This is a genomic window from Variovorax sp. PEI5 (assembly GCF_056679935.1).
Map to the genome: position 1 here is coordinate 3503317 of NZ_CM155257.1, position 54548 is coordinate 3557864.

The window sequence follows — 54548 nt, forward strand, 5'->3', positions numbered from 1 at the left end:
AAACTGCTGCCGCGCCGGTGATGCGACGCGCGCGCAAGAGGTAACCGGGCAGCGTAGCACGCGGCTCCTGCGCGCGGGGGCGGCCGTAAAATGCCGGCTTCCCGAGGAGCGTTGCAGCCGGATCACCGCAGGGAAAGACAGCACACTTTGCGCGCTGGGGTCCAACTGCCGTGTTTTCCAGGAGCTACAAGCTGCGCTGCCGTAAATCGGCACCGCGGATTCGAATTACCCGCGCCGAACGGGTCAGCAGCCACAGGGCCAGTCCTGCGGCGAAACCCCACAACACTTGGCAGAGGGCTACCGAGGTGAGCAGCACGGCCCAAAACAAAAGGCCTGCCCGTGCTTGAGCGGGGGGCGATGTGGGGTGATAGGCGGCGCGCCAAAAACTCACCATGTCTGCCCCCACCATCTGCAAGCCCACCAGTGTCAGGACGACGCCCAACGTCAGTTGAGGAACCTGCGCCACCCAGGGCCCAGCTACCAGTGCGATCGCGACGACACCAAGCCCGTGCGCCGCCACTGCTAATCGGCTACAACCTCCGAAGGCCCTCAACACAACAGTTCGGGATATCGAGTGGGACGACGGGCTCAACGCTACGGCGGACCCGAGCGCATTGCTCACCATCAACAGTGGAACACGTCTATCAGCCGGGTGGGGGGCGCCTTCGCGCGCCCGTCCTTGGATCATTGGAGCGTCACCTATGGCTGCGATTGCGGTCATCGATTCGATCAGCAGCACCAACCTTAGAGCGCGGTTGCGGCGAAAAGTGGTAGCGGCATACCCGCCACCAGGGTGTGGAAGACTTGATCCGCGCGCATTGGTAGCAGTTCGATGCGCAGTGCCTGGGGACCAAAACGCGGACAGAAGCCTCCATTTCGTCCCGAAAGCGGCGAAGCTTCATACATCGCCCAACTCACCGCGGCAGCCATCGGCAAGCCAAAGGCACCGAGCAAGGGGGATGCTTTTCGCCGGCCCTGCCGCGCAATCCACCATTCAAGTACCGCCTTCCACCCGCACCCCACGCATACACCCGCCACATAAATGCTCCAGGTCGCTGCTTCAGATACCGCGATGCACCCGACTACGGAGTGTTCGACAGCGTCGACAACGATGGAAACGGCCGTCGCGAAGTTGAACGCTTGTATCAGCCAGACTGGGATCGCTCGGACCATGCGCTGGACTACGCCCAACATGCCCAGCAAAAGCACCAGCGCGCTAACACCGCCCATTACAGCCAATGCCGCCGCCTGCTCGTAAGCGGCTGGTCGAACCATCTTGAGACTGCTGCATGAGGCATAGACCATGCTGTCCATCTAAGTTAGCTGGACAGCAAAATGCACGTCAATCCGAAGCAACGGCGCCGTCACAGCGCAGCCTTCAAGACCGAAGTTCTGGCAGCGTGTGCCGAGCCCGGGGCGTCGGTTGCGGCAGTGGCCCTGGCATTCAAGTTGAACGACAACCTGGTGCATCAATGGCGCCGCGGCCGTGGCGCCCCGAAGGCTCCAGGTGTGGCCTCCATGGGCATTGCCGAAGCATCGCCCCGCTTCATCGAGTTGACCGTTCCGCTGGCAGTGCCACCGGCGCCTGCCCCGCCGGCGAGTCTTCCCAGCGCCACGTCGGAGACGATCACGCTCGAGTTCAAACGCGGTGCACTGGGCGTCAGCGTAACGTGGCCCGTCAGTGCCGCAGCGGACTGCGCAGCTTGGCTGCGAGAGGTCTTGCGGTGATTCGTATTGATGCCCTGTGGCTGTGTGCGGCGCCGGTAGACATGCGCTCGGGCACCGAGCGTCTGCTCGCTCACGTTGTCCATGCGCTTGGCAGCGCCCATGCCCATCACGGCTACCTGTTTGCAAACGCTCGGGCCACGCGCATCAAGATGCTTGTGCACGACGGTTTTGGGGTGTGGTGTGCCGCAAGACGGCTTAACGCCGGCCGCTTCGCATGGCCCCGCGAGATAGACACGGCGGCGCCGATGGCGCTCAGCCAGGCGCAGTTCGACGCGCTCGTGGTCGGCCTGCCATGGCAGCGTTTGCACGAGATGAGCGCGATCACCCGGCTGTAGAAACTCCGGCTTGCGAGGCCGTTGCCAACATCGCAATTCCCAGTGGCGGGGCGGTCGTAGCACCTGCAAAATCAGTGGATGCAAGACCTGCAATCGCTCACGGAAGAAGACCTTCAAGGTCTGCCTACCGAGGCCGTCGCAGCACTCGCCCAGCAGATGCTGCAGCGCTTGCGCTGCCAGGACAGCGAGCTCAAGTTCAAAGACGCCAAGATTGAGAAGATCACCTTCCAGCTGGCGCGACTGAAGGCCTGGAAGTTCGGCGCCAAGACCGAGGCCATGAGCGCCGAACAGCGCCGGCTCTTCGAAGAAACCTGTGTCGAGGACGAGGCCAGTCTGCAGGCTCAACTCGACCAAGCCCGGGGTGCTGCTGCGCCGCCGGCCGGCGCCGGCAACGATGGCAAATCCAAACCCCGTCGCAGCCCGTTGCCCGAACACCTGCGGCGCGAAGAGCATCGCCACGAACCTGCGAACACCAACTGTCCGAACTTGGAGTGCGGCCGCCCCATGACGCGCATCGGCGAGGACGTGAGCGAGCGCCTGGACATCATTCCGGCGGAGTTCTTCGTGCACCGCCACATCTACGGCAAGTGGGCCTGCCGCTGCTGCCAATGCTTGGTGCAGGAGGCTGCTGCGCCTCAGATCATCGAAGGTGGCATGCCGGCCGCCGGCCTCATCGCGCACACCATGGTCAGCCACTTCGTGGACCATCTGCCGTATTACCGAATTGAAACCATCAACGCACGCTCGAAGGTGCATACGCCACGGTCCACGCTGGCGAGTTGGTCGGGGCAAGGAGGTGGTGCACTGATACCGGTGTTTGACGCGTACAGGCGCTTCATCCTCTCGAGCCAGGTGCTGCATGTGGATGAGACCCCGGTCTCGATGCTGGACCCAGGTGCCGGCAAGACCAAAAGAGCCTACGTCTGGGCTTACGCGAGGGGCGCCTTCGATGCGGTGCCGGGGGTCGTCTACGACTTCTGTGTCGGGCGGGGTGCTCAGTACCCGATTGCGTTCCTCCGCGGCGATGGGGACGAACGCAGCCGCTGGCGCGGCACGTTGGTGCGCGACGAATACAAGGCCTACGACCGCGTGATCGGGGCTGAGCCCAAGCGCTTCGCCGCCGGCTGCCTTGCGCACGCCAGGCGCAAGTTCGACGAGCTGCTGCGCGAGGGTGGGCGCAGCGCAGTCGCCACCGAGGCACTGCAGCGCATCGCGCAGATTTACCGGGTCGAGCGCGAACTCGCCGTGCTGCCCACTCAGGCACGACTGGAAAGTCGGCAGGCCATTACCAGGCCGATGTGGGAGCAGTTGCATGTCTGGCTGAAGGTGGAGCGCTCCAGGGTGCCGGACGGCAGTGCGACGGCCAAGGCGTTGAACTACAGCCTCAACGCGTGGGCCGCGCTCACGCACCATCTGGTCGACGGCAACGTGCCGGTAGACAACAACCATTGCGAGAATCTGATCCGTCCCTGGGCAATGGGCAGAAAAGCATGGCTCTTCAGCGGAAGCGAACTCGCCGGCCAGCGTGCGGCGGTCGTGATGAGCCTGGTGCAGTCGGCCAAGCTCAACGGACATGATCCTTGGGCCTACCTCAAGGACGTCCTCAGAGGCTGCCCACCCAGTTGAACAGCCGCATTGAGGAGCTGCTTCCGCATAACTGGCGGCCAGCCAGCTGAACCCCATCGCGCCTGTCGTCAAGGTGGGCAGACTGGCCGCTTACATAACAGCAATTTCGACGGGTGTTCGTCCATCAGGTGTGGCGGTATCGCGCAGGCTGTTCGCCAGCTTGGTCATGGCCTCGATGCCGTCTTCCACCGCTGCCCGCTCGCCCTCCTGCAATGGGATCTCATGAAGCATGTGGGCCAGGTTGGCACTTGCCTCTAGAGCTTGCGTCTTAGACGACTCCTTGGGCATGTAGAACGAGCACTTGGCGCATGCCATCCGGTGCGGGCACTGATCGAAGAAATCGTAAGTGCACAGGCCATGCCCGAGGTCGTAGTACCGCCAGGGCGCTCCGCGCGCAGCGCTACCGCTGGTCACGGCGTCCTTGTCGACGAGCACGGAAATAGTCCGCAGGTTGCGTGCGAAGTAGCCAGCCCGTTCGATCGCAACGGCCAGCTTCGTCGGCGTCACGGTGACGTAGTGACGGGTCGCTTCAGCTGATCTGTGTCCAAGCCATGCCTGCAGCTCGAACAGGCCCAGTGGCTCCCTGGCATTGAACAATTGGCTGGCGATCGTCGCACGGGCACGATGACTTGTGATACGACCACGCGCGTCCTCGAGCGGCACGCCGGCCTTCTTGCACAGGAGGGGGATGACAGCTTGGTTGAGGTAGGCCAACCCCACGCGTCGACCTCGATGAACGAAGAGGTAGTCGACCATGCCTCCGGTCTTGGCGTCGGGCATGCTCGGATGTGGCAACCGCTGCTGTTCCCAGACCTCGACCGCCTGACCGACGATGGCATCGACGGGCTTGGTGAAAGCAGTCGACGTCTTGTTGACAGGCACATCGAGCAGGCAGGTCGGCGCAGCGGCAATGTCGCCCGCGCGCGGCTGCCACCGGATGCAGCCCACCGGCAAGCGCCAGAACTCATCGCGACGCAACCCTGCGAACAGCCAGAGCATGGCGACGGCTCGGACCATCGCCAGGGGATAGCGTGGCGTTCGCCGGGTACAGCCCTCGCGACCGGGAGCAGGTTGGAGGTCTTCGTCGGCCAAATTGAGGCCCGCCCATACCAGCTTCGCCCATGCGTCGTCTGCAACCACCCGAGCGTTGGGACCGATGCTCGCGCCGATGGCGCGTGGCAGACCCAACGCCCGCACCGGATCAAAGCGCAGCGGAATCCACTCCCACTCCTGCAGGTCACGGAAGAAGCTGCGAATGCTGCGGAGGTGGCCCGCCTTGGCGGTGGGCTTCAGAGAACAGCCGCGCTGGTCCAGGTACATGCCACCGGGATTGGACCACTGACCGATCGCCATGCGGGCAACAGCCGCAACGTATTCGAGCGCCGTCGCACGGGTCCAGTCCGCTGGACTCTCGATCTCAGGATGCATCGTCGCCAGCCAGCGGCCGCACTTCAACAACGCGTAGTAGTCCCCTGCGATCGAGGAGGCCGCCCGTACCGAAGTCGCTCGCCAGCGATCGCACCAGTGCAGCCACTGCGCAGGCACATCATCGACGGCACGGTACTCGCCCGCAGGACGGCGCCGGTCGTGGCGGCGGTGATCGAGACCCTGATCGAGCAGGCTCATCCGTGCCAGCGCACGTGACAAAGTGGCAGCGCCGGTACGAACGTAGACCGCTGCGCTGAGCGAAACGTGCTGCAGCGTGTTGAGGGTCAGGTCTTCGAGACGCGCGCTGCGCCGCACCAGCAGCGCCATGCAGAGCGCGTTCGAGACATCGGGCCGATCGGCTGCGCTGAGGCCGACCCTGGTCATCTCATCGAAGACGACGCCGACCGCATGGTCCACGGCATCACGGCCGAACACCTTGATCGCTAACCGATACTGAAAGTAGCGACCGATCTCCGCGAGCCGGTCGAAGCCGCACAAGAGGTACGCCACCGCGATGACGTACTGGCGACAGTTGCTGCTGCCGCCATACCGGGCCTTGAAGGCGGCCTCGCTGCTGCACAGTACATCGAGCCATTGCTCGCCTGACCATCCCCAGTAAGCAACGTTCAGGCGGTGCATCTCGGCAACGACGATGTGAACTGTGGAGTTGCGAGGCGCCTGGGCCGCATGCATGCGATCCAGCACTGCGAGAAGCGGGCTGAGCAGTCGAGCTAGCGCCGCACGGGTTCCGACTGGCCATTGACGCTGATTGTTGGCGAAGCACGCGCCAAGGATGTTCAACATCGCATGCTCGCTTGCGGAAAGATCCGAACTGCGATCCCACCCGGCAGACAGTTCAACCGGCGCGGCATTCGCCGGTGCGACTGCGTCGGCCTTCATGCTCATGTTGCACCGCCTTGGAGCTGCCGCAGTCGATCTTTATGAACGGCCGCCATGCTGCGTGCGAACTTGTCCGAGAGGTCGCGAGCGCTCAGGTGGATGTAGAGCAGCGTCGACTGGATGCTGCGATGACCGGCAAAGCTCGCGATCTCCTCGATGTCCCAGCCGGCGCGGGCCAGGTCGGTCAGGCAGAGGTGCCGAAAACTGTGTGTCGTCAGCGTGGGTACCGCGGCGCGCAGCGCCAGCCTGCGGACCACCTTCGACCAAGTCCACTTGGTCATGGGCGCAGCGCGGTTGCGCGTCGACTCCGACAGGAACAGAGGCCCGCGCGACATGCCCAGGCGACGACGCTCGGAGAGGTAGGCCACGTAGAGATCGGCGCTGACCACCGAGTAGGGAACGACACGCTCCCGCTTGGTCTTCGTCGTCTCGGCGCGGACCCGAAGAAGGCGTCGCGCCGGATCGATGTCGCCGTTGGCCAGCGAACACAATTCTTCTCGGCGCAACGCGCAGTCGTATGCGAAGGCAAGCATCAACCGGTTACGCACGGGCTCGCTGCATGCTGCGGTCAGTAGGGCCCGCCATTCGGCCTCGTCCGGAATCGAGGGCAGTTTGCGCTGCACGGGGATCATTCCTCGCTCCCCAACACCCCAGCCGCCGAAAGCAGCACCGCGAAGGCCACGGGCCACCGGGTTCGTGGTCCTCACACCTTCTTCGACCAGATGGTCATAAAACAACCGAACCACGGTGAGTCGATGGCGTATCGAGGTATTGGCCAGACCCGTGGCCGAGCCGGTGGCGCCTTCAGCGCTAGTGTGCGGCTGGACCAGCTCGCGAACGTAGCCGGCGATCTGCGCGCGGCCGGCAGTGGTCACATCGATGCCGCCACGACGGCAAAAGCCAAGATAGTGGTCCAGGCCTCGGGCGTAGGCAATGACGGTGTTCGGCGCGCGCAACAGATCGGCCTGCAACGACACCCACGCGCGCGCGTGGGTGTCGTTGCAGATGTTGCTCAGCGCTTGCCACGGTGGTCCTGAAAGCATCGTGCGCCCTCCGAGATGCCTACGCTACTCCAATCGGATGCGGGCGTCAGCGGGGCATTCCACGTAACTGATAAAGCCAAAGCTCTCGGCATCAAGATGGGTGCACCCTGGTTTCAAATCCAGCATCTAGAACTGGAAGCCGGGCTCGTTGCACTTTCTGCCAACTTCGCCCTTTACGGCGACATGTCCAATCGGATGATGAGCATTGCCGCAGGCTTGGGCCCGAGGCAAGAGATTTACAGTGACGAGTCGTATATTTCCTTGGACCTAATGCCCGGTGATCTGGTCAAGAGATCTAGGGTGGTTCGCGAGCGTATCCTTCAGTGGACCGGGCTGCCGTGCGGCGTTGGCATCGGGACCACTAAGACACTCGCCAAGTTGGCGAATCACATTGCAAAGTCCGCAGAGCGTAAACCAGGCAGCTACCCATCGAGCATGGCGGTCGTTTGCAGTCTGGCTGCACTGCCCGCCTCGGATTTGGATGCACTGTTCCAGGCCACAGATGTTGGCGAGGTATGGGGCGTGGGGCGCCGGATCGGCAAGCAGTTAAATGACGCCGGCGTGCACACTGTCCTTGATCTGGTTCGCTTGAGTCCAAGCATGGTCAGGGACCGCTGGAGTGTGGTGTTGGAGCGTACAGTGCGTGAGCTTCAAGGTGAGCCTTGGGTATAAAGTGGCTCGTTTCTTCGGTCTTCTGGGGCGGTGATTTACGCGACCTGCAGTGTCGGATAGTCTGTATAGCCTTTGGCGCCACCTGCGTAGAACGTGTTGGAGTCAGGCTCGTTCAGCGGTGCCTTGGCCCTGATGCGTGCGGGCAGGTCCGGGTTAGCCAGGAAGGCGGTGCCAAAGGCCACAGCGTCAAGCTTACCTTCGGCAATAGCTGCCTCTGCCTTATCAGCGCTGTAACCCATATTGCCCACCAACACACCCTTGTACTTTTCACGCGCTACGGGCATGACATCGGCCTTCTGCACGCCGAAGAAATCGGCGCGCATCACGTGCAGGTAGGCTAGCTTGAAGGCATTGAGCCTATCGGCCAGGAAGCCGATGAGGGCCAGCGGGTCGCTGTCTTTCATGCTGTTGAAGCTGTTGAGGGGCGACAGGCGCAGACCCACACGTTCGGAACCGATCGCCTGGGTCACGGCAGTGAGTACCTCGAACAGCAAACGTGCACGGTTTTCCAGCGATCCGCCGTAAGCATCGGTGCGCTGGTTGGGCGTGTCGCGCAGAAACTGGTCAATCAGGTAGCCGTTGGCGCCGTGTACTTCCACACCATCAAAGCCGGCGGCAATGGCGTTGCGTGCGCCTTGAGCAAACGCAGCCACGATGCCGGGAATCTCTTCGACGGTCAGGGGGCGGGGCACCGCGTGCGGCACCTTGCCTTGGGGCGTGTGGATCTCACTCTCAATAGCGGTGGCGCTGCTGGAGACAATGGGGGCGCCATCGGCAGCGCCAGGGTAGGCTGCGCGGCCAGCGTGCCAGATCTGCATGAAGATGCGTCCGCCCTTGGCGTGCACCGCGTCGGTCACCTGCCTCCAGGCTGCAATCTGCGCGTCGTTGTAGATGCCAGGCTCATTGACGAAGGCCGATGTACCGGGCGCCACCATGGTGCATTCGGAAATCAGCAGGCCGCCGGTGGCTCGCTGGCTGTAGTACTCGGCCATCAGCGCGTTGGGCATGTGGCCAGCGTCGGCACGGGCGCGTGTTAGTGGTGCCAGAAGGATGCGGTTGGGCAGGGTGAGAGAACCTACTGGAAGTGGATTGAATAGCATGTGGATGAAAACCCAGATTAGTGAACAGAAAACAGTGGTAAAGCTAACAGTATTCCCAATACTCAGACCTTTGAAAGGTCACTGAATTTTGAAAGGTCACTGAAGACTGCTTTGGCACGGCTGGTGCTTTTGCACCCAACGCACGATGTAGTAGACGCAAGTGGGTAAGCCTTTGCTTCCGACAGTTTCGCGGCGGTCTCCAGCCGTACATTCACCAAACGCCTTTGGTCATCCACCGCGTCGCAACTCCCTGACACCCCGGCCCAGCTTGCGGCGCAACAGGGCCCGCAGGGTCACCCCATCCGAGTACCCGACCTGTGCGGCGACCTGGTCGACGCTGGCGTTCCCGGTGCGCAAGAGATGGACGGCATGCTCCACGCGCAGATCCTGGAAATACGACAGCGGTGTCTTTCCCAAAACGCTTTGCAGCCGCCGCGCCAAGGTGCGCTCGCTTGTGCCCGCGGCGCTGGCCGCCTCGGCCAGCGAGAACCCCTGCGCGAGCCGACGTCTGGCCCAGCACTCGAAGCGCTCCACCATCGGGTCCGCATGCGCAAGGTGGTCGGGAATCACGAACTCGGCTTGCGAACTGCGTGTCTCGACCAGCAGATAGCGTGCCACCAGGGCCGCCAGCGCCGGACTGCGCCCTCGGATGATGCGCAAGGCCAAGTCGACGTGGGCCAAAGCGGCACCCGCGGTGGTGAAGCGTGTCGAGTTCACGATCATGCGTGACTCGTCCAGCGTGACGTTCGGATAGCGCTGCCGAAACATCGGCCCCAGCCACCATGACGTCGTCGCACGATGCCCATCAAGCAGGCCACTCTCTGCAAGCAAGAAACTACCGGAGCAAGCGGCACCAAGGTGCGCGCCAGCGGTGGACCACTGCTGTAGCGCCGCGACCGCGTCGGGCACATCGGGGCGTGTGAGTCGAGCCGAGAGCGTGTCAGGCATCTTGTCGCCAAACGCTGGCACGAGCACGACGTCTGGTTCGGGCACACCATGCGCAGTGACCACGGGGACCGTCAAGCCTTGCGTAGTTCGGATGCGACGCCGCACGCCCACCAGCGTGAGCTCTATGCGCGCGGGAGCCTGTGGCAGCGAGCCCGCCATCGCATTGGCTAAGCCCACTGTGTCTGTGAGCGCCGCAAGCCCCAGATCAAACACGCCATCACAAACAAGGAGGTGGAGTTTCATGGCAACAATGACATCAATGTTGTCATTATTGCCTATAGAGATTTCTGTCATGAAGACTTAGACTGCAGTCTCGTCGATCGCTTCACCCACTTTTCCATTTGCCCAAAGGAATACAGCATGACCAAGCTCGCCCTGTTTGTTCGCCTCGAAGCTAAACCCGGCCAGGAGGCTGCGCTTGCCGACTTCCTGGCCAGCGCATTGCCGCTCGCCAACGCCGAGTCCGGCACCACGGCCTGGTTCGCATTGAAGTTTGGCCCTTCGACGTTTGGTGTGTTCGATGCCTTTGCCGATGAGGCAGGTCGCCATGCACATCTGAACGGCCAGATCGCCGCGGCCTTGATGGCCAACGCAGCGACCTTGCTCAGTTCTCCGCCCAATATCGAGAAGGTCGAACTGCTTGCAGCCAAACTGCCTGCATGACAACTCGGCCTTGACCCAATCAGGTCACGCTGCAGGATGGGGGTCACACAGCCCTACGTGCGATCCCAACCTCCTTGCTGTCATTCTTGCAGTCTATGGATTTTCCGGCGAGAAAAGGGCAGATTCAAACCTGCCCACCCACACCCTTGAACTTCTCCACAAACGCAGCGATCTTCTGAAACACCGTCTGCTTCTTGGTGAGGTACTACGGGTTCAGAGGGCTCATCTTGGGCAGCACAGCATTCAGTTCAGTGCCGCTGTCTGAGGCGAATTCACGTTTCAAGGAATTGGTGATGTGGTAATCCCCCCATAAACCATCTCTCTGAGAAGTAGAGCTATGCGGCCATGGCCAGCCGCTGTTTGGGGGTGATGCCGCCCAATGCCATATTTGGGCGTTCATGGTTATACCGCCACATCCACTGCGTGGCGTAATCTCGCACTTCATCAAGATTGCGCCAATGGTACTGCGACAGCCATTCATAGCGAACGGTTCTGTTAAAGCGCTCCACATAGGCATTTTGCTGAGACTTACCTGGCTGGATGTATTCCAGGCGGATACCTTTGGCGCTCGCCCAGTTTTGCAGTGTTGCGCTGATGTACTCAGGCCCGTTGTCACAGCGAATGACTTGGGGTTTGCCACGCCACTGCATGATTTGCTCCAAGACCCGAATCACACGTAGCGAGGGCAATGAGAAGTCCACCTCAATGCGTGGAAATCAACAGCAAGACCACGGCATGCTCCAGCCCACCTCGGACGGCAAAGCGGTCTGGCGCGCGACCGTGACCAGCACGACCGGCTGGTCCCATTCGTTCACCCTGTTGCGTCTCGCTCCCGCGCTGATCTGGGAGTCTGGCGAGCGACCAGCACCTTTAGCGGGCGGGTGCCCGCATACCACTCAGCGGCAGCAGGCACAGCCCATGGGATGGCGCAGTCGTGTATAGCCAGCACTGCGTTCTTCGGTACGGATGAGGGCGCGCTTGGCGCCGTCCATCATGGCCAGCGCGGGCGCAGACACCGCGCGAGAAGCATCGGTGCCGCAGCCGGGGCAAGCCAGCGGCGCATCACGCTGAGCGACCGTGCGAAGGCGCTCGAAGCGGCCGCACCGGCTGCAGTCATACTCATAGGTTGGCACGGCGCTCAGTTGCCAGGATGCAGGATGACCTTGGTCCAGCCCTTCTCGCGCTTGTCGAAACGCTCATAGGCTTCCGGGGCCTTGTCCAGGTCCAGTTCGTGCGACACGATGAAGGAAGGATTGGCTCGCTCGTTGTGGATGAGGTTGCACAGTTCCCGGTTGTAGTGCTTCACGTTGCACTGGCCGGTCCGCACGGTTTGTCCCTTGAACCAGAGCTTGCCGAAGTCAAGGGCAAGCTTGCCCTTCTTCTGCAGCGGGTCCTCGGCCTGCGGGTCTTCCGGCACGAAGACGCCCACCACGCCAATGCCGCCCGTGGCCTTCACCGAACCGATGAGGCTGTTCATCGTCATGTCGGGCTGTTCGTCTCCCTCTGCATCGTGGGCCTGGTAGCCGACGCATTCGCAGCCCCGGTCCACGCCCAGGTCGCTTGTTTCCTTCATCAGGAAATCGACCGGCGACACCTTGGAATCATCAATCGTGATAGCCCCTATGCTCTCGGCCAGTTTCAGCCTGTCGGGATGGCGGTCCACGATGTACACCTTGGCCGCTCCCTGGATGAGTGCGGAGTGCGCCGCCATCAGCCCGACAGGTCCGGCACCATAGATGACGATGCTTTCACCAGGCATGAGCCCGGCCAGTCGGGTGGCGTGCCAACCGGTGGGGAAAATGTCCGAGAGCATCACATAGTCCTTCTGGCGGGACTTGGCATCGGGCGGCAGCACCAGGCAATTGAAGTCACCGTAAGGCACCCGCAGGTACTCGGCTTGGCCTCCGCTGTAGGGCCCCATGTCGGCGAAGCCGTAGGCAGCCCCGGCAGACCCAGGATTGCAGGTGAGGCAATAGCCTGTGAGCCCCTTCTCGCAGTTCGTGCAGAAGCCGCATCCGATGTTGAAGGGCAGTACCACCCAGTCGCCCTTCTTGACGCGGTCTACAGCAGCCCCGACTTCCACTACCTGACCCATGTTCTCGTGGCCGAGGATGCGGCCGGTCTCCATGTCCGTACGTCCCTCGTACATATGGAGGTCCGAGCCGCAGATGTTGGTTGTCGTAATTTTCACCAGCACATCGGTCGGCTTTTCGATTTGGGCGTCCGGCATCTCCTTGACGGTGACTTGGCGGGGGCCTTCGTAGACTAGAGCTTTCATGCGAATCCTCAGGTGGTGGCTCAGGTGGATGAAAGCTGTCCACTTTAATGGTCATGGTTGGCCGCAACATGGGGCTGCACGCTTACCGCTCGTAGGACCGCGCCTACAAATGAATCGGAAGGTGCTCAGGCGCTGTGGCCAAGCGGCGCCGTGAGTGTCGGCATTGCCGGCGCTGCCTTGGCACCGCGTGGCCGAGAGAACGAAGGCGTGGCAGTGGCTGTGGCAACGGCTGTACCACTGGCTTACGCAACGTTTGAAGTTGCCCCGCTTCCACGGACGGTTATTGGCTTGATTCTCAAACCGGGTGACGTCTCCCCCATATCCGGACACTTCTAAACTGGAATGAGGCCGCTTCCTGGCGGTTGATCCAACCTTTTTCTTACGAACTCACTCGGGGTCAGGTGGCCAAGTGAGCCATGCGGACGATGGTGGTTGTAGTCATGTTTCCATGCTGTCAACTTCTCACGCGCATCCTGCATTGTGACGAACTCATTGACGTTCAAGAACTCGTCGCGCAAACGCCCATTGAATGACTCGATCAGTCCGTTATCCGTGGGCTTTCCAGGACGTGTGTAGTCGAGCTTCACGCCACGCCGCCAAGCCCATTCATCCAGGGCCTTAGAGGTGAACTCCGTGCCGTTGTCCACGGTGATTGCTGTGGGCCATCCACGCTGTAATGCGGCCTCGTCCAGGGCCTTCCCCACGCACCTTCCGGTAAGCCGAAAGTTGGCCTCTAGAGTGACACTCTCGCGACTCCACTGATCGATGACGGTAAGAATGCGAAACGCTCGGCCATCGAGCATCTGGTCGTGAACAAAGTCCATGCTCCAGCGCTGGTTCGGCCCAGTGGCAGGAGCTGGCCGGCCACGCTGCAAGCTGATGCGCTTGCGGCGTTTTACCTTCATGCGCAGTTGCAAGCCTCGAGTCGGTACAGGCGGTAGACCCGCTTCTTGCCGACTTCCCACCCCTCGCGTTTGAGCATCACCAACACGCGCAGATATCCGAATCTTGGGCGGTCCATTGCAATCTCCCGGATGCGCATTCGCAACGCACTCTGATCACGTGCCTCGCTTTTTTGATACCAGACCGAAGGGCGCAGCAGCGCCAGTCGACATGACCTGCGTACATTCACTTTGAAGCGCTCCTGCATCCAGGCTGCCAGCTCACGCCGCTTGGCAGCCTTCAGATTTTTTTTCGGACGACCTCCTGCAGGATCTGCTTGTCAAGCGTCAGGTCGGCCACGATGCGCTTCAACCTGGCGTTCTCGTCCTCAAGCATCTTCAGTCGTTTGAGCTCTGTGACGCCCAGGTCTCCGAACTTCTTCTTCCAGGTGTAGTACGTCGCTTCGGACACGCCGATCTGGCGACACACATCGACGACCGGCGTACCTGAATCTGCCAGTCGCAGCGCATAAGCGATTTGCTCCTCTGAAAACCTCGACCTTTTCATTGCCTCTCCTTGTGCCCTTTGGGGCCTGCCGGAAAGCAACCGTAACTCTAGTTTTGAAAAGTCCGGAATTCGGGGGAGACGTCAAATGCGTTCTTCGTTGGGTATCCTAACTGGCGGATCGTGGCCCTGACACGCAATCCAAGCCTGATGTAAAGCTCAACCGCTCGAATCCTGTCTGCGTATGTGTACATGAACTATCTCCTCTGATAGTCCAAGTTTTTGTCCGCATGCCCGGCGGGTCAGTTCTGCGTGGAAATCAACAGCAAGACCACGGCATGCTCCAGCCCACCTCGGACGGCAAAGCGGTCTGGCGCGCGACCGTGACCAGCACGACCGGCTGGTCCCATTCGTTCACCCTGTTGCGTCTCGCTCCCGCGCTGATCTGGGAGTCTGGCGAGCGACCAGCACCTTTCGCGGGGACGGTAGAGATCGACGCGACGCCCGCGGAAAACGACGCCAGCATGTCGGCTCCCGCGCCTTCCGTCTCGGTGAACCCAGCGCAGGGAGGTCAAGAGCCTCCGATTTGGGAGGGCGACAGCACCACAATCGTTTCACCGCCCGCAGCCCAGCCCGTGCCCGACGTCATGGAGGATTTGCTCGCGATGGTGGGCTTGGGTGAGTCGGCCGGCGTTGGCCAGGATGCCGAGGAGTTCCTCCACACCCCCGCGCCAGCAACAGCCGCGACGTCCATTCCATCGCCTGCACCTGCACCCGCGCCTACGCCTGGGCCATCGGCAACGAAGCCATCCGGGGAACAGTTCATGGTTTGGCTGAAGCAGGGAATCGCCTCACGACGCCTCATCATCAACGACGCGAAGGAACTCGTGCATACGGTGAATGACACGGCCTACCTGGTCAGCCCGGGTGTGTTCCAACGCTATGCGCAGGAGCATCCCGAAGTGGCCGCACTCGCCAAGCAGGAGAATCAACAGGATTGGCAGTGGGTGCAGAAGCGCTTCGAGAAGCTGCAGCTACATCGAAAGCAGCCCAATGGCCTGAACATTTGGACCTGTGAAGTCACGGGCCCGAGGAAGTCCCGCCGACTGCATGGCTACCTCCTCGAAGATGGGTCCTTGGCACTCGCCGAAATACCGCCCAACAACCCCTATCTTGCTCTGACTCAGGAGGGATGACGCGATTCGGGCATTGATCGCCACCGTCGTGTGGCGACGATCAATGCCCCGCGAAAATTGGCAACATTTGGCGAACTGAGCTACTTGGCCCGCGCCAAATCCTGTGCAAGGAACGGAGCGGTTCTGCTGCCAAACGTTCGGGCCACCTGCTGAGGGGAGCCCGCCACCACGATGCTGCCGCCGGCAGCGCCTGCACCAGGCCCCACGTCGATCACCCAATCGGCCTGGGCCACCGCGCGCATATCGTGTTCGATCATCACTACGGTATTGCCGGCATCGACCAGGCGCTGCAACTGCACCAGCAGCCGGTCGGCGTCCGACGCATGCAGCCCGGTAGTCGGCTCGTCGAGCACGTACAGGCTTCGGCCGCGCTGGCTGCGCTGAAGCTCGGTCGCCAGCTTGATACGCTGCGCCTCGCCACCGGAAAGCTCGGTGGCCGGTTGCCCCAGGCGCAGGTAGCCCAGTCCGATATCGCGCAGCAGTTGCAGTGGCCTTGCCACAGCGTCTTCACCCGCGAAGAATTCGCTGGCTTCGTCCACGGTCATCTGCAGCACCTCGGCGATGTTGCGCCCGTTCCATTGCACCTTCAGCGTGGCCTCGTTGTAGCGTGCGCCATGGCACGTCGGGCACGGCGCGTACACGCTGGGCATAAACAGCAGTTCCACGCTGACGAAGCCCTCGCCCTCGCAGGTCTCGCAGCGCCCCTTGGCGACGTTGAACGAGAACCGCCCGGCATCGTAGCGGCGGCGTCGCGCATCGGGCGTGGCAGCGAACAGCTTGCGCACATGGTCGAACAGGCCCGTGTAGGTGGCCAGGTTCGACCGCGGCGTGCGCCCGATCGGTTTCTGGTCCACCTGCACCAGACGCTGTACGGCGTCCACGTCGCCCGCCAGATGGCCGCCGGTCGCTTCGATCACTGCCGGCCCTTCGCTGGTGGCGCTTTCGGCTACATCGTCTTCCGGCTCGTGGCCCAGGTGCAGCAGCACCAGCTCCGGCAGGGCCTGCGCGACGAGGCTGGACTTGCCCGAGCCGGAGATGCCGGTGACGGCCGTCAGCACGCCCAGCGGAATGCGCGCATTCACGCCATGCAGGTTGTGGCGGTGAATGTCCTGCAGCTCCAGCCAGCCGGTCGCTTCGCGTGCCCGGCTTTCCGGCGCGGGGATCTCATCGAACAGGTAGCGTGCAGTACGCGATTCGGCAATCTTGCGCAGGCCATCCGGCTCGCCGCTGTAGAGCACGCGGCCGCCACGCTCCCCAGCATCCGGCCCGACATCCACGAGCCATTGCGCGCGGCGCATCAGGTCCAAGTCGTGCTCCACCACGAACACCGAGTTGCCGGCGTCGCGCAGCCGGTCGAGTGCGTCGTACAGGGCCTGGCTATCGGAGGGGTGCAGGCCCGCGGAGGGCTCGTCGAGCACGTACACGACACCGAACAGCAGGGAACTCAATTGCGTGGCCAGCCGCAGGCGCTGCAACTCGCCGGCCGAAAGCGTCGGCGTGGCCCGGCCCAGCGTCAAGTAGCCCAGGCCCAGCCCACGCAGTTGGCGCAGGCGTGCCATCACACCACCGGCCAGGCGCTGCGCGGCGAGGCGCTTTTCTTCCGATAGCGCCGAGGTGCGGCGCACGTCGGGCGATACCGCATGGACGGCGCGACCGGAGGCCGCGCGTTCGGCACGGTCGCGTCGGGTCGCTTCCTTGTCCGTAGCCGCCCCCGCTGCATGGGCGCGGAAATCGCCCTGGGCGATGGGTTCGAGCAAGGCCGCCAACTGGTCCAGCGGCATCTGCATGAACGCGCCGATGTCCACGCCGGCGAAGGTGACCGACAGCGCCTCGGACTTGAGCCGCTTGCCGTGGCAGGTGGGGCACGGTTTGCCCTCCATGAACCGGGACACGCGCTTTCTCATCAGCGCGCTCTGGGTGTTGGCAAAGGTGTGCAGCACATACCGCCGGGCGCCGGTGAAGGTGCCCATGTAGCTCGGCTCCATCTTGCGCTTGAGCGCGGCGCGGGTTTCGGCGGGCGCGAAGCCGGCGTACACCGGCACCGTCGGTGTTTCCTCGGTGAACAGAATCCAGTCGCGATCCTTCTTCGGCAGGTCCTTCCACGGTCGGTCAACGTCGTAGCCCATGCTGACCAGGATGTCGCGCAGGTTCTGGCCTTGCCAGGCGGGGGGCCAGGAGGCGATCGCCCGCTCGCGGATGCTCAGGGAAGGATTGGGCACCATGATGGCCTCAGTCACCTCGTACACATGGCCCAGGCCGTGGCAGGTCGGGCACGCTCCCTGCGGCGTGTTGGGCGAAAAATCCTCGGCGTACAGCATGGGCTGGTTGGCTGGGTAGGCGCCGGCGCGCGAATACATCATCCGCACCAGGCTGGACAAGGTGGTCACACTGCCCACAGAGGAACGCGCGTTGCTGGAGCCCCGCTGCTGTTGCAGCGCCACCGCCGGCGGCAGGCCGTCGATCGCATCGACGTCCGGCACGCCGGCCTGGTCGATCAGTCGCCGCGCATAGGGGGCCACCGACTCGAAGTAGCGCCGCTGGGCCTCCGCATAGATGGTGCCAAAGGCCAGCGAGGACTTCCCGGAGCCGGAGACACCCGAGAACACCACCAGCGCGTTACGCGGGATGGAGACGTCCACCTCCTTGAGGTTGTTCTCGCGCGCGCCACGCACCTGCACGAGGCCGCTGGCCGCAGCGGTACAAGAGGATTCACCGAAAGAATTGTTTGGCATGTTCTTATCCTGTAGTTCGTGAGGTAGCGATGGGCCGATTTCGGGGGGGATGTCGGTCAAGCGTCCGGGCTTGGCGGCGTCGCGTCATCGAGCGAGCGCAGCCAAGTAAGCCTTTCTCCCAGCCTTCGCTCGACGCCCCTGTCCGTTGGCTGGTACCAGCCCGGCCGCGCCACGCCCTGCCATCGCCATCGGCAAAGCCCTTTAGCAGGTCCAGCGCGTCCGCGTCCAACATGACGCCCTGGAGATGCGGCAGTGCGCGTTCGTAGAGCTGGTTCAGTTCGTCGCTGGACAGCGGTTCGAGGGTATAGACCTGCGCGCGCGAGAGCAGTGCGGAATTGACCGCCAACCCCGGATGCTCGGTCGTCCCCCCCACCAGGGTCAGGAGCCCCGACTCGACATGGGGCAGCAGGGCATCCTGCTGCGCCTTGTTGAAGCGATGGATCTCATCGACGAAAAGCACCGTCGATCGACCATGGTTGTCCAGTTCGGCCTGGGCCTCGTCGATGGCTTGCCGGATGTCCTTCACCCCGGCCAGCATGGCCGAGATGGCGATGAATCGGCTGTCGGTCGCACTGGCGGCCAGGCGCCCTAGGGTGGTCTTGCCCACGCCTGGCGGCCCCCAGAGGATGAACGAGTGCAACTTGCCCGCCTCGAACACGAGACGCAGCGGCTTGCCGGGGCCGAGCAAGTGCCGTTGCCCGACGAATTCGTCCAGCGTCTTGTGCCGCAGGAGTTCGGCCAAGGGAGGCTTGGGCTTTGTCGTGAATAGATCGGTCAAGTTCCTCTCCCTGGCATTTCTGATAGTTGACGTTCCGATAAGGTGGGCACCTCAATCCAGAGAGCCGGATTTATCCAACGCCGTGGGCTCTTTGTCGGCAATCGCATGCATGATGATGCGAGAGCCGCGGTAGCCGATGCTGTGGTTCCATACCCAGCTCAAAGCGACGCTGAGACGATTTCGCGTACCGATCAGAAAGTAGATATGCGCGAGCTTCCAGATCCATCAATGCGCGAGCTTCCAGATCCATCACGCAGCTTAACCCGCCCCATGTCAATCACGGCCAGGCTGCGGCCGATGGTGGCCAGGTTCCCCTGATGCCGGTATTTGAAAGGCCCGTCAGCGGACTTGCCTTTCAAACGCCGTCCAATGAGGTTGGTGTTGAATGGATAGTGAGTGATCAGTAGTGGATCACCGTGCGAATCGACTTGCCTTCATGCATCAGGTCGAAGGCGTGGTTGATCTCGTCGAGACCCATGGTGTGAGTGACGAACGGGGCGAGATCGATCTCGCCTTTCATTGCGTCTTCCACCATGCCCGGGAGTTGGGTGCGCCCCTTGACCCCGCCGAAAGCCGACCCCTTCCAGGTCCGGCCGGTGACCAACTGGAACGGACGGGTCGAGATTTCCTTGCCGGCCCCGGCGACGCCGATGACGATCGACTGGCCCCAGCCGCGGTGGGCAGCTTCCAGAGCCGAACGCATCACGTTGACGTTGCCGATGCACTCGAAGGTGTGATCGACACCCCAGCCGGTCATCTCGATCAGAACCTCGTGAATCGGCTTGTCGAAGTCCTTCGGGTTGAGACATTCGGTCGCGCCGAAGGTACGAGCCAGTTCGAACTTCGCCGGATTGGTATCGATGGCGATGATGCGGCCCGCTTTGGCCTGGCGTGCACCTTGAATCGCAGCGAGACCGATGCCGCCGAGGCCGAAGATGGCCACCGAGTCGCCGGGCTGTACCTTGGCCGTGTTGTGCACGGCGCCGATGCCGGTGGTCACGCCGCAGCCCAGCAGGCAGACGTGCTCGGGGTTGGCGTCCGGGTTGATCTTGGCCAGCGAGACTTCGGCGACGACCGTGTATTCGCTGAAGGTCGAGCAGCCCATGTAGTGGTAAAGCGGCTGACCATTGTACGAGAAGCGAGTCGTACCATCGGGCATCAGCCCCTTGCCCTGGGTTGCGCGAACCGCGACACACAGGTTGGTCTTGCCGGACTTGCAGAACATGCACTCGCCGCATTCGGCGGTGTAGAGCGGAATGACGTGATTGCCAGGCTTCACGCTGGTCACACCTTCACCCACCTCCACGACGATACCCGCACCTTCATGACCCAGCACGACCGGGAAGAGACCTTCGGGGTCGTCGCCCGACAGGGTGAAGGCGTCGGTATGGCAAACGCCGGTATTCGTGATCTTGATGAGCACCTCGCCCTTGCGCGGCGGCTCGACGTCGATCTCGACGATTTCCAGCGGCTTTCCTGGCCCGAAGGCAACTGCTGCACGTGATTTCATGATGTCGCTTCCTTTACTAGCTAACTAAATTTGCCCTCACCGAGGGCACCCTGGTGCCTCTATCGCAGATAGGAGCGGACGATAGAGATGGTCTCGTCAATGGACTTGTTCTGCGAATCGCTCCTGATTTCGCTACTGGGAAATTCTTCCCGCAGATAGCTCTCCAGAACGGTTGCCATCAATCCGTTGACTGCCCCACGAACGGCCGCAAGCTGCTGGAGAATTGCAGGGCATTCCGCACCTGCATCAAGCGCTTGCTCAAGAGTCGCTACCTGACCTTTGATGCGCCGGATGCGCGTCAGTGCTTGCTTCTTTTCTTCCGGACTGTGTGGCATGGAACACCTCTCTACTTGGGTACACCGCCGCATTATACAATACTCCCCCATAGTATATGCGGCCGAACTTCGCTACAAATTCTGTGCTCTTCGAGCACTCTTACAGGCTAGTACAGGAGAAGTGGCTCCGGTTTTTTGAACAGCTAGCTAAGCGAGATCTTTCCCCGTAAAAATGGCCTGACAGCAGGCCGAACCTGGAGAGATCTATGACCATTAAATCCCGACGCAAGCACAACCCCACATTCAAAGCCAAGGTTGCATTAGAGGCTGTGCGCGGTGAGCGCACTGTTGCTGAGCTGGCTCAGCAGTATGAAGTTCATCCCAGTCAGATTGCAGATTGGAAGCGCATGTTGCTAGAGCGGGCCGCAGATGTGTTTGGCGCAGCCCCGGCACCTACAGCGCCTGTTGTCGACCTTAAAGAGCTGCACGCCAAGATCGGTCAATTGACCTTGGAGAAGGATTTTTTGCAAGGTCCGCTGAGCAAAGCGGGGTTGCTCAGCGTAGGTCGATGATTGACCGCAGCCATGGCCTACCGCTGGTCCGGCAAGCCCAGCTCATGCAGATCAGCCGTGGCTCCATCTATTACCGCCGCAAGCCACCAAACAGCGAGCAAGTTGCGTTGACCCATAGCTTGGATGCGTTGCATGTAGCCCACCCATTTGCGGGCTCACGCATGCTGTGTGGGCTGCTGCAGCGCCGTAAGCGCGCGGTGAAGTCATCTTGATTGCCTGAGAGTCGGCAGGCATCGTGTCCGCGATGAACGATGTGGACACGATAGATGGTGTGATTAAGCGGGCCACCCGTCGCAGGCACAGCGCGCGGTTCAAGGCGGAGGTCCTGGAGGCGTGTCGGCAACCCGATGCGTCTGCCGCGGCGATCGCGAGGCTGTACAACCTGAACGCGAACGTGGTGCACAGGTGGCGCGCCGACGATCGCAAGGCGGCGTCGCCGAAGTCGACTGACGCTCCAACCTTACCGATGCCCGACTTCATCGCACTCGATGTGCAGCCTGAAGCCCAGATGCCGGGCCGCGACATCCGCGTTGAACTGAAGCGAGGCAGCGCCACCGCAGTCGTGCACTGGCCTGTGGAGTCGGCCTCGTCATGCGCAGCTTGGCTGCGCGAGTGGCTGCGTTGATCCGCGTCGATGCCGTTTGGCTGGCCACAGAGCCGATCGACATGCGCGCCGGCATGGAGACGGCGCTCGCGCGCGTCGTGAAGGTGTTCGGCGCCGCGCAGCCACACCATGCCTACCTGTTCGCCAATCGACGGGCCAATCGCATGAAGGTCCTCGTGCACGATGGCATCGGCATCTGGCTGTGCGCACGTCGGCTGAACCAGGGCCGGTTCCTCTGGGCCAACGCGAGCCTGGGCACGCAGATGGCGATGACGCGTGAGCAGCTCGACGCGCTCGTGCTCGGGTTGCCCTGGCAGCGCGTCGGGGCAGCGGGTGTCATCACCGTCGTGTGATCGCGTACGGCCCTGCAATTGCGGCAAACGCCGATGACATTCACACGCTCGGGCGGCACCATACCTGCTCATGGTGGATGCCGAACAACTGAAGGGCCTCGATGCAGAACAACTGCGCGAGGTGACCCTCCGGCTCATCAAGGACTTCACTGAGCAGCAAAGCTTGCTCGAGGCCAAGGACCGCTCGATCGAGACGCTCACGCGCGAAGTCACCTTCAAGTCCACCAAGGTCGACCAGCTCACCCACGAGCTCGCACAGTACAAGCGCCTGCGCTTCGGCAAGAGCAGCGAGAAGCTCGACGCGGCGCAGGCCAGCCTTCTGGAAGAGACGCTTGACGCCGACCTGGCCGCCATCGAAGAAGAGCTCAAGCAGCTTCGCCCGCCGCCCAAGACGGAGAACAAGCAGCAGCCGCGTCGCACGCCGCTGCCGGCAGACCTGCCGCGCGTCGATGTGCATCACGAACCCGAGTCGACCACCTGCAAGTGCGGCTGTGCGCTCAAGCGCATCGGCGAGGACGTGGCCGAGAAGCTCGACTACGTTCCCGGCGTGTTCACCGTCGAGCGGCATGTTCGAGGCAAATGGGCCTGCGCGAATTGCCAGACGTTGATCCAGGCGCCGGTGCCCGCCCAGGTGATCGACAAGGGCATCCCCACAGCCCGCCTCCTGGCGCAGGTGATGGTGGCCAAGTACGCCGACCACCTGCCTCTGTACCGCCAGGAAGCGATCTTCGGGCGTGCCGGCCTGGCCATCCCGCGCTCGACGCTCGGTGCGTGGGTCGGCGCCTGTGGCGTACGCCTGCAACCACTGGTCGATGCGCTCAAGGAAGCCATCCTTGCTCATAGAGTGCTGCATGCTGACGAGACGCCGGTAGCGATGCTCAAGCCCGGCACCGGCAAGACGCACCGCGCTTACCTGTGGGCCTACACACCAGGCGCCTTCGAAGGCATGAAGGGCGTGGTCTACGACTTCGCCGACAGCCGGGCTGGCCAGCATGCTCAGGACTTCCTGGGTGAATGGCGCGGCGCGCTCGTATGTGATGACTACTCGGGCTACAAGGCCCTGCTGGCCAAGGGCGTCGTCGAAGCGGGATGCTTGGCACACGCCCGGCGCAAGTTCGTCGAACTGCACACGGCCAACAAGAGCCAGATCGCCGAGGCAGGCATCCAGTACTTCGCCCGGCTCTACGAGATCGAGCGCGAGGTGAAGGACCTGGACGCAGATGAGCGGCGTCGCATCCGCCAAGCGCGGGGTCGGCCGATCGCCGAGGCACTGCATGCCTGGATGATCGCGCAGCGGCTGAAGGTTCCGGACGGTTCAGCGACGGCGAAGGCGTTGAACTACAGCCTGAAGCGCTGGGCTGCACTGACGCGCTACCTGGACGACGGCAAATTGCCTGCGGACAACAACTGGGTGGAGAACCAGATCCGGCCTATTGCCGTGGGCAGAGGGAACTGGCTGTTCGCTGGGAGCCTGCGTGCTGGTCAACGCGCCGCAGCCGTCATGAGCTTGATCCAATCAGCGAAGCTCAATGGGCACGATTCATATGCCTATCTGAAGGATGTGTTCTTGCGCCTGCCGACGCAGCCGAACAGCCGCATCGACGAACTGCTCCCGCATCGTTGGCACTCATCTGAGCGATCGCCGCGTGCTTGGTTCAAAGCTCAGCAAAAGGCTGGGTTCAACAGATCGATGCCACCACCCTTGCACTTGATCCACGGTCCGGGTGGATGCTCTCGGCCGTCCCATACAAGGAGAGCGGCCTGAGCGTCAGCACGGTGCTCATAGCAGTACCGGCGTTGATAGCCGACATCGTCAAGCCCGACAACCAAAGCGGTGGTGTAGTTGAACTGCTTGACCGCGCACAGCTGATCGTTGAGAGAGCGGATCTCCGTATAGCCGCTTGCCGAAAGCATCTCAACCAAGACAGGTGAGGCGGCACGGGAGGCAGGGGTTCGACGAGATGGGCCGGAAGAAGCAGTCGCAGACATCTCAGTATTGTGGCCGACCTGAATTGCCAGCTCTCCAGCGCCACTTCGTGTGGTTCCTCCGAGAGCCCGCATCAAGGGTGACTTGCCCGAGCGCTTACGCAGCGCCAGGGGCATTGCGTGGGCCGCAGGCATGTGCGCACGCTGATGAAGCGCATGACCGAACTGCACGAGCTGACCGAGGCAGTCACCGAGTTCGCCACAAGGGCATCAGAGAAGCTCAGAAGGCAAGGAGGCAACGCCGGCCAAGTCCTCTGCTTCATCCGTACCAGTCCCTTCAGGAAAGATCCCCAGTACAGCAGGAGCATGACCATCCCACTGCGTAGACCCACATGCGACACCAGACTGATAGCTGAAGCTGCACTGTCAGACCTGCGCAATATCTACAAGGCAGGATTCAACTATGCGAAAGCAGGAGTCATGCTCTTAGAGCTTCAAGATGGTGGCATTGAACAATTTGAACTCAACCTTGAGCCAGAGCCTGAAGACAAGGGGACATTGATGACCACCTTGGACAAGCTCAACGGACGGTATGGCAAAGGCACGATCATCTTGGGAAGTGCAGGCTTGGATGGGGACAAACGAGCATTCTCCATGAAGCAAGAACGAAGGACACCAGCCTACACTACAAGCTGGGAAGACATTCCAATAGTGAGAGCGTAATCACCGCTTCCTGATTATGCTTTTGGAAACCTGCTCAGATTCCTCTAAAAGTTTGGTCAGCATGACATTGTGAAGTGCAACTGTGTAATCTTGCTCAGGTGCCAAAAAAGAGCTTATTCTGCCAGTGGCATGTTCAGACGGATCTAAATAAAACTTGGCAGATCCATATTCATTAGCGCCGGAAAGAATACCCAAGACCTCAGATTCCCTCTTATCTTCGCAATTTTCAAATGATTCATTGACTAGGGCAACCTCAATAAAGTCATTGAGAAATGGATTAACAAGTAAAATAAAGCTCTTGTCATCTTGCTCAAAAAATATTGTCTCAAGTGCAGGCTGCTTGATGAACTTCCCAACTGTTTCAACCACCTTGAGAGCTTGATTTATTTTGAACAAGTTGTTAGCACTCGGTTTGTAATCAGGATCTCTTAGCATTTTTGACTTTCAGGTTTTGCTTTAGCGAACAGCCATCATCCTAACATGACACTTGAAGAAGAATACCAATCCATTCGTCCTCTGACAAAGCGGAACATCTATGACCTAGCTATTGAAGCAGGATTGAGCGGTGAACCTTGGGAAACTAGTCGTAAAGATAATAGACCAATTGATCCCCCTGACAATGTCTATCAAAATAGCCTGTGGACATTTGGTGGCAAAGGTGAACCATATCTTGCATGTATTTGGTGGAATGAAATCAAGCCAATAGATGGGAAGCTTGTCCGTCTAGGCAATTCAAGATTGGATGCCCAGAAGTGGGGCAACATGAAGACGGACATGAAGATTGCTGGGGAGTCTGACCACCGACTTGCAATGAAGATCAAGAAAGCTCAGGCTTTCAGTTCACTTGTCTCAACTGCATACTTTTCTCGCCTTCCCGTGCGAGTAGCAGTTTTAGATGGCAGTAGGACAAATGTTGAAGATGCGGCAACCGACTCTTCAAAAGCAGAAAAACGATTGTTGGATGCAGCCTCATGGTGGGTTCATAAATATGATGTTGATGGTGCCTACGAGCTGGTCCGTGGCATTGAGCCACCTCCACGAGTCATCAAAGATCCATTTGATGAAGCACCCGAGCCAGGAACTGACAATGAGTTTCTTGACTGGCTTGAAAACTCCCCACTCTCTGACACTGAAAAAGATGCCATCGTAAAGTTGCGAGTGGGGCAAGGCTACTTCCGTCAGAAGCTTGTTGAAAGGTGGAAAGGCTGTGCCGTAACCCAGTGCAAAGATGAGGCGCTATTGGTTGCTTCGCACATCAAGCCTTGGAGCAAATGCACCACGAGAAAAGAGCGCCTCTCTCCAGATAACGGTATCTTGCTTAGTCCGAACTTGTCCAAGGCATTTGACCGTGGATACATAAGTTTTGACGATAATTTCAAGATGCTCGTTCATGATAGATTTCATCTTCAGTCAAAGAACACTTTACCGATTCACGAAAATATAAGACTGATAGACCGTACCCACTTAGGAATGAAGCCATATCTCAAATGGCACAGGCAACATTTTGGCTTCGAAGCGACAGATTAAGAGTGATTAACCCTCAAAACAAAGCAATTCGAAGTTTGACATCAGTCAAGCAGCGAAAAGTCACAGTCTACCAACACTTTTTTTATCAAAGAGTCAGACTTGCAAAATTTCTTTAGATAAACAAAGAAATCCAAATCACACTCTAGAGCGTAATGCAAATACAGCTTTACAGCTCTGTGCTCGCCATCATCATCATGGCTTACCAAATTAATATCCTCAAGAATTTTAAAATACTGCGTAGCCTCAACATCCGTCATCGGCAGAATATTATGCAGATCTTTCCAATATAAGCCTACCCGTTTGCTCTCATATTGATTAAAGATTTGCCCACGCAAAAGATATACAGCCAAGTATTCTCTCGACTTTTTCGAGAGCTTGGAAAGCTTAGAGTAAAGGCGACTGATAAACTTTAGCTCCTTCCCTTTTGCATCAGTGTCGAAAGGATCGGCGCCGTTTTCATAAACAAAGTTGATAAATGCTTTCGCGGTTTTTGGAGGCACAGATGCTTTTACTTCCAGGCCAGCAAGTAAACTTTCAGTCGGCGCTAGCGCCTTCACTATTGGCTGCAATTCATCATTGACGAATGAGGCAATCTCTTTTGCAAGTGGAAGCTGTAAGTTCTCAACGTCAGAAAGCAAGTCGTCTAGATCCCATATATCAAGATTTTTGTCAAACTCAAACAAATCTTGCGTGTCAAAGTTCGTGGTGTACGCCTTCTTTCCAGCAATCATCAAAAATATTAACCTATCATATTTTTCATAAAGCTCCATGGCAATGAACTTTTTAATAGTCTCTTTAATTTTTCCGGAATCATCCTGAGCAGTGACTTGAACGCAAATTCGAGAGTTAAGGTCGCTTAGATCTATCGCAGGATGATTCGAAATTTGATGATTAGAGTTAACCAAACTCCAACCATAGGTCTTATTTAATATCAAACAGAAAAAATTCTCGGCTTGCTTATTTAGATCGAATAAGCCACGCTTACTTCTAGATTTAAAGATATAGCGGAGAATAGACATCTTCATTATGATGTCGCTGAAAAGTTCTGCGGAAGCTAATGGCATGAATGGAAGTTTAACTGTCGCACTTGTACACGGGCTCTTTTATGTGTGGACGATACCGCCTTGACCCTCTATGGATAGCTAACGAGAAGCTGGATCTTCTTCGCCTTGGCATCCGTGACCCTGAGCCCGAGCTGTGGGATGGCAGTGTGGAAGTCTTCCCCCGCACCTACCAGCCAGTCATCCGCCAGGACGAGGACGGCAAGACCTTCGTGGATCGGCGCCGCTGGGGTTTCCATCGCACATGGCCAGATCCTGCCAAGCCTGACAAGTGGCTCAAGCGGGAACTCATCAACGCCGTGGGTGCGACCGTGCACAAGCTCCCTACCTTCAGGAAAGCCTTCAAGGAGACTCGTTGCCTCATCCCCATGTCTGCATGGTGGGAGTGGCCTGTACTGAAGGGCGTGAAGACGCGGGTAGACATCTCCATGAAGGCAACCAATGTCTTCCTCGCAGCAGGACTCTATGAGGTGTCCAAAGACAACAAGACAGGTGAGCCGGTCAACACCTTCACGATGGTCACAACCGAGCCAAACGACTTCCTAGGCACCACCCATGACCGTGCGCCACTCGTACTTGAGCCTGAGGATTGGGCGAAGTGGTTAGCTGGTGGCGATGAAGCCTTGTCCGTCATTCATCAACATCCTGATAGTTCAGCTTTCCAATGGGTAGCTTCTGGCGATCCTCAAAAGACATAATGAATAAAATTAAAATTGAAGCTCTTAGAAGTCTTGAGTCACAGGACTACTTACTGGAATTCACTGTTCCAGAAGAACTTAAGAACGATGAGCAATTCATGCTGGTTGCCATCACCAAAGAAGCTCAGTGCATCAAGTTCATAGGCCAGAGCCTCTATTCAAACAGAGACTTCATTCTCACCATCCTTCTTATTTATCAGGAGGCTTGGACGGTTGTATCTGGAGATGATGGGGGAGATCCTTTTGAGGGATATTCAAGGCGAGCCGTTTACTCAAATCAGATATACGAAAAGATGGATGAAAGCCTGAAATCTGATCCAGACATCATGCTTGAGCTACTAACTAGGAAAGCAGAAATACCCGAACTGGAAACAGCCCTGCTCGGCAATGGTGACTTTCTTGTCAAAGCAGTCAAATACAAGCCGGAATGCTTTAAACAGGCTGATCAATGCATAGCCCAAGATGTGGATTTTATTCGTGGCTCTGTAGCCTCAAATCCTATCGTGTGGTCTTATTTATCAGGCGAGCAGAAAGATGATACTGATATCCGTGAAGCATTAGGGGATATAAAGCGGTATCTACTAGATGAGCTTGGACTTCCAGATGAAGATCCTGACTATGATAGCTATGTGGAGCATTTGCCCATTGAAATCACATCAAACAGAGAATTTGCTCGGCACTACTTCCAGAAAAACTACTGGTTCCTATCCAAATTAAGCCATGAACTTAAAGACGACTTGGAAATAATCAAACTCTGCTATGAAGCATCAGAGGGCTGGCCCGATAACGAAGACTTCATCTCAGCGAATTGCTCACCCAGGATTCAAGCATTGCTCAGGAACAGCAATGACCACTTAGAGACACTTACCCATGCCATTGAAAGCGAGAAGCTACACGGCAAGATGGGAGTTGACCTGAAGCCCAAGGATGAAGCGAAACTCACACCGCGACAGCGCAAGCAACAATCTGGACCGGTGCTTTAGCTCATCGTCTGTGGTGTGTCGTTTTGGGTGCATGAAGCTGGCAAATATTTTTTATTCATATTTCCGATGCACTCCCATGACAGGTTGCCATTAGAGGTGACACGAGCTTTCATGAAAATAGAGTAGCCTTTGACCTTGATATTTACATCGTTACCTAAACGAGCGAAAACCATACCAGGTGAGCCAGCTTGAATATCTATGTAGTCCACATAATTGCCGCACCTTGTGTTGTGGCAAGCTACATCAGCTTCAAAGCTGTCTGAAGGTAGAGCACCCTTGATGGCATACCATTCTTCCACCTTCGGCTTTGTGCCAGATGCTAGAAGAACAGCTTCACTGACTTGTGCACGGATTGTGTAGTCTTGATAAGCAGGCAAGGCAATTGCGGCCAATATACCGACGATTGCAACTGTTATCATTAATTCTATGAGGGTGAAGCCTTTTGACTTTCTTATTATCATAATTTGTCCTTTGTTGTTTTAGACAAATTAGCAGAAATATTGAGAAAATCAATACTTTTGGGTTCTTCTCGCTCAATAATTTACTGTGATATAGCCATCTTTGACAAGGACAACTGCCGAATTCTCAAAGTCGAATTTCTGTTTGCTTGGCATGGATGAATTGTTTGTACAAAATTCAATACCGCTTCCCACTGTTTGCATGGAGCAGTTGTAGACGATTTTTGCAGTCACTACGATATTTGCCTGTCCAGCATTCACCAGGAACGGCATGAATACCAATCCCGCAATCATTGCCCTTATTCTGTTTGTCATGGTTTTCCTTCTTGTTATAGATATATTTAGCAGAAAGAACATCAAAATCAAGAGGAGTGGATGAAATCCAGACGGCTTTATGTTGTAAGAAAGACGCGCATGATTGATGAACGAAAAAAGATGAAAAAAGATTGATCTTCTTGTTGACGCTACATTGATGACGACATACAGTCACTACATCAACAAACATTCATTGAGTTTGTTGAGTAAGCAAACTCAATCAACAACCCTCCTTTAAGGAAGAACATCATGGCAACTGCAACTCAAGACACCAGCAAGGCACCGACTCACAACAAGGCACCGACCAAGTTCAACAAGGCACGTTTTGACGATCTGCACAATCGTGATGACCTTAGCGATGCGGAAGAAGAGGAATATTCGTCGTTGCGCAAGCTTCGTGGCGAGTCGACGAAGGCACGAAAGACCACCATCGCCGCTCTCGTTGAGCAAATGAAGTCGCATGAAATCACCATGATCGACCTCAAGGACAACGGCGCGCCGGTTCCAGATCTGGACAAGCTGTACGACGAAGACACCATCAAGCTCGTGGCTGCACCCCACTTCACCAAAACCACCGGCACCCGTGGCAAGGGTAAGAAGGCGGAAGGCGATGGCACCGCAAAGGTTCGGAACACCAGCAAGCCCATCAAGTCCATCGCGGCTGCTGGCACTGGTGCATGGCTCGCTCACCCACCGAAGTTCCTGAAGGATGAGGGTTGCCTTGAAGCCTACAAGGCGGGCAAGCCGGTTGACCAATGGCTGACCAACCCCACCGATAAGGCAGCGAAGGGCAACTTCCTTTGGAAGCTGGCTAAGGCGATGGAAAAGAAGCCAACCAAGGAACAACTTGGCGAACTGACCGAAGCCGATGTGAAGCAGAAGTAATCTGTCCACAGGCAGATCCATAAGCCCTCTTCGGAGGGCTTTTTCACGTCTTCCACAAAGCTATGCACAGACCCATCAAGCTCACTCCTGACGGTGTTACAGCCATCAACCTGCACAGGCTTCACAAGGAGCTTGCCCACAACCTCACGGCTCATGGTGAGCATTTCTTCAAGTCAGGAGAGTTGATGGATGTGCTTGGACTAGCACACACCCATGAGGATACAAGAGAAGCCATCTCCTGCCTGTTGAGCATGACCAAGGAGCTACGGGCGATGAACTGCCAGCTCCTCGCCGTAGGCTTCAAGGAGATCGACCGCATGAGGGAAATTTTCGCCTTCACTTACTGTGTCCATGAGCTGGCCCCTTGAATGACAGGACACGGTCTGTCGCTTATCTTTCAGGATAGGAGTAGGACTGTGAATACGACTAGGAATACGGATACCACCGTCGAGGTGATCATGAGGGACCAGCGCCGCAGGCGCTGGTCCCTCGCAGAGAAGGCCGCGCTGGTTCGACGCAGCTACGAGCCGGGCATGAGCGTATCGCTCGTTGCTCGCCAAGAGGGTGTGTCGGCCAGTCTGCTGTTCCAGTGGCGCAAGCTCGAGCGCCAAGGCGCGTTGACTGCGGTGTCCGCCGGCGAGGCCGTGGTGCCGGCCTCCGAGCTCGCCGCGGCCCGGGCCGAGATTGCCAAGCTCCAGCGTGTGCTGGGCAAGAAGACGCTGGAGAACGAGATCCTCAAGGAGGCCGTGGGCTATGCCGCCGAAAAAAAGTGGATTGCGCGCTCACCCTGGCTGGACGGGGATGGCCTGTGAAGGCCGCCTGCGAGGCCCTGGGGTTGGCGCGCTCGAACGTTCAGCGGCTGCGCGCACGCAGCGACGACTGGATAGACGCCCGGACCTGCCGTACCGCGCGGGCTGATGATGCCGTGCTACTCGACGAGATCAGGGCGCAGATCACCGAGCTGCCGACCTACGGCTACCGCCGTGCCTGCGCGCTGGTGAACCGCCAGCGGGCCGACGCCGGCGCGCCGCGAGTCAACGCCAAGCGGGTCTACCGCGTGATGGCCGGTCATGCACTGCTGCTTCCCAAAGCACCCCGACGACGCCAGTCCAGTCGGCCTCATGAAGGGAAAGTGGCAGTTGCGCACAGCGACGTGCGCTGGTGCTCGGACGGCTTCGAGATCAGGTGCGACTCGGGTCAGACCGTGACGGCGACCTTCACGAAAGACTGCTGCGATCGGGAGATCCTGGCCTACCGGGCCTGGGAAGGCAAAGGTCTGCCGGGCGAGCCGGTGCGCGAGATGCTCATCGAGGCGGTGGAAAAACGCTTCGGCAATGTAGAAGGCATTCCCAAGGGGCACGCTCTGGAGTTCCTCTCGGACAACGGCGGTGCCTACATTGCCGCCGAGACGCGGCAGATCGCCAGGCAGTTGGGCCTGCGGCCGGTCAACACGCCCGTGTGCAGCCCGCAAAGCAATGGCATGGCCGAGAGCTTCGTCAACACCTTCAAGCGCGACTACGTCAGCCGCATGGACCTGGTCGATGCAAGGACGGTAATGGCGCAGATGGCCACGGCCTTCGAGCACTTCAACGAAGTCCATCCGCACTCGGCGCTGAAGATGAGATCACCCAGGGAGTTCAGGCAGCATCGTGCTGCCCAACAGTGTTCTGCTCAAGTCGAGCAGACGCTACATTGCGAATAGACCGTGTCCTGAAATACGGGGGCAAGATCATCCAGTCCATCCCCCACGACAACGACCCGCTCATGGTCAACGAGTGCTTCAAGCTGGAGGTTCCACTGTTTCTACTTGCAACAGAAACGGCGAGAATCTTGATTCATGCCTACAAGGCCCGACCCGTAGCAGACATCCTCAATATTTCTAAAGGTCTTTGATGAAACGAGTCTTGGCATCGTGCCTGTTCTTCCCGCTTGCCGTGATGGCTCAAGACAGTGTTTTCAAGTCCCCAAGGGTGCTGTGCACGGCTCTTGAATCTGAGGGCATCCCTACCGCTGGATGGAAGCCGAGCAAGGCAGATCCGAGCGAATGGACATGCATGAGCCAGCTTGTGTCATTCGGCACCTCCAGAGGGGGAGGCATGGAGCCAAACATTGCCTACTACATCCGCTCCACAGCTTTTGACCGTGCGAATGAAATCCGCATCAAGATCAACATCAACAACCCGGCTGAGAAAGAACTTGCTTTTGCCAAGCTCCAGAGTGCAACCGCCAAGTTCTTCAAGTCAGTAGGGCAGACACCTCCAGCAGGACTTCTCACAGCCATTGCCCAGAAGAAACCTCAAGTCGTCACGGCTCCGTTTGGACAAGCTGAACTTGAGTTTCAACCAGGTCGCATTGAAAGTTATGTGGTTGTCTTGAAGGAAGCTGGGTTCGTTGCTGCCAACAAGGCAGTTGTTCAAGGTGCAACCAATGAATTCGCCCAGTGCAAGCAGGTGACTGCCAAGGCCGTTAATTATTCAGAATCGCTGATTTCAGGCGATGGTGCACCAGTGATGGAGCCGGGATACAAAAGCTTCATGCTCAAAGGTCAGGGCAAGGATTTGTTCTTCTGCGAAATGCATGGTGGTGGAAAGTACAAAATCAAAGCTGCCATCAATGGAGCATTTCCGTTCAAATATATTGCTGAAGGCACGCTTTAAATTTGACATCCCGATGAAGCACGCTACTAATAAAAGAAAAAGGGTGCAACATGGCAAAAATAACGACGAGCTACATGCCGCGAGAAAAAGAGCTTCGCATTGAATTCAGTGATGGTGTTGTCTATTGGTACGACGATGTGAACAAGCGAGATGTTGATGACAAGATAGCCGAAGCTGTCGCTGACCATTCAAAGCTAAAAGACGAGATTTAAAATCTTTGAATATGCTTCCTGATCCGTTCACTTTCATCAGTGTCCCAAAAGACCTTGCCTGTGAATTCTTTGCAGTGTTCTCAAGGTTTGAATTTGCCTTGAAAGAAGCAGGCTTTGTGAAAGGGGAGGGACGAGCATCCCCAGACTGGAAGCGATTCGCACGGGAGTTCACTCTTGAGGTGGCTCAGGACAGTCCTCTTGCCGTGAGCTTGGGCTACTTGCTTGCCTATCCACCGCAAGTACAGGCACCGAACCTCAAGTGGAAGGATGTGGCACTACAGGGAGCAACAGACAGGGCAAAGGCGCTGGAGAGCCTCCAGCGAGTGAGGAACAACCTGTTCCATGGGGGGAAGCACCCGCCCAACTCTTCACCAGGTCGTGACACCGAGCTTGTCACTGCCTCTCTGGCCGTCCTCTATGCCGTGCTGGAACAGAACGAGCAGATCCGCAGCGACTATGAGACTGTGCTGTTCTGACTTGACGCGGGCCTGTCTGCGCTGTACAACGAGAGAAAGGAGTTCCCATGAACAATGACCGCAATATGTCTGGCACATTCAATAACGAGCTTGGTTTGGGTAGTTCATTCACCCAGAATCAAGCCGGTGTCAATTCATGGGACACTACTTTCAGTGCACAAACAAAGCTTTTGAACCAAAAGTATTTGGCACCAATTCCTGTTGCACCCAAGAAGTCACCATTGTATGGGTTGGCCTTTAAGCTGGGTCAGATGTTTCGTTGAAGCCATCCTCTCCTTGATTTGTATAAGACTCCCACGGGAGTCTTTTTTTTCGTCCCAACAACCCTGTTTGGCAATGCTTCGCTATATGAATACGCAAATAGACGCAAATGATCTTTAGCTTTTGACGTTTATCGTTCGACGCAATCATCTATCCTTTTTATAATCTATGAAAGGAGAAAGTTATGATTGAAAAGAAGTTTGGCATTGAAGAGTGCAAGTACATGGGATTCTCACAAGGCCAATATTGGAATGGATGGGAATGCCCTTACTTCACATTGGAAGTGGCACAGCAGGTTGCAAATGATTTCTCGCAGTTCGATGACAAGCTTATCTATGATGAAAAATCAGATAGCTTCATCTACCGAACCGAAGATTATCCTGAAGGTGAATTTGACACTTTCAGTGCAGTCATCATTGATGGCAAGAAGCTCTATCCCATTGGTGCATTTTCGTGGTGTTGGGAAGCTGAATAATTAAACAACTTGGCACAGGACCAAATTCGGTCTATAATCAGTCCACTCACTAAGGACATGCCATGAAGTTCTCTACCCAAGTCAAACCCATCAGCTACCTCAAGAGCCATGCCGCCGAAATCGTCAAGGACATCACTGAGAGCCGTGAGCCAATGGTGATTACACAGAACGGGGAAGCAAAGCTGGTGGTGATGGATGTTGGCACCTTTGAAGCCAGTCAACAGACCCTTGCCCTCCTGAAGATTTTGGCACTAGGAGAGAACGAGATTCAACAAGGTAAGTTTCGCCCAGCCAGCGAAGTGTTTGCCGACTTGGACAGGGATGAAGCATGAATGTTGTTTTTCTTCAATCTGCTGAAGACGACATCAAGGAGTTGAAATCCTATGTTGTCAAGAAGTTTGGCAAAGATGTTTGGGCAACAGGCTACCAAGAAATCAAGACCATTGTTTTTGCTGTAGGCAATGGAACCATCACCGGCAAGATTCCTTTTGAGCTTCAAGAGTTGAATGTCAAGAAGTATCGCCAAGTCCTCACGAAGATGAACAAGATAATCTATGAGGTGATTGATGATACGGTTTACATCCACATCGTTTGTGACCAACGACGAGACTTCAACACACTCTTAATGCAGAGACTCTTCAGAGCCTAACAATCTAAGCACCTTCGGGTGCTTTTTTTATTGTCGGTAACTAATGCCGTTTGTCTTAAAGACATGAATTGTCTATTGATATTTGAAAATGAAATGGTATGATATTATCAACACATTAAAGAAACAAATCATGGCAATTCAATACCAAAATAAAGAAGAGGCAATTCAAGCATTGAACAATGGAGCAAAATTCTGGACTAAAGGATTTGTAAGTTATCAAGATGAACCAGAAGTGGCCTTTGCTGCAATCAAGAATCATCCCCAAGAGGTTAAACGACTAAGCGAAGCACTTCAAACAGAAGAATTTGCATGCAAGTTAATGAGGCACTCAGGTCAATTGTTTCAAATACTTCCTGAAAAACTGCGTGAAAACAGAAATGTGACCTTGGCAGCTATTAAGTCGTACCCACACTCAATAGCCTACACATCAACGGCTAATAAAGCCGACAAAGCCATTGTTTTGCGTGCCGTGGAGAAAGCTGGCTCAACCCTAAGCGATGCCTCAAAGGAACTTCAGAAAGACTCTGAACTTTTCCATCTCGCTCTTAAGACCTATGGATGGGCTTTAGTGCATGGAACAGAAGCAGACAAAGCAAATGACCAAACAGTTCTGAAAGCGATCAAGATTCATCCACATGCTATCAGGCATGCATCACAAGCAATTCAGGACATCGTAGGCGACAGTGAAAATCCTGCTGATACACTTGAAAAATATATCAATGCCCGTGACCTACATGCAAAGTTAAATGCTAAACATGCAGTCAAGCCATCTCGTGCAGAACGAGGGCCAAAAATCTAAGCACCTTCGGGTGCTTTTTTTATGCAATCCTGATGTGTGGATAGACACCCAAGATGGAGCTATGCAAGAATTTCCCCTTTGATGGGGAAGCCATGAAATCCACATAGACTTCATAAGCTACTTTGACATATTGATAGATGCGACCATTCTTGAACTGAACTTCAAGAACTTGCTTTTCCGCGTTATATCCAACTGCTGAAAATGTTGTGCTTTCCACCGCCTTTTTGTACATGATAATACCTCCAATTAATAGAGGTATTATATAATAAATGCGATATATAAGCAATCAATATATCATCATTTTGAGTCTTTCATTGTAGATTTTTGAGCAAAACCAATTGCCTTGTCTACATAATGATTGAGATTTTTTTCTCCACCTTTCGCAATTGATTTGGTGGAATTGGTGTAGTTCTTATCAGCAACACTCAGAAGCTTGGAAGTCTTCTCAGAGACATCAGCACCACTCAAACCCTTGCTTGCATAGTGACTTGAAATCTCATTGAGTTGCTCAACACCCTTGGTGAACTCAGAGCCTTGAAGCTTGCCCTGACTGGCTTTATCCAGGAATGCACCAGCACCAGAGCCGTACTGTTCATCCATGCCACTCTTCAAGTTCTTGGAGAATGCTTGGTCAAAGTGCATGCCCTGATCCATGTCGGCATTCATGCCTTCATTGAACTTCACACCAGCAGAAGATTCTTTACCGCCCAAAGCTTGGATACCACTATCCATTTTCGAGCCGATTTGTTGAGCTTCTAATGAGTTGAAGTCAGCTTGTTTGCCACCCTCAGACATTGCTTTCTGGACGATTGAAGAACCACCGGAGCCTAGCTTGTCATCAAGATCGCTCTTGACCCCTGAGATGGCCGCTTGTTTCGCCTGTTCATTTCCAGCCAATGCAGCCTGGCGCTGACCAATTTGCTGTTGCATGTCAACACCCTGCCTTTTAGCGTCCAATCCTCTACCAGCTTGCACAGCAATTGCACCGACTGCCGCATAGCTTCCAGAATTTTGACCACCCAAAGATTCGCCGTAGTGACCAAGCTGCTGTCCCGCACCACCGAACCAGTTCAAGATTTGGTCGGGAATAATATGGATGGCATCCATGGACTTCTTTATAACTGTCCACATTACGCCAGCATATATAAGAGGTGCAGCGAGTAGGCCAACAATCCAGATAAAGATACTGGAGTCTTGCTGGCTCAAGATGAAGACATCAAAAAACACCATGTTGATGAGTTGACCAAATATTGTGATTATTGTGAGTGCCGCGATCAGTCCAAACACCATAAGCACAGGGCGAAGGGTCAAGCTCAGCACCAGTCTGTAGCCTTGCGAACCAGAGCCAGTCATATCGTCGCCGTTGGCCGTCAAGTGCATGACCGCCCAAATAGGAGCTGCAATCAGAGCTTCCACACACAGCACCACCCATCCGAGACAAACACCGATCCACATCAGGAATGGAAGCATTGGCAGGACGAAGCTCAGCATGAAGCTGATTGCCATGAGGGCAGGGAACACAATCATTGCAACGGGCAATGTGGCAATCGCCAAACTTGTACCAGCACCTTGAAGATTACCTGCCGCAGTAAGAGCCGCGCCGTACTTCAAGAACATGGCACCGCCAACGATTCCAGCCCAGTTGCCCACTCGTTTCATCGCCATAACAGGATGCTCATCAGAGCTTGCCGCAGTGATGGCGTCGGCCTTGAAGACCTTCTTCACCAACTTGTCCAAGCTAAAGCCAGACTTGATCCAGTCCCAGACACCAGAGCCGCCATCCATCGCTGAGCTGGATTGGTCTTCACTGTTGGCGATACCGAACTGGTTGTCACCTCTTGCTCTCAACTCCATCAATGGCTTCAAATATTTGCCTTGGAACTGGTCTTTAAAAACGCTGTTCACCGAGCCTGAGGCACCGGAAGCAGTAGGCACCTTTGCGATGGCTTTCTGAGCCACTTCCGACAGGTAGCTCAACCTCATGAACCATGCGCCAGCCAGCAAGAAGCCATCTTTGGAAGCCGATTTTTCCAACTGTCCGAAGTCACCGAGTTTGGCGACGACGCCGGCGGCCGCGTCCTTGGTTGCCGCCTCATAGGTAGCAGCAGCCACATTGATTTCTGATGTGACATCAAAGCCTGTGTTGCCCACGAAGCTACGAGCCGTGTTGTCGACCGCTGAGATCAAGGCATTCACCGCAGCCACATGCTTAGCATCAGCCGCGCTCAAGTCACCGTTGAGGCTGGACAGATCTCCCATCAAGGAAAACTCGCTCATGGGGTTGCCCGCTGGAAGTGGGTCTTGTCTATCAATCGTGACACTGCCGCATGAGTTCTTGAAGAAGCCAGTTGATTCCGTCTTCGCACCGAACTCGATGATGGTTCCACCAGGTGTAGCTGTAGTGGTGGTGCCCCAAGTGATCTCAGGCCACACAGGACTTGTCGCCCTTGATTCGTTGTAGAGCTTCTCGTAGCCCCTCATGCAAGTCAGTGAGCCGAAGGTGTTCCAAGCCAGGTTGGACACCGCAGGTTTCTCCATACCGACAGTGACCACTTTGGTGATGTTCGCCGCACTCATGTAGCTGGACCACACGTTGTCAGCCAAGCCGATCCCTTGGACGATGAGCCAGCCCACGATGGCCTGCATGACACAGTAGCCACCTGTCATCACGGGAAGGATGAGCGCCGTGGCAACAGCCGTTCTGATGGGCACCCAGATTGAGGAGTACTTCTTCCCGAGCATCTCGCCATCGTGAGCAGTTCCAAGTGTTCCCGTGACTATGGTGTATGCAACCAGCAGTCCACCGATGGTCAGAGCCGCAGCATTGAAAGCAGTGATGACGCCTGAGAAAGCATCTGAGCTACTGGCGCCGAAGACACCCAGATTGCCGAACATCGCGGCTAACAGTTTCATAGCCTTGTCCGCAGGGACAGGCTCAAACATATTTGCAGCTTCTGCAAAACTTGGCATAAGTGCCAAGATAAATAAAATAATTCCATACATGATTGACTCTCTTCTTGTTGTTGTTGTCTCCTTATATTAGAGATGAAATACGAATTGTCAAAAATAAGAGGATGTTTTTGGACGAAGAAAAGCCACCCGAAGGTGGCTCTTTATATATGTAGTGTGTTTTAGGACAAGTTGATCATCAAGTCAGCACATTCAGAGACGCCCATGTTTTCAAGCTCAGCCATCTCTTTCAAGTTCTTTGCTCTCTCAATGGCTTTCTTGCTTACCTTGATTCCGAGCTTCTTCATTTCCTCCAACTCCTTGACCACATCATCTGAGAACTTTTGAGCTGACATATATAACCTTTCTGTGTTGATGAATAAATTATTGATCAACCGCAGGAAAAGAGTCGACTCAAGATGATGATTTTCGAATCTTTACGCTTCCACATGGTAACGGGATTGATATTTTAGAAAACTTCCCTACACTAATATAAGAGGAATTACAATATGAATACATTAACAAGAGTCAAACTACGATCATTCAAGACTATTCTTGCAGTCCTGCCAAACTTCAACATGATTTATGTGTGCTGGTATGTGTGGCAAGTCATCAAGCTTGGAGGGATGAAGTTCGCTGACAGCTTCAGCAAAGTAAGCAACGATCAAACCGAAGCTCACCAGGACAAGCTTGCTAACAACCAGGACTTGTTTGCAGCCAGCTTAGGAAGCACAGCCCTTTTATGGTTCATCTTTGGTCAAGAATCAGTTCTCAATACGATGACCTATGTGATAGGACTCTACCTTTATCACACAGCGAAAGTGCTGATGAATATGCAAACAGCTTTTCAAAGCATCACATTGATCTAAGCCAGAAATAGAAAAACCCTCAGAAATTAATCTGAGGGTTTCTCACTTCACAACAAGAAGCAAACATCTCACGCGGAAACTGACATGAGACATTCATACAATAGATCATCATTTTGTGAATGTCAAACCACAATATCATCTTCAATTACTTATATTTCATTAAAAGTCATTAATATTGTTGACTTTTAAGAATAAAGTTATTAGAATTATTTAATAGGAGGAGATGAAATGAAAAAAACTAGAGCAAAGAAACCACTTGATCAAAAGTTCGACAAGCCATGGCAACTGTTATTGAACGATGGCTTGTTTGAAAAGTTAGAGCTTGCACGAAGCAAAGGCCTCAATGTGCAGGCAGTTTTTCGCAAAGATTTGGAAAAGAGACTTAACCAAATCTTAGAGATAGCATAAAAAAAGCACCTGCTGATAACAGATGCTTTTTGTGAGTTAATGCCCAAATCTTGACGGACGAGGCAAATATAAGGAATATATAAATGAATAATACAGATAAAAATGAAGATGTCAATGGTTTCGATCCATTTGTTGATGGGTATTTAGATGACGTTGATGGGAAACCGTTGCCAACACCTCAAAGAGTTGATTGGGATACGACCTTTGAAGATCAGTTTCCAGAACAAGAAAGCCAGACACCAGAAGAACTGATTGAGATGTTTGGATGGCAAAAGGAATACCAAGATGCCATTACCGATAGAGACTTGCCCGAAGATGTCAAAGCTCTTAGGAAGGACTTGAACGATTTCAGAGCCAAGTTCGCAATCATCAACTACTCTGGCACAACCTATGTGCAGTGGAAAGATTCCAAGAATGGACTTCAGTTTCAAAAGCTAGGCGATTTCCATTCTTATAATGGACAGTTCAATCACAACATTAAATATGAAGATAGCAAGGGTGTTGAGCGAACAAGAAAAGTGTTTGTCACCAAAGAGTTTGTCAATGACCCATGGGTAAAACGTTATGAGGGTGTGGAGTTTGCGCCAAACAACGGCTCTGACAAATTCCTGAATCTTTGGAAGGGCTGGAAAGTCCTGAGCAAAGCTGGAAACATTGTCCTGTTTGAGGAACTGATTGCTGCACTGTGCAGTGACGACAAGGCATGCATGGACTACCTCTATGACTACCTTGCCCACATGGTGCAGAAGCCACAAGAAAAACCTGAAGTCGCCATTGTCATGAAAGGCCCGCAAGGAATCGGCAAGGGCAGTCTGATGAAGCTCCTAGGCAGCTTTACGGACAACTACAAGCACCTGTCTTCCACGCAGAGCTTGGTGGGGAACTTCTCAGGCCACCTGATGGATGCCTTCATCGTCTTCGCGGATGAAGCGGTGTGGGGTGGTGACAAGCAAGCAGAAGGCAGGCTCAAGGCGATGATTTCAGAGCCAACCATGAGTATCAATGCCAAGGGCAAGGACGAAATCTACGTGGACAGCTACTGCCGTCTGTTCGTAGCCTCCAATGAAGACTGGGTTGTCCCAGTGGGCGAAGGTGATCGCCGCTACTTCGTGTTGGATTGCTCCCCAAGATACAAAGGACAAACTCAACCAGGTCAGTTCTTCGCCTTGTTCAATGACTGGGTAGAGCATGGTGGCCGTGAAGCTATCTTTGAGTTCCTGTCTAACAGAGACATCAGCCATTTCAATCCACGAGTGTTCCCGAAGACACAAGCCCGCGTTGACATGCAAATTCGTGGACTGAGCACAAGTGCAAGATTCCTGTACGAACTTCTCAAGGGTGAAGTTGGTGTATCCAAGGAAACACTGAAGGTGATTGGACTTGAGCACCGCTTCAACAGAAATCTTCTTCACGCTGACTTCACCGAGTGGTGCAACATGACCAAAAAAACCTTCATCCCCTCACAGGATGATCTTGGAAAGACGATTTCTAAAATTTTGGATTTTGAAAGCGACTCTCCAAACTGGCGAACCAACTGGATGAGCAAAGTGAACGGTAAAAGCGAGTACCACTACAAATTCAGCTCAACCAAAGAAGCGATGGAACGATTCGCCAAAAATGTTTTTGAAGTTCATCCTAAGATGGTTTTCTTCAACTATGAGCATAAGGTGGAAGACTACAATGCCGCTTCCACAAAACCTGAAGTCAAGACAGTGAACATGTGGGATCAAGCGAAGTTTGAGGCAAGCAAAAAGAATTGATGATGAACGAGCAGACGAAGAGACCTACGGGTCTCTTTTTTTCGTCTGGACATTTCGATAGAACACCTTTTCAATATTCTTCCTACTCTTCCTACTCTTTAATTTCAGTTTCGAGAGTAGGAAGGGTAGGAAACAAAGACCTTCCTACTCTTTCGAAAAAACAGCGTAGGAAACTTAAGTCATTGATTTATATAGACTTTGTTGCGGAAAATACCCCAAATACCCTTCCTACTCTCGAATCGAATATTCACTGAGTGCTGGAGAAAAGCACAAATCAAAATCTACTTTTACTAAAAAGAGTAGGAAGAGTAGGAAACGGCAAAAAAATCTTCTAAGTCATTGTTTTTAATGAACATTTTCTTCCTACTCTTATTTTGTTCGAGAGTAGGAAAGAGTAGGAAGAGTAGGAAACTGGAGCTAACAGACTGTTCGTCCGATTGGTTGCCCTTTTCGGCTCTAAAGAGCAGTCTTCTCACAGAGCACGAGCTTCGCCACTATTCACTATTCCAAAATTTTAAAGCTCTTATTCAGCAAACCTCAATATAACAATTGATTAATATATCCATTCATTATATAATAATGAACTTAAAAGGAGATTAATATGTTAAACACAAGGAATGAAGAAACAGATGAATTATTGAAAAACACACTTTTTGATTTGGCGGTTGTTTTCTATTTGAACTACATAAAAGACCGCAGCGATATTTTTTATGACAATGAAGAAAAGGACTGGGACTTTGTTCATCAAGAAACCGAAATTTATGCTGAGGAAGCACACAAGCTCCTTAGAGATTCGGAATCTACATGCACGATGGAGAATTATGATTTCTTCACGATGCTCTACAGCTCTTTAAAATTAAGCAATCTAAATTTTTCAAATGCTGATGTACACGAAGTGGCCCGCATGGCTCAGCAAATGCTAGTTACTGAACAGGATGAAATCTATAAGTGGGCCGTTCAAGAATACAGATTAGAGCTTGAGGAAATCTTTGACAAACATAACCTTGAACTCATGCAGGAGCAAGTAACCGAAGCAAAAGGTGAACGGATAGCTTAGTCCACACGATAAGCAGATGAACAAGGCACCCACGAGGTGCTTTTTTTACGTCCATGCGAAGCACATCCCCTATCAGGGAAAGACTCTTCCTTAGAAAAAGTGAAACCCATCCATGACTTTAACCGTTCATCTTAAAAAATCGCTTGTCTATTGATTATTTAAAATGCTTTGCTAATATGAATACATAACAACAAGAAAGTATTCCATGAACCTCAAAGATTTAAACCTTAGCAAAGATTCGATAAAACAAGCTTTGTCAGCCCAAACCGATTACACCTTAACAATCAAGAGCGAAGCTCACTACGTGGTGCAAGTCTTGAGCGATGAAGGCATGGGCATCTTGAACATCTACTTCAAGAACAACAAGAAAGTCAGTTTCTTGTGCCAAGGAGAAAAGACCGCTACAGCTCAGAAGTTCGCCATGAAGTTAGTCAACGACATCAACATGGGAGTAGCAGCATGATTATGTTCTTTGATAAACCAGTAATGATTTCAATCAACTCAGACAACGAGTTCTACAGACTTGTTCCAGGTGCAGAGTTTTCAAAAGTCTTTGATGCATATCTTCAGTCTAACTCGCATGAAGAACTATACATACTTGGTTCTTTCATCTCGCAGTTGAAGATCAAGAAGTACGACAACGAAATTAACTACGTTCACGACTATCGTGCATCCCACTTACAAGAGCATCTTATTAATGCACTCAAGAAGGCAGATGTAGTCATGGCTTTTGACGGCAAGTGATTAAACAAAATAACGGAGACAACATGAACCAAACACTTAAACCAAGCTCTCTTCAAGTCGCACTTAATCGGATTGACTATGCACCTAGTCAGCTTGTATTCGGGATTTCATCCAATGTATTAAATCATGACAGGTATGAAGGAATGTCGGACACTTCTAACATTTCAAAAGATTCCAAGGCATGGCACTCCAACTTCTTTCAAGAGTCTGCCAACCAGATCATTAGAGTCATCACTGCTCTTAGCCCCGAGCAAAGAAGGATAGTTTTGTTTGAGGGTGTTGATGTTTTAGAAATGATGAAGGCTATTGAATTTGAGTCAGTACTTCAGTCTAGCCTTAGCGAAAAGCCCATAACAACAAGAAAGTCAAAAATATGAACTACACCAAAGAACAAAAACAAGAAAAGGATAAAAAAATATCTTTAGCCATTGCCTCTATCAGAAAATCAGGCAAGCCAACTACCGTGAAGCTTATTGCTGAGATCACTGGCTACCAGGTCTACGACTTGTACAACCAGCCAGCAATCAGAGAGTTGATGACCGCACCGAACCCGAGCTACCGCTACATCATTGGTATGAGCTACACCTTGAAGGTGAAATTGGGCAGGAAGAACACGGCCACACTTGAGCTTTACGAACTGAACAGCCTCAGGACTCCATGCCACACAGTCAGCTTCGCACCGAACGGCAAGCTATCCAAGGAACTGACCGCCTACATGCCTACGGCACGGCCAGGAACAGCCATGGACATCGCTTTGAAGGAAGCTGCTGACTGGGTGAAGCAGGAGTTCTTCGCCAATGTCTGACCTCATCAGAAGCAGGGAGCGAGTCAAGAGCTTGGGCGAAGTGTTCACCCCTCCACACATCGTGAGCAAGATGCTGGATCTCATCCCACAGGACAAGCTACAAGACCCGTTGAGCACATGGCTGGAGCCAACCTGCGGAACAGGCAACTTCCTTATTGAGATTCTCAAGCGCAAGCTGAGCTACAGCACAGGCGACAGCACAACCTACGCCCTCAAGTGCCTGTCATCCATCTACGGCATAGACATCTCACCAGAGAACGTCCACGAGTCCCGAGACAGGCTTTACCGCTACCTGTTGCTCACCGTCCAGTCAGACGACCTCACAGCCTTCCTGAAGCAAGCCGAAGCCATCCTCAAGGCGAACATCCAGATCGGCAACGCGCTCAGGCCTCAGGACATCACCATCTGGGAATACCACTGGATCGAGGACAGCTTCACCAGGTCATCACACCGCATGAGCGACCTGTAGCCTCAGGATGCCAACAACGTTTGAACACCGGCCAGGTGCCTGTTGAAAAAATCTAAGAACTCGCAATCCTTCTGCATGTACACGACTATGTTTTCTTTAGCCCGTGTTAGGCCAGTGAACACTATTTCAGGGCTGTCACCCTCATTAACTATGAGAAAGACGAATGGAGATTCATAGCCCTTGAAGCTATGTGTTGAACTTAGCTTCATGACTCCACTGTTCAAGTTGAAGCCGTACTTCTTAGAAGCACTGATCTGGCTGTATCTCTTGGAATACTTCGGGTGGTCAGTTACCTCCAGCGCGGGAAAGGTACTCAAAGTACGCTCACGATGATGCTCAGATGTTCTAATTTGATGATCTAGCCTTTGGAGTAAATGCTCCTGAGATGAGATGATAGAAATGTCATTCGGGTGAATTTTGTTGGATTTTGCTAGTTGGATGATTTGCGAAGCTAGATTCTCAATCAAGCCATACTCAAAGATACCGTACGCATGGATGCCTACGGCAGTGAGGCTAAGTTGAAAAGATTCATCATTATCCAGCTCATAGGTCTTAAGCAGGAATTCCTTCTGGAACTCGCTCACCAATGGAATGATTGGACTGCTTTCTTTGTATCTGAAGCTTTTGGTCAGCTTGTTCCAACGACCAAAACCTTCTACTAGTTTGGAGCGCCGCTCCCCGTCCAAGGCACGACCATAAATATTTTGCTTTTCATCACCAAATAAGATCATCTCGCCGCCGTCTTCAAGGAAGTTAGCTCTGATAATTTTTATCCACTCGGGTTTGTAGTCTTGAATTTCGTCAACAAGGATGGTGTGGTACTTAGTTTTGATGTCATGCCCATCAAAGACGCTCTCATTGCTGTAGTAAGCATCTTCAAAATACTTGTCTCGGTCTTCCGCAATCCTGCGAGCAACCTGCTTGTCTTTACCGTCATAGGTAAGTTCTTTTGGAACAACTACATCAATCTCCGAATTGTTCAGAGCCATTGTCATGAAACGATGGTAGTTGTTGAAGTCAAACTCTGACCAGGCAAAGTCTTCACGTACCGCACTTACTTTGTCATGAATGTAGCGGCAAAGCGTGATGTTGAAGGTCAGTATGAGAACGCGACCCTTATGTCGCTTATGGGAATCTACCGCTCTGCCGGCCAGAACGACAGTTTTACCAGAGCCCGCCAATCCACAGATCTTAAGCCGTCCACCATCGACACTTTTTATTAGTGAAGATTGCTTGTCGGAATATTGGATAGGCTTACCATCATTCGCATAATGGAAAGGTGGCGCAAGAAGTCTCTGAAACTCCAAGTACACACTTTCTTCAAAAAGAACATCTTTCTTCGTCAAAGGAAATGAAATCTTTTTAAGCCTTTCGCCGTAAAGCGCAAAATTCAAATCCCGCTCAAACTTGTACTTCTTGTCTTCAATCCAGGTGCGACGCGATTCGTAGGTGTCAAAGTCTATTGCCTTGGACTTCAGATCCTGCTCATTCTTGGTTGCAGACTCATACAACTTATCCAAGTGTCCCTGATATAGGGAGTTGACCTCATTCTTGGATGCTCCATGAAAGTACACATAGGTTTTGATAAGACCGTAGAAATCTTCATTCCTCAGGCTTTTCTCAAGGAGTCCATTGACATGAATTTCAAAGAAATTCTGTTTGTACTTGTAGACCTGAGCAAACGGTGACCTGACCTTGCTCCTGTTTAGCTTCAGAATCCATCTATTTTTATCATCAATGGTGTAGTTCTGAAGATTCCAATCCTTAACCTCAATAACAATTACGCCAACAGTCTTCCCCATTACAACAATGTCAGGACGATCACCGTTAAAACATGGCTGGAAGTACACCTCTACTTCATCACCGAAATGTGTGGACAAGAACTCTAACAAGTGAAGCTCACCTGGCGTAGGAGCCTGCTTGTACGATCTTGCTTTCTCAAGAGATGGTGTCAACAATGCCATTTGGTATTCTTGTATTCGGTTGAGTGCGGTCAGTGCAGCTTGGCAATCACCTTGAGCAGCCGGCCAGTCTCAAAGTGAAGCATCACCCAATCCTCATGGCTTACTGGGTTGCTGTGCATGGCAGTGTCACGGATGGGCTTGAGCCGATTCAAGGATTCCTGCACATCCTCTTTTCGCCGTGTCCCAAACAGGGGAGAGAAGACATCCCTCCAGAGATCACCCTTGAAAATAATCTTGGTGTAGTGGCTGAAGTCAGTGCATTCAATCAAGGTCCTGTCCTCTCCAGCTTTCCTCTTCTTTGCCTGAACCTCATTTAGGTTCTCTTTGACATCAGCGGGTAGCTGCTTGAACCAGCCAGTGCCAAACCTTGCCGTCATTGCTTCATCAATGAATGTCCTCAGGCGATTTTCAAGCCTGTAGATGCGTGCATAGCATTTGGCATTCAGCTCCTCTTGATTCAGCTCCTCATCACCGACATCAACAACCACAGGCCCAAAAAGCTCAATGTCTGTAGATGGATGTGTCAGTCCAGCCTCAGAGACGACACCAAAGAACTCCTCATTTGGAAGCTCTGTCAAACCGCTGTCGAAACCTTGGGTAACGTAGAGGCTTTGTGCAAGGGTAGGGACAACGATGGTGCCCCGCCAGTCGCCTAGGCTGGATCTCAAAGCCTTGGAATGCAGCTCACCGAAAACATCAGCAGAGCGAATCACACTTCCAAGACTTTTGAACTGTTCAAGTGCCAAAATTTCAGAAGCAAACAATGGTGGAATCTTCGGCACCAATCGTTCAATGGCACTTCCGATCGCCAAGCTCTTGAAGGCACTTCCAACTTCAAAGCTCTTGATTGTTTCACCAATCTTGAGATGGTGCATCGCATCAGAAGCAATGATCGATTTCATCTGACTCAGTGCACTATTCTCAGACAGCGATTTTGAGAGTTTGATGGCATCGCCAATATAAGAAGGCAAGACAGGAGTTGCAAACTTGGCAATTTGTGATGCTGCAAGCCTCTCCTTTTCAAACATCTTGCCGAAGTTCTCCACAGCACTCATGCTTTTTTGATGTGCAAGGATTCCACTCAATGAATCTTTGTTCATCTTGGCAAGTGTGTCAGTAATGCTTGAAGCTCCAGCATACTTGGACAACATATCTTCACGAGCTTGCTGCTGCTTGATGATTTCTTGAAGTGATTTGCTCATTCCAGCTCCTATGCAAGCAGTTTACCAGCCAAGCACCTACGGGTGCTTTTTCATGCCCGCTTGGTTTCCCCTTTCCCGCTCTAAAGAGCACCTCTCACAAGTGCACGAGCCACCGCCAATAGTTAAACCTTAGGCCGAAGATTCATATAAACCTCTCCCGCACTAAACAAACCGTTTATCTTAAAGATTTGCTTTGTCTATTGATTATTTAAAATGCTTTGCTAATATAAATACATAACAACAAGGAAATCATTATGAAATACAAACCAACCAAAGCAGAAAACGACAACATCACAATGCAACTATGGATTCATGGCATTGGCATCTTGGCAGTTCTTCAACTTGTACTTATGGGCTACTAAGAGGAACACTATGAGAACATTCAAAGAAATTTATTCAGAACTCAAACACTACTCTGCATTCAAGGCAGAGCCATCTACAGAAGCTGAAGCAATTACCTCTACAAATGCATTCTTTGCAGAGGTTGCTTTAGACGACGACGCAAACTCCACGGCAAGGTTTGCTAGCTTAGTGAAGTGCCACATCAATTCAGCAAGTGAATACTTTCGCAATAAGCAAGTCGAAAACCTATCTTTCAAGCACTTTTTGCAAAATCTTCATGAAGTGGCAAAGCAGCCATTTCTAATCATTGATACACCAAAGGGCGAATACTCGTGTGTTACCAGTGTAGTAAATGATGATTGGCAAAAGAATTTGGTTGACAGCTTTGGAGATCGAGACGTTACCCTTTCAATGCAAGCTTTATATGAGCAAGGAAGAGTCATTGTTGATAGTTCAGATGGAAATTCAGTCTTGAAACAGATAACTTTTAAAGGTCACAGAATCGGAGTCGATGGAATCCTTTCTTCACTACCAATCGTCAGAACCACCAAGTCACTTATGAACAATGACAAGAAGATGGCTGAAGGCACTCTTCACCAGGACATCAAAGCACAACACTACCCAAACATGAAACAAAGGAATTCATCATGAACAGGAGAACACAATTTATAAAGAGCCCGATACTAAGACAGCAAGTTGAGACGATAGCCAATCAAATTAACCTGATAAACGTCAAGCCAATGACTCACCTAGTTCTTCTAAACGAACCCCAAGAAAAGTCCGCAGCTTTTTACTTTAACGAAAATCTTCGTGACGACACGTGGGACAACAACAACTGCTACTGAATAATGGAGTTGCTCAGCTCACGAGCCATAACTATAAGAAAGAGTCTATGAGGCAACAATTTTTAATCCTGAATTCACAAAGCGCACTTCCCAACGATCTTAAAGAACTTGTGATGGCTAAAATATTGGGCGCATCTGTCACCCTTCCAAATGCGGTGCTTGTCGTCTACGAACAAGAGCATGGCAACAATCCAAAATATAAGGCTCTAATAGAATTTTTGAGGGAGTGAGTCATGAACAGCAATTTTGACTTCTTCCCTGAAAGCAAGGCGCAGTTCAATTTCAAGAAGCAGAGGCCAAGAGCTTTAAAATATTTGATTTCAGATTTTCTGGATAGGTTTCAGCAACGAAGGTTTGCAGATGTTGAACTGATGATGATCTTGATGTCACCAATGCTTGTTTTCACACTTCAGGATGCGTTCAAACTCAAGGATGATGTGACACCACACAGGATGGTGCAGGTTCTTGTCTCTGAGGTAGCCAAAGCACCTTCACGAATCCCCCATGAGACTCTTGATGCTGTGATGAACGATGCGGAGGTGAAGAAGGCCATGGCCGCTGCCTTCCTGAAGCAAGCTAACAAGCCCAACAAGCCGATCCTTCTTGAGACTGAGCAGACCCCTTGAGGGGCCGTTTATTACGTGCCAGAACGGCGCCAGTGAGCCAAATGAGGCGATTCGCACTGCTAGAGTGAAGCCAACACGAAAGGCTCTCTATGTGCAACCTCACAGCACCACCAGGACTGACACCCAAAGCTCTTGCGGACTTCTACCAAGCGCGGATCACCGAGGAGAAGGCCAAGGGCGAGCCATCCAAGGAGATGAAGGACTGCATAGCCAGACTGGAGAAGCTCAGACAAGGCGCTCTCGCACTGGATGACATCCCCAAGCCCACGGTCGACATCAAGCCCTGAGGCACCCAAAACACCAGCCAAGCACCTACGGGTGCTTTTTTTGTGCCTGCATTGTTGCCCTCTACCGGCTCTGAAGAGCACCTTTCACACAGTGCACGAGCTACCGCAAACCACTCCACATATAAACGGACCGCTTATCTGATAGTCATGTCTTGTCTATTGAATATTTAAAATGGCTTGCTAATATATAAGTACAACAACAAGAAAGAAAAATATGAGCTATACCATTTTACAAAGTACCAAGATATTCACAGTCATAGACAAATCAGGCAATCAAGCCGTCATCTCAGGTTATGTGGGCGACTGCAATAATGTCTCTCCAAGAGATTTTGAGAACATCAAGTTTCACCGTGCTGCGAAGAGTAAGGTCGAGCTGAGTGTTGAAGCTGTCAACTATGCATGCGATGTTATTACTGGAAATATTCAACTAAAGAATGGTGGACGCACCATATCTGAAGACATTGATATTATTGTCCGTAGATTCCTTAGAAATCTCAAGCTTGCCAAAACTATTCAAGTTGAATCTGTTTTATACGATGAGGGCTACGCGAGAATCATCTTTGGAAAAGAAGGGCTTTCGCAACTTAGAGATGCTGAGCCACAACTAAGAATAAATCGCTATGAGGCAAACAAGCAGTTTAGCCTTGGCTTGATTGAAGGTGATGAGGATGACCACCAAGCCTATCGTTTTATAGTTGGAAGCAAAAGAAGCATTGAGGATGCAGTAGCTTTGAGTTTCACTAATAGCTATCTTTCAGCCTTCTTTTCACCAGGAACTATGACAGAAGATCAGTTAGTAACCCTTCTGAAAAACACGCGCTCTTGGGTTCATAGATACATACTTGACAGAACAACAACACGATTGAGCAGGAATGCAACAGATTCGATGTTCACTGATAAAGAAAAAGAGGACATCAGACTTGAGTCTTTCATTCAACAGTGAGATTTAAAAAAGGCACCAATCAGGGTGCCTTTTTTTCGTCCATGAACAGGACCGTTTATCTGATAGTTATGTCCTGTCTATTGATTATTTAAAATGGCTTGCTAATATATAAGTACAACAACAAGAAAGAAACAATGAAAACATTTGAACAAATCAAAGCACAGTTAATGAACATGCAGGACTCCAAGAATGTCGTTCAGCCTTACATCCTGAAAAAAGGTGGCTTTCAGTGCTACTACATCGAGAGACAAGTAGGAAGCAAACGCTACATGTTTGACAGCAAAGAAAACTTCATTGAGTTAAGAAAACTTGATGAACGCAAGCAAGGCTGGATTCTCCTGAAAAGAATCTATGCAGACAGAGTTGAGACATTCAATAAACAATAAGAAAGAGAAAAGCCATGAACATTAATTTTGATAGACCAGTAATCTATGAATACAGATACGACAAAACCGGTAGCCACAAAGTGATTCCTCAAGAGGATTTCTCTATGATCATTAACAAGTACATGAGACTTGAAAACGGCTCCATGAGTGACTTATCCGATCTTTTCGGAAACCTCGTTGAGAGATGCGTTGATGGAACACACTACTATGTCTATGAGCGCAGCATGTGCGACATTCAAAGATTCATTGACAAGAGAATCTCTAGCTTCACTTCTGCACACTACGAACGTAAAGATAAAGAAGTTCTTATCTATTTGGCGTGATTGCCACTCCATACCAATAGCACCGCAGGGTGCTATTTTTTCGTCTTCACATCGGACCGTTCATCTCAAATTTTGGCTAATCTATTGAATATTTAAAATGGCTTGCTACTATAAAAGGACAATAACAAGAAAGATAAAAATGAAAACCTTCCATTTAGTAGCAACCACAACAACAGTCTCAGTCTCTGAAGTAGTAGAAATCCGTGCTGATGACTTAGAACAAGCTCAAGAGATGCTTGAATCATTGATTGAGGATGGCCAAATTGAGTTCACCGAAAAGCAGTGGGACCAAGAGGTTGAAGAAGTCGATTCGCACTCACCCGGCTTAAGAGTCCTCACCATAGACCTTAAAGACCGTGACGCCAATCTGAAGCAGATTGCTGACTTCATAGACTTCCCTCACGATGACTATGACCATACATCAAAGGATGATGTAGGAAACCTTTTAAAGACATGCATTGATGAAGAATACATAAGAAACTCTCATCTGACTGGCTACAGACAAATCGTGATCATCAACGAAGAGTAAGACCTAACCATAAACATAAAAAAAGGCCACATGAAGCAATATGACCAAATAAAGCAAACACTATTGAATGAGTTTGATCCTATGAACAAGGTGCGACCATCTGTTTATCTTCGTGATGGAGTTCAACAGTATTACATTGAGCGCCGCATAGGGGATCGATGCTTCATGATGGATTCAAACCAGGAGTTCATTGAGTTGAGGAAGCTAAACAAGAACAAGGAAGGATGGAAGCTCATACAGAGAATCTACCCCAACAAGATTGAAAGCTTCTCATGAAAAAAGTAAAGCACCTTTAGGGTGCTTTTTCTTCGTCTATACATACAACCGTTTATCTTAAAGATTGCTTTGTCTATTGATTATTTAAAATGGCTTGCTAATATGAATATATAACAACAAGAAAGAAAAGCCATGAAAATAAAAATGCAAGTCCAAAGAATCACTGTCGAATATTCACAAGTCCTTGAAGTCGATGTTCCATCCAACGACGACTTAGAAGCTCAATTTGTCGTAGAAGAAATGCTGAACCAAGGATTAGTCAAATTTTCCACCAGAGAGTTGACACAAGAAGTTGACCATGCAGACTATTATCTGCCTGATCTTGAAGGCTCAGATGATGAACACTTTAGCGAAGTAGTTCAGGTTATCCAACTATTTAAATCCAAACGAGTCGAATACATCAAAGCCATGGGAACTCTTTGGAGCATGTCAATTGAAGATTGGAAGGCTCAAAGCGATGAAGAAGTATGCCAGCTATATATAGGATTTTGTAGAAACCAAGACCTGTGCTCAGATGGTCCAAGAGCTAAGAAGCAATTCATGATTGTGAGCTGAGCCATGAAAGAACTCACACAAGATCAAATTGAACGAGTCCAGCAATTGATTCAAGGCACCAACAATGCCTTCCAGTGGCTCAATAAATTCGTTGAAGAGATGAACATCACACGAGACAACTTCTTTGAGAACTGCCAGGCCAACATCCAGCTTGGAGAGAAAGTCATGGAAGTAGCAGGGCTCATCAGCCTTGCAAACAAAGAGATTCTAAAAATAACAACGGGAGCAAATCAATGAACAACGAAGAAATCAAACTTACTATCAAGTTGATGAATGGCAGTGGCAGTGATTCGGCAGAGTCCATCTTGGGATTTCTCGCAAAAAGTGACTTTGCAGCATTCAAAGATATTTGCGAGCACTATCAACATGAGATGCCTTTAAAAGAGGATCGCGTGTATGACCGAACTAAAGGGCTAGACTATTTTCCAAAACTCACATTTCATCGCTTATTTGAGTCATCAATTTCACGAAATAATCTTCAGGTGCTTGATTACTTGTTGAAAACGGATGTGCTCAGAGCAAGAATACACCTTCTAAAAGATGAAGCAAATTGGTTTAGTAGTCTTCTACGGTCATGGCATTGGGAAAAAGAAACTGTTGATTTCAATACTCGTGCCATCATTGACTACTTGATTCTTGACTACGGACTACCGTTCAATCATCACTTTAAGAAGATAGTTGAATCTGATGATGACTACAAAGAAATTGGAGATATGTTCAGATCTCGTGAGCTTTCCAAAAAGTTGTCTAAGAATTTGCGATCCAAAAGCCAACCTGAAAATAGCAAGGTGAAGAAGATATGAGGCAAGAAGAAAGACTGGTTGAGGACTACCAGGAGCCAACCAATACAGCTATCTCAAGGTTTGATTTCTTTAATAATCCCAGTTTTCTTCAACTGGCAAAAGCGATCTATGAGAAGAGACTTAAAGACAAAGCGATGAAAAAAAATCTAAAAGAAGCCGCAATGGTTGCAGCTT

Annotated in this window: 63 protein-coding genes and 6 pseudogenes (1 of these 69 running past the window's edge); 46 read left to right on the plus strand and 23 right to left on the minus strand. The window is 53.0% G+C overall.

Going from position 1 to position 54548, the window contains the following annotated elements; translation table 11 throughout:
• Positions 1-184: 184 nt before the first annotated feature.
• Together AC1MLT_RS16100 and AC1MLT_RS16105 are read right to left on the minus strand one after the other, a co-directional pair.
• Entirely contained in the window at positions 185-721 is a 537-nt protein-coding gene (locus AC1MLT_RS16100) for a SulP family inorganic anion transporter (protein WP_481035054.1), read from the minus strand.
• A gap of 23 nt (positions 722-744) precedes the next feature.
• Entirely contained in the window at positions 745-1314 is a 570-nt protein-coding gene (locus tag AC1MLT_RS16105; RefSeq protein WP_481033193.1) for a hypothetical protein, read from the minus strand.
• Between the two features lie 21 nt (positions 1315-1335).
• On the opposite strand from AC1MLT_RS16105, the gene tnpA reads away from it, so the two are divergent.
• From tnpA to tnpC (AC1MLT_RS16120), 3 genes are all read left to right on the plus strand, one after another.
• Positions 1336-1728 (plus strand): IS66-like element accessory protein TnpA, encoded by a 393-nt coding sequence (tnpA, locus tag AC1MLT_RS16110; protein WP_481033194.1) that lies wholly within the window; start codon positions 1336-1338, stop codon positions 1726-1728.
• A complete protein-coding gene (gene tnpB / locus AC1MLT_RS16115; protein ID WP_481033195.1) occupies positions 1725-2063 on the plus strand; it encodes an IS66 family insertion sequence element accessory protein TnpB in 339 nt (112 codons plus the stop codon). Before tnpA ends, tnpB (AC1MLT_RS16115) begins: the two co-directional genes overlap by 4 nt.
• 78 nt (positions 2064-2141) lie before the next feature.
• Entirely contained in the window at positions 2142-3689 is a 1548-nt protein-coding gene (gene tnpC, locus AC1MLT_RS16120) for an IS66 family transposase (protein WP_481033196.1), read from the plus strand.
• 90 nt (positions 3690-3779) lie between these two features.
• Here tnpC (AC1MLT_RS16120) and AC1MLT_RS16125 read toward each other — a convergent pair whose 3' ends face one another.
• A complete protein-coding gene (locus tag AC1MLT_RS16125; RefSeq protein WP_481033197.1) occupies positions 3780-6023 on the minus strand; it encodes a tyrosine-type recombinase/integrase in 2244 nt (747 codons plus the stop codon).
• Positions 6020-7060 carry a tyrosine-type recombinase/integrase gene (locus AC1MLT_RS16130; protein ID WP_481033198.1) on the minus strand — a complete coding sequence of 347 codons (1041 nt, stop codon included), beginning with the start codon at positions 7058-7060 and terminating at the stop codon, positions 6020-6022. Before AC1MLT_RS16130 ends, AC1MLT_RS16125 begins: the two co-directional genes overlap by 4 nt.
• A 66-nt stretch (positions 7061-7126) precedes the next feature.
• On the opposite strand from AC1MLT_RS16130, the pseudogene AC1MLT_RS16135 reads away from it, so the two are divergent.
• Positions 7127-7717 (plus strand): annotated as a pseudogene (locus AC1MLT_RS16135) (Y-family DNA polymerase); the annotation flags it as partial.
• A gap of 50 nt (positions 7718-7767) precedes the next feature.
• Here AC1MLT_RS16135 and AC1MLT_RS16140 read toward each other — a convergent pair.
• Positions 7768-8832 (minus strand): alkene reductase, encoded by a 1065-nt coding sequence (locus tag AC1MLT_RS16140; RefSeq protein ID WP_481033199.1) that lies wholly within the window; start codon positions 8830-8832, stop codon positions 7768-7770.
• Positions 8833-9060: 228 nt separating this feature from the next.
• Positions 9061-10074, minus strand: a complete 1014-nt coding sequence (locus tag AC1MLT_RS16145) for a GlxA family transcriptional regulator (RefSeq protein WP_481033200.1) — start codon at positions 10072-10074, stop codon at positions 9061-9063.
• Between the two features lie 66 nt (positions 10075-10140).
• On the opposite strand from AC1MLT_RS16145, the gene AC1MLT_RS16150 reads away from it, so the two are divergent.
• Positions 10141-10443, plus strand: coding sequence for a putative quinol monooxygenase (locus AC1MLT_RS16150; protein WP_481033201.1), 303 nt, complete (start codon positions 10141-10143; stop codon positions 10441-10443).
• 335 nt (positions 10444-10778) lie between these two features.
• Here AC1MLT_RS16150 and AC1MLT_RS16155 read toward each other — a convergent pair.
• The 4 genes and pseudogenes from AC1MLT_RS16155 to AC1MLT_RS16170 form a co-directional block, all read right to left on the minus strand.
• Positions 10779-11150: pseudogene (locus tag AC1MLT_RS16155) on the minus strand (integrase core domain-containing protein); the annotation flags it as partial.
• 189 nt (positions 11151-11339) lie between these two features.
• The gene (locus tag AC1MLT_RS16160; RefSeq protein WP_481033202.1) at positions 11340-11576 is read right to left on the minus strand and encodes an FmdB family zinc ribbon protein; all 237 of its coding nucleotides are present in this window, start codon (positions 11574-11576) and stop codon (positions 11340-11342) included.
• A gap of 5 nt (positions 11577-11581) precedes the next feature.
• On the minus strand, positions 11582-12721 hold the full coding sequence (locus tag AC1MLT_RS16165; protein WP_481033203.1) for a glutathione-independent formaldehyde dehydrogenase: 1140 nt from the start codon (positions 12719-12721) through the stop codon (positions 11582-11584).
• 332 nt (positions 12722-13053) lie between these two features.
• A pseudogene (locus AC1MLT_RS16170) lies at positions 13054-14170 on the minus strand (IS3 family transposase).
• A 227-nt stretch (positions 14171-14397) separates the two neighbouring features.
• Here AC1MLT_RS16170 and AC1MLT_RS16175 point away from each other — a divergent pair.
• A pseudogene (locus tag AC1MLT_RS16175) lies at positions 14398-15303 on the plus strand (conjugal transfer nickase/helicase domain-containing protein); the annotation flags it as partial.
• Between the two features lie 80 nt (positions 15304-15383).
• Here AC1MLT_RS16175 and AC1MLT_RS16180 read toward each other — a convergent pair.
• From AC1MLT_RS16180 to frmR, 4 genes and pseudogenes are all read right to left on the minus strand, one after another.
• The gene (locus AC1MLT_RS16180; protein ID WP_481033204.1) at positions 15384-18035 is read right to left on the minus strand and encodes an excinuclease ABC subunit UvrA; all 2652 of its coding nucleotides are present in this window, start codon (positions 18033-18035) and stop codon (positions 15384-15386) included.
• 127 nt (positions 18036-18162) lie between these two features.
• Positions 18163-18813: pseudogene (locus AC1MLT_RS16185) on the minus strand (AAA family ATPase); the annotation flags it as partial.
• A 400-nt stretch (positions 18814-19213) separates the two neighbouring features.
• Positions 19214-20323, minus strand: coding sequence for an S-(hydroxymethyl)glutathione dehydrogenase/class III alcohol dehydrogenase (locus AC1MLT_RS16190; RefSeq protein WP_481033205.1), 1110 nt, complete (start codon positions 20321-20323; stop codon positions 19214-19216).
• A 59-nt stretch (positions 20324-20382) separates the two neighbouring features.
• The gene (frmR, locus tag AC1MLT_RS16195) at positions 20383-20658 is read right to left on the minus strand and encodes a formaldehyde-responsive transcriptional repressor FrmR (protein WP_007182548.1); all 276 of its coding nucleotides are present in this window, start codon (positions 20656-20658) and stop codon (positions 20383-20385) included.
• Positions 20659-20864: 206 nt separating this feature from the next.
• On the opposite strand from frmR, the gene AC1MLT_RS16200 reads away from it, so the two are divergent.
• The 5 genes and pseudogenes from AC1MLT_RS16200 (at position 20865) to AC1MLT_RS16220 (ending at position 24776) form a co-directional block, all read left to right on the plus strand.
• Positions 20865-21170 carry a transposase gene (locus AC1MLT_RS16200; protein WP_481033206.1) on the plus strand — a complete coding sequence of 102 codons (306 nt, stop codon included), beginning with the start codon at positions 20865-20867 and terminating at the stop codon, positions 21168-21170.
• A gap of 244 nt (positions 21171-21414) precedes the next feature.
• Positions 21415-21795: a transposase gene (locus AC1MLT_RS16205; RefSeq protein WP_481033207.1), complete on the plus strand. Its 381-nt coding sequence runs from the start codon at positions 21415-21417 to the stop codon at positions 21793-21795.
• Positions 21792-22127: an IS66 family insertion sequence element accessory protein TnpB gene (gene tnpB, locus AC1MLT_RS16210; protein ID WP_481033208.1), complete on the plus strand. Its 336-nt coding sequence runs from the start codon at positions 21792-21794 to the stop codon at positions 22125-22127. Before AC1MLT_RS16205 ends, tnpB (AC1MLT_RS16210) begins: the two co-directional genes overlap by 4 nt.
• Before the next feature lie 70 nt (positions 22128-22197).
• A pseudogene (tnpC, locus tag AC1MLT_RS16215) lies at positions 22198-23760 on the plus strand (IS66 family transposase); the annotation flags it as partial.
• Positions 23761-24260: 500 nt separating this feature from the next.
• Complete coding sequence (locus tag AC1MLT_RS16220) at positions 24261-24776, plus strand: DUF4113 domain-containing protein (RefSeq protein ID WP_481033209.1); 516 nt, start codon at positions 24261-24263, stop codon at positions 24774-24776.
• Here the strand turns inward: AC1MLT_RS16220 and AC1MLT_RS16225 are convergent, their stop codons facing one another.
• A complete protein-coding gene (locus AC1MLT_RS16225; RefSeq protein WP_481033210.1) occupies positions 24777-25211 on the minus strand; it encodes a hypothetical protein in 435 nt (144 codons plus the stop codon).
• A gap of 45 nt (positions 25212-25256) precedes the next feature.
• On the opposite strand from AC1MLT_RS16225, the gene AC1MLT_RS16230 reads away from it, so the two are divergent.
• A complete protein-coding gene (locus AC1MLT_RS16230; protein WP_481033211.1) occupies positions 25257-26303 on the plus strand; it encodes an HNH endonuclease in 1047 nt (348 codons plus the stop codon).
• Between the two features lie 41 nt (positions 26304-26344).
• Here the strand turns inward: AC1MLT_RS16230 and AC1MLT_RS16235 are convergent, their stop codons facing one another.
• Entirely contained in the window at positions 26345-27367 is a 1023-nt protein-coding gene (locus tag AC1MLT_RS16235) for an SMEK domain-containing protein (RefSeq protein WP_481033212.1), read from the minus strand.
• Positions 27368-27408: 41 nt separating this feature from the next.
• Here AC1MLT_RS16235 and AC1MLT_RS16240 point away from each other — a divergent pair, with 41 nt between their 5' ends.
• A complete protein-coding gene (locus AC1MLT_RS16240; protein ID WP_481035056.1) occupies positions 27409-28062 on the plus strand; it encodes an SOS response-associated peptidase in 654 nt (217 codons plus the stop codon).
• Entirely contained in the window at positions 28062-29045 is a 984-nt protein-coding gene (locus tag AC1MLT_RS16245; RefSeq protein WP_481033213.1) for a hypothetical protein, read from the plus strand. Before AC1MLT_RS16240 ends, AC1MLT_RS16245 begins: the two co-directional genes overlap by 1 nt.
• Here AC1MLT_RS16245 and AC1MLT_RS16250 read toward each other — a convergent pair.
• Together AC1MLT_RS16250 and AC1MLT_RS16255 are read right to left on the minus strand one after the other, a co-directional pair.
• On the minus strand, positions 29042-29506 hold the full coding sequence (locus tag AC1MLT_RS16250; protein ID WP_481033214.1) for a pilin: 465 nt from the start codon (positions 29504-29506) through the stop codon (positions 29042-29044). The genes AC1MLT_RS16245 and AC1MLT_RS16250 overlap by 4 nt on opposite strands.
• A gap of 72 nt (positions 29507-29578) precedes the next feature.
• A complete protein-coding gene (locus AC1MLT_RS16255) occupies positions 29579-29818 on the minus strand; it encodes a hypothetical protein (RefSeq protein WP_481033215.1) in 240 nt (79 codons plus the stop codon).
• A 249-nt stretch (positions 29819-30067) separates the two neighbouring features.
• Here AC1MLT_RS16255 and AC1MLT_RS16260 point away from each other — a divergent pair, with 249 nt between their 5' ends.
• The 11 genes from AC1MLT_RS16260 to AC1MLT_RS16310 all read left to right on the plus strand — a co-directional run bounded on the left by AC1MLT_RS16260 (position 30068) and on the right by AC1MLT_RS16310 (position 36232).
• Complete coding sequence (locus AC1MLT_RS16260) at positions 30068-30703, plus strand: hypothetical protein (protein WP_481033216.1); 636 nt, start codon at positions 30068-30070, stop codon at positions 30701-30703.
• A gap of 62 nt (positions 30704-30765) precedes the next feature.
• Positions 30766-31071, plus strand: a complete 306-nt coding sequence (locus tag AC1MLT_RS16265; RefSeq protein WP_481033217.1) for a hypothetical protein — start codon at positions 30766-30768, stop codon at positions 31069-31071.
• Between the two features lie 90 nt (positions 31072-31161).
• A protein-coding gene (locus AC1MLT_RS16270) for an IS3 family transposase (protein WP_481033218.1) occupies positions 31162-32405 on the plus strand; the annotation gives its coding sequence in 2 pieces (ribosomal slippage) (positions 31162-31459 and positions 31459-32405; 1245 coding nt in all).
• A 190-nt stretch (positions 32406-32595) separates the two neighbouring features.
• Positions 32596-33360: a DUF6030 family protein gene (locus tag AC1MLT_RS16275; RefSeq protein WP_481033219.1), complete on the plus strand. Its 765-nt coding sequence runs from the start codon at positions 32596-32598 to the stop codon at positions 33358-33360.
• Between the two features lie 50 nt (positions 33361-33410).
• The gene (locus tag AC1MLT_RS16280; RefSeq protein ID WP_481033220.1) at positions 33411-33572 is read left to right on the plus strand and encodes a hypothetical protein; all 162 of its coding nucleotides are present in this window, start codon (positions 33411-33413) and stop codon (positions 33570-33572) included.
• Between the two features lie 11 nt (positions 33573-33583).
• Positions 33584-34048 carry a hypothetical protein gene (locus tag AC1MLT_RS16285; RefSeq protein ID WP_481033221.1) on the plus strand — a complete coding sequence of 155 codons (465 nt, stop codon included), beginning with the start codon at positions 33584-33586 and terminating at the stop codon, positions 34046-34048.
• 47 nt (positions 34049-34095) lie between these two features.
• The gene (locus AC1MLT_RS16290) at positions 34096-34311 is read left to right on the plus strand and encodes a hypothetical protein (protein WP_481033222.1); all 216 of its coding nucleotides are present in this window, start codon (positions 34096-34098) and stop codon (positions 34309-34311) included.
• A 182-nt stretch (positions 34312-34493) separates the two neighbouring features.
• Positions 34494-34784, plus strand: coding sequence for a hypothetical protein (locus AC1MLT_RS16295; RefSeq protein WP_481033223.1), 291 nt, complete (start codon positions 34494-34496; stop codon positions 34782-34784).
• 62 nt (positions 34785-34846) lie between these two features.
• Positions 34847-35116: a type II toxin-antitoxin system Phd/YefM family antitoxin gene (locus AC1MLT_RS16300; RefSeq protein WP_481033224.1), complete on the plus strand. Its 270-nt coding sequence runs from the start codon at positions 34847-34849 to the stop codon at positions 35114-35116.
• Positions 35113-35433: a type II toxin-antitoxin system RelE/ParE family toxin gene (locus AC1MLT_RS16305; RefSeq protein ID WP_481033225.1), complete on the plus strand. Its 321-nt coding sequence runs from the start codon at positions 35113-35115 to the stop codon at positions 35431-35433. Before AC1MLT_RS16300 ends, AC1MLT_RS16305 begins: the two co-directional genes overlap by 4 nt.
• Before the next feature lie 88 nt (positions 35434-35521).
• A complete protein-coding gene (locus tag AC1MLT_RS16310; protein ID WP_481033226.1) occupies positions 35522-36232 on the plus strand; it encodes a DUF4116 domain-containing protein in 711 nt (236 codons plus the stop codon).
• Positions 36233-36251: 19 nt separating this feature from the next.
• On the opposite strand, the gene AC1MLT_RS16315 is transcribed toward AC1MLT_RS16310, so the two are convergent.
• From AC1MLT_RS16315 to AC1MLT_RS16325, 3 genes are all read right to left on the minus strand, one after another.
• Entirely contained in the window at positions 36252-36464 is a 213-nt protein-coding gene (locus AC1MLT_RS16315) for a KTSC domain-containing protein (protein ID WP_162588428.1), read from the minus strand.
• Between the two features lie 65 nt (positions 36465-36529).
• Positions 36530-39235: a DotA/TraY family protein gene (locus AC1MLT_RS16320; RefSeq protein ID WP_481033227.1), complete on the minus strand. Its 2706-nt coding sequence runs from the start codon at positions 39233-39235 to the stop codon at positions 36530-36532.
• A gap of 128 nt (positions 39236-39363) precedes the next feature.
• Positions 39364-39537 (minus strand): hypothetical protein, encoded by a 174-nt coding sequence (locus AC1MLT_RS16325; RefSeq protein WP_481033228.1) that lies wholly within the window; start codon positions 39535-39537, stop codon positions 39364-39366.
• 153 nt (positions 39538-39690) lie between these two features.
• Here AC1MLT_RS16325 and AC1MLT_RS16330 point away from each other — a divergent pair, with 153 nt between their 5' ends.
• The 9 genes from AC1MLT_RS16330 (at position 39691) to AC1MLT_RS16370 (ending at position 45293) form a co-directional block, all read left to right on the plus strand.
• Complete coding sequence (locus tag AC1MLT_RS16330; RefSeq protein ID WP_481033229.1) at positions 39691-40050, plus strand: hypothetical protein; 360 nt, start codon at positions 39691-39693, stop codon at positions 40048-40050.
• 228 nt (positions 40051-40278) lie between these two features.
• Positions 40279-40458 (plus strand): hypothetical protein, encoded by a 180-nt coding sequence (locus AC1MLT_RS16335; protein ID WP_481033230.1) that lies wholly within the window; start codon positions 40279-40281, stop codon positions 40456-40458.
• A gap of 83 nt (positions 40459-40541) precedes the next feature.
• Positions 40542-42218, plus strand: a complete 1677-nt coding sequence (locus AC1MLT_RS16340; protein ID WP_481033231.1) for a primase-helicase family protein — start codon at positions 40542-40544, stop codon at positions 42216-42218.
• 601 nt (positions 42219-42819) lie between these two features.
• On the plus strand, positions 42820-43275 hold the full coding sequence (locus tag AC1MLT_RS16345; RefSeq protein WP_481033232.1) for a hypothetical protein: 456 nt from the start codon (positions 42820-42822) through the stop codon (positions 43273-43275).
• 205 nt (positions 43276-43480) lie between these two features.
• On the plus strand, positions 43481-43738 hold the full coding sequence (locus tag AC1MLT_RS16350) for a hypothetical protein (RefSeq protein WP_481033233.1): 258 nt from the start codon (positions 43481-43483) through the stop codon (positions 43736-43738).
• The gene (locus tag AC1MLT_RS16355) at positions 43735-44019 is read left to right on the plus strand and encodes a hypothetical protein (protein ID WP_481033234.1); all 285 of its coding nucleotides are present in this window, start codon (positions 43735-43737) and stop codon (positions 44017-44019) included. Before AC1MLT_RS16350 ends, AC1MLT_RS16355 begins: the two co-directional genes overlap by 4 nt.
• A 23-nt stretch (positions 44020-44042) precedes the next feature.
• The gene (locus tag AC1MLT_RS16360) at positions 44043-44396 is read left to right on the plus strand and encodes a hypothetical protein (protein ID WP_481033235.1); all 354 of its coding nucleotides are present in this window, start codon (positions 44043-44045) and stop codon (positions 44394-44396) included.
• Positions 44393-44824, plus strand: a complete 432-nt coding sequence (locus AC1MLT_RS16365) for a hypothetical protein (RefSeq protein ID WP_481033236.1) — start codon at positions 44393-44395, stop codon at positions 44822-44824. The genes AC1MLT_RS16360 and AC1MLT_RS16365 overlap by 4 nt, the downstream gene beginning before the upstream one ends.
• Positions 44817-45293: an N-6 DNA methylase gene (locus AC1MLT_RS16370; RefSeq protein ID WP_481033237.1), complete on the plus strand. Its 477-nt coding sequence runs from the start codon at positions 44817-44819 to the stop codon at positions 45291-45293. The genes AC1MLT_RS16365 and AC1MLT_RS16370 overlap by 8 nt, the downstream gene beginning before the upstream one ends.
• Positions 45294-45295: 2 nt before the next feature.
• Here AC1MLT_RS16370 and AC1MLT_RS16375 read toward each other — a convergent pair whose 3' ends face one another.
• Together AC1MLT_RS16375 and AC1MLT_RS16380 are read right to left on the minus strand one after the other, a co-directional pair.
• Positions 45296-47257, minus strand: coding sequence for a nuclease-related domain-containing DEAD/DEAH box helicase (locus tag AC1MLT_RS16375; RefSeq protein WP_481033238.1), 1962 nt, complete (start codon positions 47255-47257; stop codon positions 45296-45298).
• Between the two features lie 29 nt (positions 47258-47286).
• Complete coding sequence (locus tag AC1MLT_RS16380) at positions 47287-48459, minus strand: Swt1 family HEPN domain-containing protein (RefSeq protein ID WP_481033239.1); 1173 nt, start codon at positions 48457-48459, stop codon at positions 47287-47289.
• Positions 48460-48831: 372 nt separating this feature from the next.
• Between AC1MLT_RS16380 and AC1MLT_RS16385 the strand changes: the two genes are divergently transcribed.
• The 12 genes from AC1MLT_RS16385 to AC1MLT_RS16440 form a co-directional block, all read left to right on the plus strand.
• Positions 48832-49452, plus strand: a complete 621-nt coding sequence (locus tag AC1MLT_RS16385) for a hypothetical protein (RefSeq protein ID WP_481033240.1) — start codon at positions 48832-48834, stop codon at positions 49450-49452.
• 169 nt (positions 49453-49621) lie between these two features.
• Positions 49622-49876, plus strand: a complete 255-nt coding sequence (locus AC1MLT_RS16390) for a hypothetical protein (protein WP_481033241.1) — start codon at positions 49622-49624, stop codon at positions 49874-49876.
• Between the two features lie 3 nt (positions 49877-49879).
• Positions 49880-50272, plus strand: coding sequence for a hypothetical protein (locus AC1MLT_RS16395; protein WP_481033242.1), 393 nt, complete (start codon positions 49880-49882; stop codon positions 50270-50272).
• Positions 50273-50361: 89 nt separating this feature from the next.
• Complete coding sequence (locus AC1MLT_RS16400; protein ID WP_481033243.1) at positions 50362-50559, plus strand: hypothetical protein; 198 nt, start codon at positions 50362-50364, stop codon at positions 50557-50559.
• A gap of 214 nt (positions 50560-50773) precedes the next feature.
• Positions 50774-51502 (plus strand): hypothetical protein, encoded by a 729-nt coding sequence (locus AC1MLT_RS16405; RefSeq protein WP_481033244.1) that lies wholly within the window; start codon positions 50774-50776, stop codon positions 51500-51502.
• 134 nt (positions 51503-51636) lie between these two features.
• Positions 51637-51888: a hypothetical protein gene (locus tag AC1MLT_RS16410; RefSeq protein ID WP_481033245.1), complete on the plus strand. Its 252-nt coding sequence runs from the start codon at positions 51637-51639 to the stop codon at positions 51886-51888.
• Positions 51889-51902: 14 nt separating this feature from the next.
• Positions 51903-52211, plus strand: a complete 309-nt coding sequence (locus tag AC1MLT_RS16415; protein ID WP_481033246.1) for a hypothetical protein — start codon at positions 51903-51905, stop codon at positions 52209-52211.
• Positions 52212-52350: 139 nt separating this feature from the next.
• The gene (locus AC1MLT_RS16420; RefSeq protein ID WP_481033247.1) at positions 52351-52740 is read left to right on the plus strand and encodes a hypothetical protein; all 390 of its coding nucleotides are present in this window, start codon (positions 52351-52353) and stop codon (positions 52738-52740) included.
• Positions 52741-53148: 408 nt separating this feature from the next.
• On the plus strand, positions 53149-53571 hold the full coding sequence (locus AC1MLT_RS16425; protein ID WP_481033248.1) for a hypothetical protein: 423 nt from the start codon (positions 53149-53151) through the stop codon (positions 53569-53571).
• A gap of 3 nt (positions 53572-53574) precedes the next feature.
• Positions 53575-53808: a hypothetical protein gene (locus tag AC1MLT_RS16430; protein ID WP_481033249.1), complete on the plus strand. Its 234-nt coding sequence runs from the start codon at positions 53575-53577 to the stop codon at positions 53806-53808.
• Complete coding sequence (locus tag AC1MLT_RS16435; protein WP_481033250.1) at positions 53805-54374, plus strand: hypothetical protein; 570 nt, start codon at positions 53805-53807, stop codon at positions 54372-54374. Before AC1MLT_RS16430 ends, AC1MLT_RS16435 begins: the two co-directional genes overlap by 4 nt.
• Positions 54371-54548, plus strand: partial view of a hypothetical protein gene (locus AC1MLT_RS16440; protein WP_481033251.1) — the 5' portion only. 368 nt of this gene lie beyond the right edge of the window; 178 of the gene's 546 nt are visible here — the first part of the coding sequence; its start codon is at positions 54371-54373; the stop codon falls past the right edge of the window. Before AC1MLT_RS16435 ends, AC1MLT_RS16440 begins: the two co-directional genes overlap by 4 nt.

Bases quoted from the DNA above. Each gene is read 5' to 3' on its own strand.
- AC1MLT_RS16240 (WP_481035056.1), top strand. From the start codon at position 27,409: ATGTGTGGACGATACCGCCTTGACCCTCTATGGATAGCTAACGAGAAG.
- AC1MLT_RS16395 (WP_481033242.1), top strand. From the start codon at position 49,880: ATGAACAGCAATTTTGACTTCTTCCCTGAAAGCAAGGCGCAGTTCAAT.
- AC1MLT_RS16290 (WP_481033222.1), top strand. From the start codon at position 34,096: ATGAACAATGACCGCAATATGTCTGGCACATTCAATAACGAGCTTGGT.
- AC1MLT_RS16300 (WP_481033224.1), top strand. From the start codon at position 34,847: ATGAAGTTCTCTACCCAAGTCAAACCCATCAGCTACCTCAAGAGCCAT.
- AC1MLT_RS16335 (WP_481033230.1), top strand. From the start codon at position 40,279: ATGAAAAAAACTAGAGCAAAGAAACCACTTGATCAAAAGTTCGACAAG.
- AC1MLT_RS16125 (WP_481033197.1), bottom strand. From the start codon at position 6,023: ATGAGCATGAAGGCCGACGCAGTCGCACCGGCGAATGCCGCGCCGGTT.
- AC1MLT_RS16295 (WP_481033223.1), top strand. From the start codon at position 34,494: ATGATTGAAAAGAAGTTTGGCATTGAAGAGTGCAAGTACATGGGATTC.
- AC1MLT_RS16340 (WP_481033231.1), top strand. From the start codon at position 40,542: ATGAATAATACAGATAAAAATGAAGATGTCAATGGTTTCGATCCATTT.
- AC1MLT_RS16345 (WP_481033232.1), top strand. From the start codon at position 42,820: ATGTTAAACACAAGGAATGAAGAAACAGATGAATTATTGAAAAACACA.
- AC1MLT_RS16190 (WP_481033205.1), bottom strand. From the start codon at position 20,323: ATGAAATCACGTGCAGCAGTTGCCTTCGGGCCAGGAAAGCCGCTGGAA.
- AC1MLT_RS16205 (WP_481033207.1), top strand. From the start codon at position 21,415: ATGAACGATGTGGACACGATAGATGGTGTGATTAAGCGGGCCACCCGT.
- AC1MLT_RS16280 (WP_481033220.1), top strand. From the start codon at position 33,411: ATGGCAAAAATAACGACGAGCTACATGCCGCGAGAAAAAGAGCTTCGC.
- AC1MLT_RS16235 (WP_481033212.1), bottom strand. From the start codon at position 27,367: ATGCCATTAGCTTCCGCAGAACTTTTCAGCGACATCATAATGAAGATG.
- AC1MLT_RS16200 (WP_481033206.1), top strand. From the start codon at position 20,865: ATGACCATTAAATCCCGACGCAAGCACAACCCCACATTCAAAGCCAAG.
- AC1MLT_RS16230 (WP_481033211.1), top strand. From the start codon at position 25,257: ATGACACTTGAAGAAGAATACCAATCCATTCGTCCTCTGACAAAGCGG.
- tnpC (WP_481033196.1), top strand. From the start codon at position 2,142: ATGCAAGACCTGCAATCGCTCACGGAAGAAGACCTTCAAGGTCTGCCT.
- AC1MLT_RS16100 (WP_481035054.1), bottom strand. From the start codon at position 721: ATGACCGCAATCGCAGCCATAGGTGACGCTCCAATGATCCAAGGACGG.
- AC1MLT_RS16140 (WP_481033199.1), bottom strand. From the start codon at position 8,832: ATGCTATTCAATCCACTTCCAGTAGGTTCTCTCACCCTGCCCAACCGC.
- AC1MLT_RS16430 (WP_481033249.1), top strand. From the start codon at position 53,575: ATGAAAGAACTCACACAAGATCAAATTGAACGAGTCCAGCAATTGATT.
- AC1MLT_RS16375 (WP_481033238.1), bottom strand. From the start codon at position 47,257: ATGGCATTGTTGACACCATCTCTTGAGAAAGCAAGATCGTACAAGCAG.
- AC1MLT_RS16400 (WP_481033243.1), top strand. From the start codon at position 50,362: ATGTGCAACCTCACAGCACCACCAGGACTGACACCCAAAGCTCTTGCG.
- tnpA (WP_481033194.1), top strand. From the start codon at position 1,336: ATGCACGTCAATCCGAAGCAACGGCGCCGTCACAGCGCAGCCTTCAAG.
- AC1MLT_RS16405 (WP_481033244.1), top strand. From the start codon at position 50,774: ATGAGCTATACCATTTTACAAAGTACCAAGATATTCACAGTCATAGAC.
- AC1MLT_RS16410 (WP_481033245.1), top strand. From the start codon at position 51,637: ATGAAAACATTTGAACAAATCAAAGCACAGTTAATGAACATGCAGGAC.
- AC1MLT_RS16415 (WP_481033246.1), top strand. From the start codon at position 51,903: ATGAACATTAATTTTGATAGACCAGTAATCTATGAATACAGATACGAC.
- AC1MLT_RS16305 (WP_481033225.1), top strand. From the start codon at position 35,113: ATGAATGTTGTTTTTCTTCAATCTGCTGAAGACGACATCAAGGAGTTG.
- AC1MLT_RS16310 (WP_481033226.1), top strand. From the start codon at position 35,522: ATGAAATGGTATGATATTATCAACACATTAAAGAAACAAATCATGGCA.
- AC1MLT_RS16325 (WP_481033228.1), bottom strand. From the start codon at position 39,537: ATGTCAGCTCAAAAGTTCTCAGATGATGTGGTCAAGGAGTTGGAGGAA.
- AC1MLT_RS16105 (WP_481033193.1), bottom strand. From the start codon at position 1,314: ATGGACAGCATGGTCTATGCCTCATGCAGCAGTCTCAAGATGGTTCGA.
- AC1MLT_RS16425 (WP_481033248.1), top strand. From the start codon at position 53,149: ATGAAAATAAAAATGCAAGTCCAAAGAATCACTGTCGAATATTCACAA.
- AC1MLT_RS16420 (WP_481033247.1), top strand. From the start codon at position 52,351: ATGAAAACCTTCCATTTAGTAGCAACCACAACAACAGTCTCAGTCTCT.
- AC1MLT_RS16245 (WP_481033213.1), top strand. From the start codon at position 28,062: ATGAATAAAATTAAAATTGAAGCTCTTAGAAGTCTTGAGTCACAGGAC.
- AC1MLT_RS16180 (WP_481033204.1), bottom strand. From the start codon at position 18,035: ATGCCAAACAATTCTTTCGGTGAATCCTCTTGTACCGCTGCGGCCAGC.
- frmR (WP_007182548.1), bottom strand. From the start codon at position 20,658: ATGCCACACAGTCCGGAAGAAAAGAAGCAAGCACTGACGCGCATCCGG.
- AC1MLT_RS16370 (WP_481033237.1), top strand. From the start codon at position 44,817: ATGTCTGACCTCATCAGAAGCAGGGAGCGAGTCAAGAGCTTGGGCGAA.
- AC1MLT_RS16165 (WP_481033203.1), bottom strand. From the start codon at position 12,721: ATGAAAGCTCTAGTCTACGAAGGCCCCCGCCAAGTCACCGTCAAGGAG.
- AC1MLT_RS16145 (WP_481033200.1), bottom strand. From the start codon at position 10,074: ATGACAGAAATCTCTATAGGCAATAATGACAACATTGATGTCATTGTT.
- AC1MLT_RS16360 (WP_481033235.1), top strand. From the start codon at position 44,043: ATGAACCAAACACTTAAACCAAGCTCTCTTCAAGTCGCACTTAATCGG.
- AC1MLT_RS16260 (WP_481033216.1), top strand. From the start codon at position 30,068: ATGGCAACTGCAACTCAAGACACCAGCAAGGCACCGACTCACAACAAG.
- AC1MLT_RS16385 (WP_481033240.1), top strand. From the start codon at position 48,832: ATGAGAACATTCAAAGAAATTTATTCAGAACTCAAACACTACTCTGCA.
- AC1MLT_RS16225 (WP_481033210.1), bottom strand. From the start codon at position 25,211: ATGCTAAGAGATCCTGATTACAAACCGAGTGCTAACAACTTGTTCAAA.
- AC1MLT_RS16150 (WP_481033201.1), top strand. From the start codon at position 10,141: ATGACCAAGCTCGCCCTGTTTGTTCGCCTCGAAGCTAAACCCGGCCAG.
- AC1MLT_RS16315 (WP_162588428.1), bottom strand. From the start codon at position 36,464: ATGTACAAAAAGGCGGTGGAAAGCACAACATTTTCAGCAGTTGGATAT.
- AC1MLT_RS16285 (WP_481033221.1), top strand. From the start codon at position 33,584: ATGCTTCCTGATCCGTTCACTTTCATCAGTGTCCCAAAAGACCTTGCC.
- AC1MLT_RS16250 (WP_481033214.1), bottom strand. From the start codon at position 29,506: ATGATAATAAGAAAGTCAAAAGGCTTCACCCTCATAGAATTAATGATA.
- AC1MLT_RS16380 (WP_481033239.1), bottom strand. From the start codon at position 48,459: ATGAGCAAATCACTTCAAGAAATCATCAAGCAGCAGCAAGCTCGTGAA.
- AC1MLT_RS16265 (WP_481033217.1), top strand. From the start codon at position 30,766: ATGCACAGACCCATCAAGCTCACTCCTGACGGTGTTACAGCCATCAAC.
- AC1MLT_RS16330 (WP_481033229.1), top strand. From the start codon at position 39,691: ATGAATACATTAACAAGAGTCAAACTACGATCATTCAAGACTATTCTT.
- AC1MLT_RS16365 (WP_481033236.1), top strand. From the start codon at position 44,393: ATGAACTACACCAAAGAACAAAAACAAGAAAAGGATAAAAAAATATCT.
- AC1MLT_RS16435 (WP_481033250.1), top strand. From the start codon at position 53,805: ATGAACAACGAAGAAATCAAACTTACTATCAAGTTGATGAATGGCAGT.
- AC1MLT_RS16130 (WP_481033198.1), bottom strand. From the start codon at position 7,060: ATGCTTTCAGGACCACCGTGGCAAGCGCTGAGCAACATCTGCAACGAC.
- AC1MLT_RS16350 (WP_481033233.1), top strand. From the start codon at position 43,481: ATGAACCTCAAAGATTTAAACCTTAGCAAAGATTCGATAAAACAAGCT.
- AC1MLT_RS16255 (WP_481033215.1), bottom strand. From the start codon at position 29,818: ATGACAAACAGAATAAGGGCAATGATTGCGGGATTGGTATTCATGCCG.
- AC1MLT_RS16220 (WP_481033209.1), top strand. From the start codon at position 24,261: ATGAAGCGCATGACCGAACTGCACGAGCTGACCGAGGCAGTCACCGAG.
- AC1MLT_RS16320 (WP_481033227.1), bottom strand. From the start codon at position 39,235: ATGTATGGAATTATTTTATTTATCTTGGCACTTATGCCAAGTTTTGCA.
- AC1MLT_RS16275 (WP_481033219.1), top strand. From the start codon at position 32,596: ATGAAACGAGTCTTGGCATCGTGCCTGTTCTTCCCGCTTGCCGTGATG.
- AC1MLT_RS16355 (WP_481033234.1), top strand. From the start codon at position 43,735: ATGATTATGTTCTTTGATAAACCAGTAATGATTTCAATCAACTCAGAC.